The sequence below is a fragment of the Halorubrum sp. SP3 genome (genome assembly GCF_005435195.1).
Taxonomy (GTDB): Archaea; Halobacteriota; Halobacteria; order Halobacteriales; family Haloferacaceae; genus Halorubrum; species Halorubrum sodomense.
In genome coordinates this window covers 1-54744 of sequence record NZ_SGTU01000009.1, presented here as the reverse complement: position 1 = coordinate 54744, position 54744 = coordinate 1, and the positions used below count along the sequence as shown (strand labels likewise).

Genomic DNA, 54744 nt, shown 5'->3' with positions numbered 1-54744 from the left:
CGGGTCGATCCGGGGGACGACGCGGTTGACGACGCCTAACCCGTTCAGTTCGTCGCCGTCGCTCACCGCCTGGACGTACAGCGTCGGCCCGTCGGCCGCGCCGTTGATCGCGGCGACCGGGAGCCGGACGGGGCTCCCGTCCCGCATCTCTCCCACCTCGAGACGGCCCGTGTCCGTCTCCCCCGGAGAGGCGCGGGCCGTTCCCAGCGTTATCATTACGCGGAGGTGGGGCGGCCGGGACTTTATCCGTTCGGTCCGCGGCGATCCGACCGACGCAACCTTTATCGCCGCTATCGCACAACCCAGTGGCACGCACTACCGCGGCGCCGGTCTCCCGTACCCGACGACGACCGTCGCGGCGAGTTCCCATGAGCATCGACATCGACCCGCTGCGCGAGGCCGACGGGATCACCGTCACGGACCACATCGAGAACACCCAGTTCGAGGTGTACACCGACCGGCCGGTCGACCCCCGTCCGCGCCCCGCGTCGGACCACTACTTCCCGGTCGACACCAGCGTCGCCGTCGAGACCGGCTCAGTCGAGATCCCGCGCGTCGCGGTCGTCGAGACGCGCGATGGTGAGGGTTCGTTACTGTCGCGCGGCGACTGCTACGAAATGCCCGATAGCACGTACCACGTCGGGATCGACCCCGCGCCGACGAAACTGTACCTCACCTTCGACGCCGGGTTCTCCGTCTCGACGACCGACCGGACCACCCGGATCGACCTCGACGCGCCGGCCACCGTCGGGCTCGGCTTCCGGTCGCTCCACCAGACGCCGGCGGGGACGATCACCACGCCGACCGATCCGGAGTCGCTGATGGACGCCGTCTCGCTGCTCGGGTCGGCGCTCCAGACGACCAGTCCCGAGCGGTCGTTCCCGACCCTGCGGGGCCATCCTCCCCTCATCGAGCCCGGCGAGGAGTTCCGCGTCCCCGAGCGGGTCGAGCCGGTCGAGAGCGGCGTGCGGATCGTCGTCCCGCCCGAGTACCGCTACCTCTACCCCGTCGTCTCGCTGGCGTACTACTTCGCCGCCGACGTCGTCCCCGGCGACGCCCCGCGGATCGAGGGCGACGGGTGGACGTACCCGCTCGAACCCGGGTTCGAGGAACGCACCGCGCAGGTGCTCAGGCAGTCGTTCCACATGGACTGTCTCGCCCGCACGGAGGGGTTCTACCCGGTCGATCTCCACGAGCGCGAGACGACGGGCCTCGACCTCGACTGGGGGCGGCTGTACGACCTCCCGCTCGTCGAGCGGCTCGGCGAGTACCTCGACGTTCCGTTCGAGGCGGTCGAGCCCGAACTGCCGCAGTGGACGCTGACGACGGACGTGCGTCCCGACCCAGGGAACGTGGAGATGCTCCCGTTCGTCGCCGGCGAGCTGTCGATCGTCCGCTCGCCGGAGACCGTCACGCCGGCGGACGACGACGGGGGCGTCGGCGTCGGCTTCTTCGGCGGCGCGGGCCGAAACTCGGCGGCGACCACGAGGCGGGAAGTCCCGGGCGGCGGCGTCGCCCTCGACAGCCGTGGGAGCCCCGCCGGCGGCGAGTTCGTGCGCGGCGCCGCGAGCGCGGGGGTCACCCGCGGGGCGGACGCCTCCACGGAACGCGGGGCCGTCCCGGCGCAGACCGAGTTCGTCCGACCGGAGCCGGTCGACACCGTCGAGCACGCGTGGGTCGGCGACGGCGTCCCGCTCGACGCCAACAAGGCGACGCTCGACGCGTACCACCTGCGGCTGGAGGCCGGGCAGGTCGAGCAGTCGCGCATCTCCGTCCTCGTGGTCTGTAACGACGACCAGATGCGCGAGGAGGGGAACGTCGCCGACCTCTACGGCCTCCGCGACATGGTCCAGTTCGACATCGAGGTGCGCCACGACCTCACGCGCGCGGAGATGCGCGAGACGCTCGAATCGGACGTCGACTTCCTCCACTACATCGGCCACGTCGACGACCGCGGGATGCAGTGCGCCGAGGAGTACTTGGACCTGACCGACGAGGACCTCGAGATCGGCGTCAGCGCTTTCCTGCTCAACGCCTGCCAGTCCTACCAGCAGGGCGAGGCCCTGGTCCACCGCGGCTCGCGCGGCGGCATCGTCACCCTCTCCGACGTGGCGAACTCGCCGGCGACGACGCTCGGCCGGATCATCGCCCGCCTGATGAACAGCGGGTTCAACCTCCGGACCGCGCTTCACGTCGCGAAGCGCGAATTGATTACTGGTCACCAGTACATCGTGGTAGGAGACGGGGGGACGACGATCTGTCAGAGTCGGAGTGGCGTCGCATTAGTGCTGAACATGAGTGAGAGTGGTGATGGAATGTGGGACATAACCACAGAGATATATCCCAACGGGACCTATGGCGCTGGTTCGATGAGTTCATTAAATCTTGGACCAGTTGAACAAAATTATTATATTCCCACGAACATCACCACAGCGGAACTAACTATAGATGAAATATCAAAATTCCTACAACTGGAAACAGTCCCAGTATTTTCGGATACCTCGCTGACGTGGAGTGACGAATTTCTGTCTTCTACGGACCAGGAGTAGCCGTTGCCATGTTTGCCGCCGCGGGCGCCGCCTGCGTCAGCAGCAGGAGGGCGGTGAACAGGACGCCGGCCATCTTCGGGTGCTCTGCCACGTAATCTGCCACACTTTCGTGCATATTCAAAAAGTATCAGGATAAATAAATATTAAGATTGTTCTGCGGCTGAATATAGTAGATATTTAAAGTTAAAAATAAATGTATTAAATTGGCAGAGCGGCAGATAAGCGGTATCTATCCAGTACCCGACATCGTGGACCCGGAAACGCGATCCGCACCGACGCGGCAGATCGAGAGACCGCGTTTTTCACCGGCGAGCGCGCAGGTCGAGCCGCAATGACCGATATTGAGGCCGCGATCCGAGCGGCGTTCGAACACACGGAGTACGACCTCGGCGACATCGCGGTCAACCGCCGACAGGTCCGCGTGCCGGTGATCCAGGAGGGCGCCGACCCCGACGCGCTGCGGGCGGTGATCGAGGAGGCGCTCGGGGCGGACGGGCTCGCGGCCGTGACGGTGACCACGGAGCGGATCGCCGGCGAGGACACCGTCGGCACCGTCGTGTCGTTCCGGTACCGGGACTGACGCGACCGGCGAGCGCGGAGGGACCCGAGCGCGGCGCCCGCGACCGCGACGCGGTACGGTTAACAGGGCGGTACCCGTACACACGGATCGTACGATGACGGCCGAGGACGGACACGACGGCGCACAGTACCTCGCCGGCTCGCCCGTTCGGGTCGCGATACTGCGGGCGCTACGCGACGATCCGCGGCGCCCCGCGGAGTTGACCGACGCGGTCGACGCCACCCGAACGACGGTCCAGCGGATCCTCGCGGGGTTCCGCGAGCGCGACTGGGTGGTGAAACGCGACGCCGCCTATCGGGTGACGCCGACCGGTGAGCGCGTCCACGACGCGTACGAGACGCTCCTGAGGGAGGTCGAACGCGCCGACCGTTACGGCCGGTTCGCGGCGACCGTCGAACGCGTCGGGGTCGACTTCCCCGGAGACGGGATCCCCGACAGCGAGCTCACGGTCGCGTCCGATCAGAACCCCCTGGCGGCCGTCGACCGGCTCACGGAGCTCCTCCGCGAGAGCAGCGGCGCCGAGATCCGGGCCGTCTCTCCCGTCGTCCTCCAGCAGTTCAACGAGGCGGCGGCCGCGGCGTTGGACGGCGGCGCGAGCGTGGAGCTGATCATCGACCGCGACGTGGCCGACGCGTCGGTCGCGGAGTTCGAGCCGGCGACCGACCGAGCGCTCGACGACGACGACGCCGAGGTGTACGTGAGCGCAGAGCCGATAGAGTACGGACTGTTCCGGTGTGACGACATCGCCTGCGTGACCGCGTACGACGAGCGGAACAACCCGCGGTGCGTGCTCGAATCGACCGACGAGGCGGTCGTCGACTGGGTCGACGAGGCGTTCGAGACGCTTCGAGCGGACGCGGCGCGGCTCTCATCGGTCGTCGAACGAGTCTGAACGGGCGTCAGCGACCCCTACGCGTCGTCGCTCGCGGCGGTGTCGTCGGGAGCCGCGCCGTCCGGCGTGTCGTCGTCCGGATCGAAGTTCGCGGGAACGACCGTCGGGTGATCGATGCCGACGGCGGGCGTGGTGGCGCTCATGATTCCGCTAGACGATACGCGACTCGCGCCCTAAAAATTACCCATAGGCATAACGCATCCGAGCGCGGGCGCCGGATGTGCCCCGGTTATATCGTCGCTACGCGATCTGCTCGTCGTACAGCTCCTGCGCGTGTTCGATGGCCGCTTTCGCGGCCGCCTTGTCCTCCCAGCCGAGCGTTTCGACCTCCTTGCCGGCCTCGAGGTTCTTGTACGTCGAGAAGAACTCGTCTATCTCGTCGCGGATCTGTCGGGGGATGTCCTCGAGGTCCTCGATGTGATCGAACCGGGGGTCCTCGGTCGGCACCGCGATCACCTTGTCGTCCTGCTCGCCGTCGTCGTCCATCTTCATCAGCGCGACGGGGCGGGCCTCGACGACGCAGCCGGGGAACGTCTGGTCCTCGACGAGCACCATCACGTCGAAGGGGTCCTCGTCGTCGTAGTACGACTGCGGGATGAAGCCGTAGTCGTACGGGTAGTGGACGTTCGAGTGAAGGACGCGGTCGAGCACGACGCCGGGGATGTCCTTGTCGTACTCGTACTTGTTCCGCTCGCCTTTGAGACACTCGACGACGGCGTAGATCTCGTCCGGCGCGTTCGGTCCCGTCTCGAGATCCTCCCAGAGGTTGACCATGTGCCCGTTGATGGGTCGAAGTCGGGCAAAGTCCTTTCGGGATCGCCTGAGCCGATGCGCTGGCGGCGGAACGGGGACGCGGCACCGCGTCACCGGCCCGAGCCCGCCAACCGCCGATCCGCGGGTTTCGATCGCGAACCGAAGCGACGGTACGACCGAGAGATCGTCGACCGGCTCGGCGCAAACGGAATCGATCAGTCGAACGCGCTCCGCGGCCGGATCGCACGGTTGTCCGCCGAGAGACCGTCGATACCGAGAGATCCGGACGAACGTTCGGAGTTACGCATCGCAGCGATCGTGAACGTTGAGAAAGACTATAAGTTCGGGTCCCCTTCCCTCAGGCATGTCAGAGGCACAAACAGTCACTGATGAATCGAGGGCGGCAAGCGATCTCACGGCGTTCCAGCAGAACATCCTCACCATCCTGGCCGAGGAGCCGATGTACGGTCTCGCCATCAAGCGCGAGCTGGAGGAGTACTACGGCTCCGAGGTGAACCACGGGCGCCTCTACCCGAACCTCGACGACCTCGTCGACTACGGGTTCGTCGGGAAGAGCGAGCTCGACAAGCGGACGAACCAGTACGAGCTCACCGAGGCCGGCCACGACATCGTCCTCGGCCAGATCGAGTGGGTCCTCGGGCGCTTCGTCACCGACGAGGCGCGCGCGGACGAGGTCCGTGCGCTGCTCGAGTAAGGGCGACGGCGCGCGGTCCCGCGCGGTCGACGGCATCGAATCCGATCGAAAATTCCTGGCACACGGCGCGGCGAAAGCCGCGTTCTCTTTTCGATGAGCCGCCGCTACGCCGGATCGTCGGCGGAACCGTCGGCGTCGGCGGAGTCATCGGCAGGATCGTCGACGTCGGCGGAGTCATCGGCAGGGTCGTCGATGTCGCCGGCGACCGACTCGATCACGGACAGCGACTCGTCGACGGCGTCGAGCTGCTCGTCGGTCGGCCACCCGTTTCGAACGAGGTACTCCTCGCGGAACTCGGCGCGCATCGCCGGCGTGGCGTCGTCGACCGGCCGGACGTAGTGGTTGCTCATGAACGCCGCGAACGTCTCCGCGGTGCGCGCGTGGACCTCGGCCTCGCGCTCGGCGACCGCCGCGGCGACCGCCTCGTTGTACGCGGCCACCTCGCGGTAGCGGTCGGCGTCGCCGGGACCGGACAGCGACACCTCGACCGCGCGGTCGGTGTCCTCGACGCGGTCGAGTCGGACCGTTCCGTCGTCCATCCACTCGTCGGGGTACAACACGAGCGTGTCGTCCTCGCCGCGGACGCGCGCGGTGTAGCCGTACTCGGCCGCGAGCGCGTCCCGCCGCTCGCGGTACTGGTCGGCGGCCTCCTCGATCTCGGGCGTCGCCTCCGCGGACTCGGCCTCGCGGGCGAGCCGCGTGAGCCGCTCGGCCTCGTCGACCGCCTCGACCGGGACGTCCGGGACGCGCTCCGCGTCGCGGTCGGGCGTCTCCGCGGCGTCGGCGGCGGCCGCGTCGTCGGGGGCGTCCGCTCCCCCGCCCTCCTCCGCCGCCATCATCTCGCGCGCGCGGTCCTTCGCCCACTCCGGCGGGTCGTCGTCAGTTCGCGTCATCGAGTGCCTCGTTCGCCAGATCGTCGGCGCGTTCGTTTATCTCCCGCGGTACGTGGGCGATCGACCACCGGTCGAACCGCTCCAGCAGCTCCCGGGCGCGGACCCGCTTCTCGCGGAGCTGGGGGTCGTTGGCGTTCCACTCGCCGCGCACCTGCTTGACGATGAGCTCGGAGTCGCCGCGGACGTCGACCGCGTCGAACCCGTACTCGTCGGCCGCCTCCAGCGCGCGGATCAGCGCGGCGTACTCCGCCTGGTTGTTCGTGACGCGGCCGATCCGCTCGCCGCCCTCGGCGACGATCCCGTCCGAGGTGACGAGACACCAGCCGATCCCGCCGGGGCCCGGGTTCCCGCGCGAGGCGCCGTCGAAGTAGACGTGCGCGCGGCCGCCGCCCTCGTTCAGGAGGGCCGTGAGCCGCGTCGGGTCGCTCCCCTGGACGACGACCTTGTCGTCGTACGCGACCGCGACCGCCCCGTCGCGCTCGGCGCGCCACCGCTCGTGGGGGGTGTTCCCCTCGTCGATCCGGACGCCCGCGTCCGCGAGTCGCTCGCGCGCGGCGGCCGGGTCGCAGTCGATCGTCGGCATTCGTCCGGGTTCGGCGCCCGGCGGCCAAAGGGCTGTCCGTCCGCCGCCGAGGTAAAAAGGACCGAATATATGAGGCGTAGCCGACACGGGCGGCGCGGCCGTCGTTCAGAGCGCAGCGACGCCGTCGACCGTCGATTCGAACCGACCGGACGTCGGCGCGACCGCCGGGCGGAGGGCGTGGTGACGCCGCGAACGACCGCCGAGTGCGATCGGTTCGGCGTCGAGCCAGAGGCCCCCGAGGACCGGCCGGCCGGCCCCGTCGAGAGCCCGTCCGGGGTCGACGCCGACGGACGGCGAGACGACCGACTCGGACGCCGGAGCGACCGCCGACGCTGCGGACGACGCGACCGACGACGAGAGCCCGACTTCCGAGGGGCTCCCGAGCGAGCCGCCGTCGAACTGAGCGCCGCGCGGGGGTATGAGACAGGATAACACGGTAACGAACTTTTAAGTTAAACGGATTGGATAGCATATAAATGCGATGACACGGCCCACCCGGCAACGGGATCACGACCGGCAGCGCGTGGGGGACGAAGACGCCGAGGAAGACGAGGTCGACGTCGCGGAGATCGAGGACGTCGACGAACTGGACCCCGAGGACTTCGATCCGGAGGATCTCACCCGGACGGCCGACGGGGAGCTGATACACGAGGAGACGGGGATGATCATCGAAGACGAGCAGATCGATCCCGGCCCGGAGTGGCGCGCGTTCAACCACTCGGAGCGGCAGGAGAAGTCGCGCGTCGGCGCCCCGACGACGAAAACGATGCACGACAAGGGGCTGACGACGACCATCGACTGGAAGGACAAGGACGCGTACGGTCGCTCCATCTCGTCGAAGAAGCGGTCGCAGATGCACCGGCTGCGGAAGTGGCAAGAGCGCATTCGAACGAAGGACGCCGGCGAGCGCAACCTCCAGTTCGCGCTCTCGGAGATCGACCGGATGGCGAGCGCGCTCGGGGTGCCGCGCTCGGTGCGGGAGGTCGCCTCGGTGATCTATCGACGCGCGCTCAACGAGGACCTGATCCGCGGCCGCTCCATCGAGGGCGTCTCCACCGCCGCGCTGTACGCCGCCTGCCGCAAGGAGGGGATCCCCCGGAGCTTAGAGGAGATCTCCGAGGTCTCGCGCGTCGACCGCAAGGAGATCGGCCGGACGTACCGCTACATCTCTCAGGAGCTCGGCCTCGAGATGCGCCCGGTCGACCCGAAGAAGTACGTCCCGCGCTTCTCCTCGGAGCTGGAGCTCTCCGAGGAGGTCCAGTCGAAGGCCAACGAGATCATCGAGACGACCGCGGAGCAGGGGCTGCTCTCCGGGAAGTCGCCAACCGGCTACGCCGCGGCCGCCATCTACGCGGCCTCGCTGCTCTGTAACGAGAAGAAGACCCAGCGCGAGGTCGCCGACGTCGCGCAGGTCACCGAGGTCACCATCCGCAACCGGTACCAAGAGCAGATCGAGGCGATGGGGATCCACAGCTAACGGGCCGGGGCCGACGGGAGGCGTACGGTTTTTTCGCTCGGTCACGGATCACGACACATGCTCGTCTGCGGAACCCAAAACGGGCTGTATCGGCTCGACGGGCCGCACGGCGACCCGGTGCGGGTCGCCGCGTGCGGGCGCGTTCGCGAGGTCGTCCGGAGCGGCGACGCCCGGATCGCCGCGACCGCCGAGGGGCTGTACCGCTCGACCGACGGGACCGAGTGGCACCGGCTCGACGGCCCGGACGGCCCGGTCTCCGTGCTCGCCGGCCCCGAGACCGTGCTGGTCGGGACGGGCTCGATCGACGTGCTCCGGGCGCGGCCGGCGGCCGACGGCGACGGGTGGCGCTTCGACCCGGTCGGCGACCTCGACGCGCATCCGCACGGCGAGCGGTGGCGGGACCGCGCGCCCGGGGCGTCGCCGAGCGTCAGGACGCTGGCGGTCCACCCGGAGAACGGCGTGCTCGCGGGGCTCGAACCCGGCGGCGTCTACGCGTTCGACGGCGACTTCTGGCGGCGGTACGGGCGGGGCGTCCACGACGACGTCCACGACCTGCGCGTGCTCGACGGCGGCGCCGTCGTCGCCGCCACCGGGAACGGGCTCTACCGGACGGACGACGGCGACCGGTGGTACCGGCTCGACACCGACTTCCGCGACTTCTGGGCGAACTACTTCCGCGAGGCGGTCGTCCGCGACGGCCGACTCTACGCGGGGGCGAACCGCTGGGGGCCGGAGGCGCCCTCGGGCGTGACGCTGTCCGGGCCCGTCGACGGCGACGGGTTCGACGCCGACCCCGTGCCCGCCGCCGAGCCGGCGTTCGTCGCCTCGTGGGCGGTCGCCGACGGGACGCTCGTCGGCGGGACGCTGCGCGTCGACGAGGACGGGTTCGCGGGCGGGGAGCCGACGCCGCTGGTCGTCCGCGAGGACGGCGCGTGGCGCACGGGCGCGACGCTACCGGCCGGCGTGACATCACTCGCGACCTGAGCGGCGGGCGACGCGCCGCGGGTCGGGACGAAGCCCCGCCCGCCGCCGACACCGTCAAGTCGCGCTCGGCCCTACACGAAACGAATGCGGCTCGACGAGTTCATCGAGTTCGAGGCGAACGAGCGCGCCGAGCGGCGGCGCCTCGCCGCGGAGAAGGATTACGGGATCGTGGACCACCTCGACTCCTTCGAGCGCCGCTTCGACGAGCACGTCTCCGACGACGCCGTCGTCGGCAGCGTCTCGCCCTCTATCTTCGTCGGCCGCGCGGACTACCCGAACGTCTCGACCGGGCTCCTCTCGCCGGTCGGCCGCGAGGAGCGCGCCGCGGCGTTCGAGACCTCCGCGGCGTGGTACGACGAGGGCGTCTCCATCTCGGACGTGTTCGACCGGCGGACGAGCCTGCTCAACTCGACCCGCGGGGTCGACGTGGCGGACGCGGGCGCGACCGGCGGAGTGAAGTCGGTCGGCGGCGCGAGCGGCCCGGCCGAGAGCGTTCACGACGCGTGGGACGGCTGGCTCGGCGTTCAACGCGAGGTCGCGATCGCGGACCGCCCGGTCGACGTGGAGATCGGTCTCGACGGCCGGCCGGACCTCGACTTCGAGGTCGGGACCGAGGACATCAAGACGCCGACCGGCCCGCGCGCTGCGGCGCGGACCGCCGACCTGGGCGAGAATCCGCACGTCCCGCGGCCGGTACAGAAGACGCTCGAGGACGACGACTGGCGCGCCGAGGGGGCGATGGCGTTCCTCTACCGCCGCGGCTTCGACGTGTACGAGATCAACACGATCCTCTCGGCGGGCGCGCTCGGGCGCGGCGAGAACCGCCGGCTCGTCCCGACGCGCTGGTCGATCACGGCCGTCGACGACACGGTCGGCCAGTTCCTCCGCGGGTCGATCCGCGACGACCCGACCGTCGACCGGATCGAGGTCCACCGCAACGAGTACCTCGGCAACGCGTTCTGGGTGATCCTGGTCCCGGGCCGGTGGGAGTACGAGCTCGTCGAGATGAAGTCGCCGGGGTCGATCTGGAACCCCGACCCCGAGGCCGGCGTCTACCTCGCGGCCGCGAGCGAGGGCCGCGAGGGGCGGACCGGCTACGTCGAGGAGACGGCGGGCGCCTACTACGCGGCTCGGCTGGGCGTCTTGGAACACCTCGACGACCGCGGGCGGCAGGCGAAGGCGCTCGTCTTGCGCCACGTCTCCGACGACTACTGGGGGCCGGTCGGCGTCTGGCAGGTGCGCGAGGCGGTCCGGAACGCGTTCGAGGGCGAGCACGGGGCCGCGGAGACGTTCGGCGAGGCGGTCCGCGGCGTCGCCGACCGCCTCCCCGTCTCGCTCGGGCGCCTCCGCCGGAAGTCGACGATGGCCGCCGGGCTCCAGGCGAACCTCGCGGACTTCGCCGACGCGGACTGAGCCGGCTGGCGGCGACGGTTATTTATAAGCAACTGTGGGGGCGGTATCGTCTATTTATAAAGAGACGTGCGGTGGCGCGTGCCCGCGAGCGGCCGCCCCCGGCGGCCGTGAGCGGCACCGCGCGAGGGACGCGGCGACCGGAGCGCAGCGGAGGGAGCCGCGAGGCTGGGGAGGCGTGAGGTGCGGTCGCTGTGCGGGGCGGGGCGGGGCTTCGGGGGTGTCAACAGCGTCTATGTAGTCAGCCGCTCACAGATAACAGATACAGACACGGGGGCGCTTCTCACGGTAGTCGTCTCAGTCCTCGGCCCAGTAGTACAGCTCCTCGCGGGGCGCGTCGCAGCTCGGGCAGTTCGCGGGGAGCTGGTCGCCGATCTCGCCCATCTCGCCGCACTCCCAGCAGCGCCACATCACGTAGGCGGTGCCGAACACGTCGCGCGCGTCGGTGAGCGTCAGCGTGTCCGTGTCCGACGGCGACGCGACGTAGAAGCCGTCGTCGTCGACCCCGCGGATCGACCCGAGGCGCTCGCCGTCCTCGTTGTACACCTCCTGCCCGATGCTCACGTTCGCGAAGACGGGTTCTTCGGAAGCCATACGCGGCCGTACGCGCTGATCCCTTATAAGTGTGGGAGCAGATAGCACGCCACGTTCGAGATTTCGACCGCCGCTCGACGGGGAACACCGCCAAAGCCCCAGCCGCGACGACTCGCGGCTGCCCCTTCGAGCCCCGCCCCGCACCGCACAGCGACCGCACCTCACGCCTCCCCAGCCTCGCGGCTCGCTCGGGTCTCCCTCCGGTCGCCCCGTCGCTCGCCGCGTCCCTCGCGCGTGCCGACTCGCGGCCTCCGCTTCGCTCCGGCCGCTCGCAGGTGCGCGCCACCGCCGTTCCTACGGGTACCGAACGAGAATCGCCGTCAGAAGAACCAAGATCCGTCCGTTCAGGCGACCGGGGTGCGCTCGACGACGGTCCCGTCGACGGTCGGGTACTGCTCGACGATCTCGCCCTCGTCGAGGTCGCCGTCCTCGACCATCTCCTCCAAGAGCCACCACGCCACTTCGACGTGGTCCGACTTGACGGTGTAGAACTGCTCGGGGACGCCGAGCGCCTCGAAGCGCTCGGGGGCGGCGAACGCCTTCCCGTAGACGAGCGTGCCGTCGTCGGTCACCTCGTCGAACTCGCGACGGATGTTCTTCGCCATCCGCTTCAGGCGGTTCCGGTGTTGGGCGGCGTCTTTGAACACCGACGTACAGAAGTACACCTTCTCGTGGCTCGCCATCTCCTCTAAGATGGCGTCCTTCGACCCCTCGACCGCGGACATGTGGCCCTCCTGAAGCTCGAAGCCCTTCTCTTGCATCCGGCGGTAGTTCCCGTCGGACATCTCGAACTCGTTGATGTTACAGAACTCCGCGGCGCCCTCGTCGAGGAACTCCAGGAACTCCGGCTCCGCGCGGATGCCGGGGATCTCGAAGGCCGGCGTGAGCCCCTCCTCGCGGGCGATATGGAGTATCTCCTCCCACTCGGTGCCGTGCATGTCGCCCCACAGCTCGAGGGGCGGGTGGAAGCGGATCTCGTCGAGACCCGCCTCCGAGAGACGGCGCATGTTCTCGCGGCCGCCCGTGATCCCGGTGTAGAGGTGGGTGTGGTGGTCCTCGCCGAACTCGTCTTTCAACAGTTCGAGGTACCGGGTCGTCTTCGCCATCGCCTCCTGCGGTTCGCCGCCGGTGATCGAGGTGCCGAGCGCGCTCATGCGCTTAGCCTCCTCGATCACGTCTTCGTCCGACTCAACCTTCCGCTCGTTGGCGTACACGTCGGTGACGTTCTTCCGGTTCTCTCCGAGGGGGCAGTAGAAGCAGTCCCGCTGGTCGCAGTAGCCGTAGACGAACAGCACCATCTTCCCGCCCTTGGCGCACTGTTCACAGCCCTTGGAGATCATCTGTCTCTCGTTACCGGCCGCGGCCTGAAAAAGCGTCCGAACCGCGCGTTGCCGGGAGACCCGTTGTCACGGGCGCGAGTAGACCGGACACAAAGTATGTACCCCCGCCGCGGCCAGTGGCGCCCATGGACCGAGACCCGACCGCCGACGACGCCGAGCACAGGGCAGCGAGCGACGCGATCACGCGGCGCCGGGCGCTCGCGGTCGGCGGCGCCGTCGGGCTCGCGAGCCTCGCCGGCTGTACCGCGCTGGACGTGGCCACCGGTGAGGGGCCCGCGGAGTTCGCGGCCGGCACCGCGACGGTCGCCGACGCGACCCTCTCGGAGAGCGGGTACGAACTCAACGAGGTGTCCGACGACGTGATCGCCCGGGAGGTGGAGGTGGCCGGGCGGACCCGCGAGGTGCGCGTGACGAACACCGTCGCCGAGTACGACAAGGCCGTCGAGCTGTTCGGCGAGCGCTACCAGGCCGCCGTGTTCGCCGCGGTGACGACGCCGCAGATCGAGGTGCTCGGTCGGGCGCTCAACCCGATCGCCGAGATGGGTACCCGCGAGCGCGCCGACCTCATCCTGCGCCGGTACGAGGGGGTCGGCGACCTCGAGCGCGGCTCGGAGTACTCGACCGAGGTCCTCGGGTCCGACGCCGCGGTCGTCGTGTACGCGGCCGACGGCGAGATCGCGGGGACCGGCGCGACCACCGAGCTGGAGCTACACATCGGCGAGCCGGTCGGGGTCGACGACGACTTCGTCCTCCCGCTGGCGGCGTATCCGGCCGCGTTCAGCGACGGCGAGAACGTCCGCCGGATGATGAACGGGCTCGAACACGAGCCGAACGAGGGGAGCTGACGGCGCGGGTCGGCCGCCGCGTCGGACGCGGGGAGCTGACGTCGCGGGTCGGCCGCCGCGTCGGACGAGCGCAGACCGACGCCGACCGGGACCCCGCCCGGCGCGGGCGCCGGCGTCGCGCGACCGCGCCGCGAGCCGAAAACATATGCCGTCCCCCGGCGTAGCTTCGAACGATGCTGCTCGTCCTCTGCGTCGACCTCGACGACGACCTCGGCCGCAAGACGGGGATCCCAACCCCCGTCATCGGCGACGAGGACGTCACCGAGGCCGCGGTCGCGCTCGCGACCGCCGACCCGGAGGACTCCGACGTCAACGTCCTCTTCCAGGGCGTCAACGTCCACGACGAACTCGCCGCCGAGGGCGAGGCCGTCGAGGTCGCGGCCGTCACGGGCGTCGACGGCGCCGACGTGAAGGCGAACCGGGCGGTCGGCAAGGAGGTCGACCGCGTGCTCGCGGAGCTGTCGACCGGCGAGGAGGTGTCCGCGGTCGTGATCACCGACGGCGCCCAAGACGAGTCCGTCCTCCCCGTGATCCGGTCGCGGATGCCGATCGACGGGATGCGGCGCGTCGTCGTCCGCCAGGCGCAGGACCTCGAATCGCTGTACTACACGATCAAGCAGGTCCTCGCCGACCCGGAGACTCGCGGCACGATACTGGTCCCGCTCGGAGTCCTCCTCTTGATCTACCCGCTCGTCGTCGTGGCGAACCTCTTCGACGTCGCCGGCGCGGCGGTGCTGGGGATCCTCTCGGGCGGGGTCGGCCTCTACTCGCTGTTCCGCGGGCTAGGGCTCGAAGAGACCGTCGACGGCACCGCCGAGACCGTCCGCAACGTCCTCTACACCGGGCGCGTGACGCTCGTCACCTACGTGGTCGCGCTCGCGCTCGTCGTCGTCGGGATCGTTCAGGGAGTCGACACCGTCGACGCCATCCGCGGCGTCCGCGGCGGATCGCTCGCCGCCGGGACGGCCCTCGCCGCGTTCGTCCACGGGCTCGTCCAGTGGCTCAGCGTCGCGGGCGTCACCTCCAGTCTCGGGCAGATCACCGACGAGTACCTCGCCGGGCGGTTCCGGTGGCGCTACCTCAACGCCCCCTTCTACGTGGCGTCCATCGCCGTCGTACTGTTCGCGGTCTCCGGGTTCTTCCTCCCGGAGGCGCCGGGCGTGACGGCGCTCGGGCTCTCGGAGCTGGCGATGGCGCTCGCGGCCGGGACGCTCATCGGCGTGTTGAGCACGCTCGCGTTCGCGGTGGCGGAGTCGCAGCTCCCCTCCGCGGAGCCGGTGTGAGGGGAAAGAGGTGGCAAAAAGGACGGCGCCGTCAGCGCGGCGTCCAGGAGTCGCACGCCTCCATGTCGTCCATGAGCTCGTCGTAGTGAGCGCAGTAGGGGCGCATCCCGTCGTCGGTCCGGACGTAGTCGAACTCGGCGCAGTTGCCGCAGTACGCGTCGCCGGGCCCGTCTCGGGCGGCGGGGGAGCCGGGAGCGGGCCCGGACTCCGGTGCCGCCGGCGACGACGGGACATCCGTCGACTCCGCCTCGTCGAGCGGCGAGGTGATGTCGCTCTCGGCGCTGCCGCCGTCGCTCACGCCCGGTGAACCGGGACCGGAGCGGCCGGCGGCGCGGGACCGTCCCGTCGAACTCGTCCGTCCGCGCGCGCCCGACGCACCGGAGTCGACCGCCTCCCCGGAGCCGGGAGCGGGTCCGGACGAACCGCTCGACGAAGACGGGGTCGAGCCCCGCGCCGCGGAGTTCTCGGCGCCGCCGTCGTCCGGGCGGTTCGTCTGCGTCTCGACGTCGCCGTCGGGGGTGCCGCCGAGGAGGCCGACGCCGCCGCGGCTCCCCAGTTGGTCACGGGGCACCTCGACCACCTTCGTCTCGCCCTTGTGGGTCACCTCCATCGAGACGGTGCCGCCGGGGTCGTTGCGGGTCTTGAAGTTCGCGACGCCGACAAACACGCTCCACAGCGTCGTCGCGGCGCCGAGGAAGTAGACGCCCGCGGTCGGGAGCGTCAGGTCGGTCAGTTCCGGACGCGGCCCCCCGACCCACTGCTGGGGGTACGCGTGCGCGAACAGCGCCACACCGAGACACATGACGGCCGCGCCGACGAACGCCGCGGCGTAGGTGTTGCGGTCGGCCGGGAGGACCGCCATCACGCCGAGCAACACGAGCGGGACGCCGACGCCGCCGACGATCCCGCCGACCTCCCGCGCGGTGCCCGCGGTGTAGCCCGCCGGTAGCACCACCTCGGCCGCCACGAGGATCCCCACGACGAGGAGCAGCGCGCCCGCGACGAAGGATCCCACACCGAGGTACAGCCGATGCGGGTCGACCCCGGAGCGCCCCCGTCCGCCGTACGCCTCCGAGAGACTGGTCATAGGCGGGGTACGTCGTCCACCGTGAAAACAGTACGTCAGACGATCACGGATCGCGGGCGAACGCGGCGGCCCGAACAGGGGGCCGCGGGCGAACCGAACGGGGAACGCGGCGGCCCGAACAGGGGGCCGCGGGCGAACCGAACGGGGACTCCCGCCTCAGACCAGCGCGTCGACGTCGACGTGGGCGTCGAGCAGGTCGGCCATCCGGTCCACCGTCCGGACGTCGCGGGTGCGCCCGCCGCGGACGACCTCCTCGGCCCGGTCGATGGCCGTGACCGTGTCGGTGTTGACGGCGAGGACCGGCTTGCCGGCGTCGGCGGCCTTCCCCAGCACCGCGCCGGAGGGGCGGTGTCCGCCGGTGAGGACGAGGCAGGCGACCCCGGAGGCGTCGAGCGCCGCGGTCTGGACGTCCGCGCGGTCGCCGCCGGTGATGACGGCGGCGTCGCGGGCGCGCCGGAAGTAACGGAGCGCCTCGTCGCCGCCCATCGCGCCCACGAGGAAGCGCTCGACGAACGCGTCGGTGGGCGCGTCGGTGAGGAGTTCGGCGCCGAGCTCGTCTGCGAGTTCCCCGACCGTGACGCCCGCTAACTCCTTCTCGTACGGGAGCGCGCCGAAGACGGTGATCCCCTTCGACTCGAGGAACGGGATCCCGTCCTGGTCGAGCGACTCGAAGGCGTCGTCGGACACCTTGTTGAACACGACGCCGGCGAGGCGGTCGCCGAACGCGTCGGCGGCCGCAAGCACCTCGTCGAGGTCGTTCGGCGAGCCGTACTCCGCGACGAGGACGACCCGCGCGTCGAGCAGCTCCGCGACGTCGACGTCGGTGAGGTCGACGACGCCGCCGGTCGTCCAGCTGCCGCCACCCTCGACGAACACCCGGTCGTTGTCGGCCGCGATCCCGTCGTACTCCTCGCGGATCCGGTCGCGGAGCGCGTCCGGGTCCTCGGTGCCGCGGATCGCGCCCTCGACGAACGTCGGGGAGTAGACCACCGGCTCCATCTGGTGCATCTCGGCGTCTAAGCCGAGCACCTCGCGGGCGAGCATGGGGTCCTGATCGAGGGTCTTGCCGACGTTCGACTGGAGCCGGGTCCCCTTCGGTTTCATGTAGCCGACGCTGCGGTCGCGGTCGGCCGCGAGCCGCGCGAGGGCGACGGTGATCGCTGTCTTTCCGGCGCTGTCTCCGGTCGCGGTGACGAGTGTGGTGGGTGTGTCAGTCATCGGTGGGTTCCTCCGCGTCGAGCGGCTTCGGATCGGTCTCCGCGTCGGTTCCCGGCGGGTCGAGTGCCTCCGGGTCGACGGTGAGTCTCACGTCGACGGCGGCGGCGTTCGTGCCGCCGTCGTCGTCGGGCAGTGCGACGAGGGGGTTGATGTCGAGCTCTAAGATGGCCGGGAAGTCGGTGACCAGCTGCGAGAGCCGGCCGATCGTCTCGATGACGGCGTCGACGTCGACGGGGTCGCGGCCGCGGGCGCCCCGCAGCAGCGGCGCCGACTGGATCTCCTCGGTCATCTCGCGGGCCTCGGGCTCGGAGACGGGCGCGACGCGGAAGGTGGTGTCCTCCATCACCTCCACGAAGATGCCGCCGAGCCCGAACATCAGCAGCGGGCCGAACTGCGGGTCGCGGTTCATCCCGACGATCGTCTCGACGCCGTCGTCGAGGTCGACCATCTCCTGGACCTGAACGCCGAGGACGGTCGCGTCCGGCTGGTAGTTGCGGGCGCGGGTGATCAGGTCCTCGTAGGTGTCGGCCACGTCGTCGTCCGCGACGCCGACGGCGACGCCGCCGATGTCGGACTTGTGCAGGATGTCCGGCGAGACGATCTTCATCACCACGTCGCCGTCGACCCCGGCCGCGACCTCGCGGGCGCGCTCGGGCGAGTCGACGATCTCGCCGGCCGGCGTGGGGATGCCGTACGCGTCGAGCAGTTCCATCGCCTCGACGCCGAGGCGGTTGTCGTCGCGGTCGCGCACCGCGTTCAGGATCTCGCGGGCGCGTTCGCGATCGACGTCGAACGACATCGGCGGCGCGTACTCGCGCGCCTTGATGTCGCGGTAGCGCGCGAGCGTCGCGAGGCTGTCGATCGCGCGGGCGGGATCGAAGTAGCAGGGGATCCCCTTCGACTGGAGCCGCTGTTTCGGCTCGCGAGTCCGGTCGCCGCCCATCAGACAGGCGGCGACGGGCGCGTCCATCTCGTCGCTCACGTCGGTGATCGCGTCCGCGAGCTCGTCGAAATCGATCGTCGCCGTCGGCGCGGCCAACACCATCGCGGCGCCGACGTTGTCGTCGGCGACCGTGATTTCGAGCGCCTCGCGGAACCGCTCCACGTCGGCGTCGCCGATCACGTCGACCGGGTTGTGGATGTTCGCCTCCTCGGGCATCGACCCCGCGAGCCGGTCGGTCGTCTCGGCCGTGAACGAGGCCATGTCGAGGTCGGCGTCGCCAACGGCGTCGGTCGCCATCACGCCCGGGCCGCCGGCGTTCGTGACGACCGCGACGCTGTCGGTGTCGGGAAGCGGCTGGCTGCCGAGGATGCCCGCCGAGTCGAACAGCTCGTCGACCGACTCCGCGCGGATGACCCCCGCCTGGTCGAGGCCGGCCTCGTACGCCTTGTCGGAACCCGCCAGCGTCCCGGTGTGCGAGGAGGCGGCCTGCGCGCCGGCGCTCGTCCGTCCCGACTTCACGGCGACGATCGGGGTGTCGCCCGTCGTCTCGCGGGCGGTCTCGATGAACTCGCGGCCGTCCTCGATCCCCTCGAGGTAGCCGATGATCACGTCGGTCTCCTCGTCGTCCCCCCAGTGGTCGACGAAGTCCGTCTCGTCTAACACCGCCTTGTTCCCCAGCGAGACAACGTCCTCGAACCCGATCCCGTTGTCGTTGGCCCAGTCGAGGACCGCGGTGACGAACGCCCCCGACTGGCTCATGAAAGAGAGCCCGCCGGGGAGGGCGTTCTCGGGGCCGAACGTGGCGTTCATCCCCGAGGGCGTCGACATGATCCCCAGGCTGTTTGGGCCGACGAGGTTCAGGTCGTACTCGTCGGCTAGCTCCGCGAGGCGACGCTCCCTCGCCGCTCCGTCCTCCCCCGTCTCGCCGAACCCGGCGGTGATCACGACGACGTTGCGGACCCCCGCCTCGCCGCACGCCTCGATGGCGTCCAACACGATCGAGGGGGGAACGACGACGACCGCGACGTCGGCGTCCGCGTCGGCGACGTCGTCGACGCAGGCCGTGCCGAGCACCTCGTCGTAGTTCGGGTTGACGGGGACCGTGTCGCCGTCGAAGTCGTCGAGGAGATTCGACGTGACGGCGCGGCCGACGGCGCCCTCGCGGGCGGTGGCGCCGACGACGGCGACCCGGTCCGGGTCGAACAGCTCGTTGAGCGTACCCATCAACGCGGGAGTACGCGAAGCGGCGGCTTAAGATCGGTGGGAGGTTCTTCGAAATCGGGTCCTACGGTGAACGATCGATCGGGTTCAGGTCAGGGGTCGGTCGATCCCGGGGATCGCTCGGAGGGTGCGTCGGCGTCGTCGGCCCCGCGGTCCGCGGCGGACGCGGCGACGGCCCCCTCGCCGGCGTCGGATTCGGGGGAGACCGTCTCCGAGCCGGCGACCGGCGCCGTCGCCCCGCCGTCCGGCTCGGTCGAGACCGAACTGACCGCCGAGCCCGCCGGGCGCCCGCGCTCCGCCACCGAGAAGGAGGGGTCGCAGTCGGCGTCGGGGACGCTGATCGTCACCTCGTTGCCGTCGGGGCCGGCGTCGAACGCGAGGTCGCCGCCGGAGCGGTCCGCGATCCAGTAGACGAGCCACAGCCCCATCCCGCCGGTGTGTCTGAGGTCGTCCATCTTCCACCGGTCGGTGATCGGGTCCCGCTCGGCCGCCGGGATGGGGGGCGCGTCGTCCCCGACCGCGATCTCGACGCGGTCGTCGGGCGCCGTGACCTCGACCTCGACCGTCGCCGCCCCCTCCGCGTGTTCGATCGCGTTCTCGATCAGCTCGGCGATCGCGTAGTCGAGCTCGGGGTGCGTGAACGCCCGCGCGTCCGCGGGACAGGAGACCGCGATGTCGGCGGGCGAATCGCGCGCGTCCCCGACGGCGTCCGCCACCGCGCGCTCGACGAGCGGGGCGACCCGGAGCGGCTGCGGCGGCTCGTGCTGGCGGAGGAGGTCGATCACGCCGCGCTGCTTCTCGGCGGTGGTGAGCAGGTCGTCCGCGACGCGGCGGACCGTCTCGGCGTGGTCGATCAGGTCGGCGGCGAGTTCGGCCAGGTCGACGTCCGGGGGATCCGGTTCGTCGCCCCCGGACGCCGTCGCCGCGGCACCGACGGCGTCGTCGACCCGGTCGGCGATCCGCTCCGCCGTGCCGTCGACGATGTTCATGTCGTTGCGGATGGTGTGCCGGAGCAGGTTGTCCATCACCGTGAGCTGTCGCTCGCGGCGGTACTCGTCGGTGACGTCGCGCGCGAACCCGGTGACCGCGACCACCTCGCCGTCCTCGACGACGGGGCGGGCGGGCACCCGGACCCAGGTGGTCGGCCCGTCGGGCGAGCCGATCCGGTAGTCGAGGTTCGTCGGCTCGCCGGCGGAGAGCCGCTCCATCGAGCGCTCGACGTCCGCCCTGTCGTCGGGGTGGACGGCCTCTAAGAACTCTCGCGGCCGCGCTTCGAGCGTGTCGGGGGCGATCCCGAACACCGACTCGACCGCGCCGTTGACGAACAAAAGCTCCGTCCAGTCGGCGTCGAACATCCACAGCACGTCCGGCGAGGTCGAGGCGATGGTCTCCAGGCGCCGCCTGGACTCGACCTCGAGGGTGATGTCGCGAGAGCTCAGCGCGTAGCCGTCGAGCCCGGTGTCGGCGGGCGGGAACACGCGGGTGCGGAACCACACCCAGTCGCCGTCGGCGGTCTCGTAGCGGTACTCCAACGGGGCGTCCGTCTCGTCGCCGTCGGCGACGAGCGCCTCGAACGCCGCCCGGACGCGGTCGGTGTCGTCGGGGTGGACCAGCTCGAACGCGTCCGTCCCGACGAGCTCCTCGGGGTCGAACCCGAGCAGATCGCGCGTGGCCGCGTTGAGGTACCGGAACCGGCCCGCCTCGTCGATCACCGCAAGCTTGTCTTGCGCGAGATCGAGAAGGGTCTTCGGCTCCGGCGGGCGAGACATATCGAAAGCGTCCCGGAACTGGCCTAAAACCTTGACCGTTCGATTATCAGGTCCGAGAACTATCGCCCGACGGCGGGGGTGGCCGCCGCAACCGAGCGGGCCGGTCAGTCGGCCGAGACGCCGGGGGCGTCGAGCGCGGCGGCCAGCGGGTCGGCCCCCTCGTCGTCGACCGTGAGCGCGACGCCGTCGTCGTCGAGTTCGATCGCGGCGTCCGCGGCGTCGCGGACGTACTCGGCGGCGTGGTCGCCGTCCGGGTCGAACCGGACGCCCTCGGCGAGCAGCGGCGTCTCGCTCAGCAGTTCCACCTTCCGGTAGGCGGTCGAGAGCGCGATGTCGCAGTCCTCGGCGAGCTCGCTCGTCGTCTTCGGCGTCGCCGCGGCGGCGAGGATCGCCCGGCAGTCGGCGTCGGCGAGCGCCTCGAACGTCGCGTCGAGCGCCGCGTCGTCCTCGGTCGTCGTCGTGGCGTCGGTCGTCCGCGGGGGGCGTTTCATGTCTGTACGTACCCGCTCCAGCCCCCCGAACGGTTGCCCATCATATGCTGGGGGTTTTATACCGCGGTCCGGGCCCGCCAACGTTTTTGCCCGGGGCGGGTAGGGACGAACGAGATGGGATCGGGAATTCGGGCGGAGGTCTCGCTGCCGACCGCGCCGTCCCCGTTCGACGGCGTCGTCGACGGGACGATCCCCGTCACCGAGGTCTCGCGCTGTACGCCCGACGGCGACCGCGAACGGGTGGTCGTGGAGTTCATCGCGGGCGCCGACCTGTCGGTCCCCGACGGGGTCGAGGTCGTCTTCGACTACGGCGGCCGGGCGGCGTACCGGTTCGACGCCGCCGTCGACCCCGACTCGCCGTTCGCCGTCCTCGACCGGCACGAGACGCCCGTCTCGGAGGCGACGGTCCGCGACGGGCGACTCCGGATCACCTTCCACGCGAGCGACCTCCAGACGCTGCGGTCGGTGTTGGAGGCGTTCCGCGAGGGGTGTCCGGACATGGAGGTGTTGCGCCTGCTCCAGTCGACGACGACGCCGACGGAGTCGGACCTGGTGACCGTCGACCGGAGCGAGCTGACCGAGCGCCAGCGCGAGGTGCTCGCCGCCGCCTACGAGGCGGGCTACTTCGACCACCCGAAGGGGGCCAACGCCGGCGAGGTCGCGGAGTCGCTGGGGATCGGTCGGTCGACGTTCACGGAGCACGTCGCGGCCGCCCAGCGGAAGCTGTTCGGGGCGCTGTTAGATTAAGGATCGATGATCACGTTCCGAGGCCGCGGGAATCCGAGGCCCGTTTGATGGGCGTGGGTGTCGTACCCACGGGTATGACGGGGCGATCCACCCACACCTTCGTCTGCCCGGAGTGTCGGCGCTCGATCGAGGTGGACGACGCGATGCGGGCGACGCTGCTCGAGACGGGCTGCGTCGTCTGCGGCGCACCGGTCACCGAGGAGAACGTAGGCGAGACGCCGGCGATGAGCTGAGCGCCGGACCGCACGCTCGCGTGCCGCCGCCGGGCGCGGCGGCGCCGACGGACGGCCCGGGGGACCCTGCGCGCCGTCGTCTCGTTCCCTTTATCACCTCGTGCGAAGAAATTCGGGGTATGCCGACGAACAGCGAGGTCGAGATGTCGCCGGCCGAGGTGGACGCGCACCTGTCCCGTCACGAGACGGGCGTGCTCGCGCTCGCGCGCGACGACGCCCCGTACGCTATCCCGGTCTCCTACGGGTACGACGCCGACGAGCGCGCGTTGTACCTCCGGCTGGTGTCGACGCCCGACAGCGAGAAGCGCGAGTTCCTCGCGTCGACGCCGGAGGCCCGCGTGGTCGTCTACGAGGAGGACGGCGACGAGTACGCGAGCGTCGTCGGCGTCGGCCCCCTCGAACGGGTCGACCTCGACGAGCTCACCCCCGAGACGATCGCGCAGTACGGCGAGACGCAGCGCCCCCTCTTCGAGATCTGGGCCGACGACAAGCCGGACCTCGACATCGACCTCTACCGCTTCACGCCCGAGACGTTGACCGGGCGGACGGTCGTCGTCGAGCGCGATGAGGAGTAGGCGGTCGGGAGGGTGACCGATCGGGGACAGTGAGGCGACGATCGGGCCTGCGGAAGAACGATGATAGAGTTACGAGCGCATACCCCCGTCTTTAGGCGGGGGTCGAGCGGACAATAGCGTACACCTCCATCGACGACGCTACGGCTGGATTTCCCATCAATTCACCACCAGTATTAAGATACTCTGATACATAGTGTACAACGCAAATGAAGACCACACGGCACGCGACCTACAACCTCAACTACCACATAGTGTGGTTGCCGAAGTACCGCAACTCGGTACTCAAAGGCGAGGTCGCTGACCGTGTGCGAACCATCCTCCACGAAATTGCCGACGACAAGGGCCTCGAAATTCTCGATCTCACCGTCCAGCCCGACCACGTTCACCTGTTCGTCAGTAGTCCGCCCAAGAACGAACCGGCGCTCCTCGCCAACTGGTTCAAGGGTATCTCCTCACGCAAGTACAACCACCGCTACGCCGACCACGACGGCGAGAAAATCGGCTGGGCGCGAGGCTACTACGCAGGAACCGCCGGACACGTTTCCAGCGAGACTGTCGAGAACTACATCCAGCAACACACGGAGGGTGATTCGTGACCGAACTCACAAAGACGCTGGAACTCAAACTGGTAGAGCCGAACGCTCACAAGCGGCGGAAACTCCGAGAGACGCGAGAGGCGTACCAGCACGCCCTCCAAGACGCCTTCAACCAGAACTGTACCACACAGACTGAGGCGAACGACGTGGTGGTCACCTACAATCTGAGCGGGTACGCGAAGAACGCACTCAAACAGTACGTCCCGCAACTCACGGCGACCTACAACGCGGGCGAGCTACACGACGACCACCCTGTGCGCTTCACGAACGAGGGGCTACGACTCGACCACAAGCCCGAGAACGCGATCGAGTGGTACGTCAAAATCCCGCACCACGAGGACTACCACCTCTGGCTGCCAGCACAGCCGAATCCCAAACAACGAGACTGGCTCGAAGCGGTGAACGCTGGTGACGCGACGATGGGTGAGAGCCGGCTGTTCGAGCGAGATGGGATGTGGTTTATCCACGTTACTGCCACTCGCAACGTGGAGGAACGCTCCGGGGCGTCTGCCGAGAAACGGATACCTATCGGAGTGGACATCGGGGAAGCGTCACTCGTCACGGTGTGTCACCGCGACGATCACGGGTCCCCGACCGCGCCCAAACTGTGGGCCGACGAGGGTAAGACCGTTCGTCAGCTCCGCAAAACCTACTTCACCGCCAAGCGCCGACTCCAGACGCGCGGAAGCGAGCGTATCGCAGAGTCCTTTGGCGACGACCTGTGGAACCGGATCGAAAATGTGTTCCACCATGTCACCCGCGAAGTCGTGGAGTACGCCGAGTCCATCAAGAACCCCGTGTTCGTTCTAGAAGACTTGACCTACATTCGGGAATCGATGGACTACGGCGAGTATATGAATCGGCGTCTCCACGGATGGGGATTCGCCAAACTCCATGCGCAGATACGCTACAAGGCCGTCGAGAAGGGTATCCCCGTTGAGACGGTACACCCGCGCAACACCTCGAAGGAGTGCCACGCGTGCGGTGAGGTAGGCTACCGCCCGCGTCAGGCGACGTTCACGTGTACGAACGATGCTTGCTGGGTGGGTGAGTATCAAGCGGACGTGAACGGAGCGATAAATATCGCAGACCGCTACCTCAGCGGAGAGAGCCATTCAAGAGAACACACGGATGGCGATGACTCGGCTGAGGATGGGGGGCGTTTGACCGCCCCACAAGACAGCCACGCCGATGCTGAGACCCAGCAAGGGACGCGTGGAACGAATGCGTCTTGAAACCGCAGGGCCGCTCTCGGCCTGAAATCCCGTGGTGGGATTCCCGCGTCTTCAGGCGCGGGAGGGGGTCAATTTGTGGTTGACATCCTCCCCGCCTTGAGAAGCGGGATTTTTATTTTGTAACTTCCAGAACACCACACGAATGGCGTCCAGTAGCGATTCCACGACCTCGGTCGACGACGAGGTCCGCCGCCTGTACGAGCGGTATCAGTCGGCCGAGACGGACGCGGAACGCCGAGCGATCGCCTTAGAGATGGGTGAACTCGACGGTCGACGCCACGCGGTCATCTACGAGCGACTCGAAACGGAGTAACTGTTTTCTCGGGTCCCAGCTCTCAGTGCGACTCGATCCGAACGCGCTCGCCGAGCATCGTCCGCGGCGAGCGCCGCCGCTGGCGGCGTGAGCGCGACGAGGAGTAGCGATTTTCTGATCTGTCGGCGTTCGTTTCGCGTTCTCGGGAGGAGTCACGGCGCGGCCGCGGCCGCGTCGTCGGCCTCCGGATCGAACGGGAGGTTGATAACGAGTTCGTCGAACCAGACGACCGGGCGCTTGCTTTGGCCGTCCTCCTCGAAGAAGATGATTCCCAACCGGGCGAGCCGGCTGAGTTCCTCGTGAACGTTCTTCACGTCCCGATCGACGACACGTGCGGTCTCGTTGATGCTCTCCGGCTCCTCCCGGCGGATCGCTTCGATGAGATCGAGGACGCGCGGCGTCAGCGTCGCCATGAGGTCGTCGTAGCTGGCGAACGCGAGCGTGGGCGTGGCGTCGGCCGCGTCGCCCCGTTTGAGCGTCTCGATCGCGTCGGTGACGTCGTCGTGGAACTCGCCCGGCGGGTTCACCGTCACGACGAGGGTCGATTCGGCTCGAAGCCGTTCGCGCTCCATCGGATGTCGCGGCGGCGTGGTGTCGGTCATGGGTATCACCGTGGCGTCGTCGGTTAGTGAGGCCACACATCCATTGGTACATAGACCAATGGTATCAGATTATTGTTCATCGAGCATTTGGATGCCACGCTCCACGACCGTCTCAGAGATGAACAAACTCGTTTCACGTTGGAGTGCGCGCATACGAGATTTCGCCTCGTCCTTACCGAGTACCTTGCGACCGTAGCCGAGCGCGATAATGCCGACGGTACCGTGTACGTCGACGCCAGCGTCGGTTGCGGCCTCCCGGGCAGCAAGGTCATCCGTCAGCAGGACGACGCTTCGATCCTTCGCGATCGCAATTGCGGCGCGCTCTCCGGCATCCAGTTCTGTTTCGTCAACTCGACGTTCGTCGGCTTCGACGAGTTCGTACGAGAGATCCGATAACCCGGCAGGAACACCACCGGACTCGACTTCCTCGTAGACGGTCTTTGGAACGAGGAGCGTGTCGAACGTCGCGAGTAGTTCAAGCGAATCGATTTCGGCAAGATGAATGAGCGGTCCCGCGTCCGAGACTGCCGCGAGTGTCACGCGTTCAAGCCCCAATCGACGTCATCCTCGACGACCGAACGCTCTCGGTCGGCTCGCTCGACCGTCGCCCGCCCGACGCGGTCGATCGCCGCCGCACGGTCGAGGTCGCCGGCGAGGTACTGCGCGAGGACGAGATCTTTCCAGAGGGCTTCGAGGCCTCGTTCGAGGGCGCGCTCGAAGACTTCGGACTCGGAGAGCTCGCGAGCCGCCGCAATTTCGCGAACGCGGTCGGAGATCTCAGCAGCCATGCCGTATTCTTATCCGCCAACGTTCTTAAATCCGCGTCCGCTGCGGGGAAAATCCCAGATCCCGAACCGAGTCACGAGTCGCTCTCGGCGTCGTCGAACGCAGCGCGGGCGGCGTCGAAGCGGTCACGGTCTCGACCACGGAGGCGGTCGACCACGTTTTTCGCAGTTTCAGCGTCGGCTTCGGAAAGGAGGCCGGCCGTATCCTCTGGATCCGGATCACGCGTCATAGATCGCAGTTGAACGGCGATTTCAAAGAGCATTCCGCCGGTCAGGAGTCGTTTTTCTCGGAAGCGACGAGCGAACTGGCGTCAGAACACGACCCGATCACGACGAGCGCAAGCGCCGCCGCTGGCCGAGTCGAGCGCGATAAAAAAAAACCGCGTGTGGGTCGGCCCGCGAGGGCCGATGGTTAGTGACTGCGAGTCGCGACCGCGGCAGCGACGTTAGTCGTTGCGGCGGGTCGCGAGCAGCGCAGCGGCGATGAGCGCGACGAGCGCGACGATGGCACCGAAGCCGGGCGTGCTGCCGTCGGTGGAGCCGGAGCCGTCACCGGAGCCGTCGCCGGAGCCGTCACCGGAGCCATCACCGGAGCCGTCACCGGAGCCGTCACCGGAGCCGTCACCGGAGCCGTCGCCGGAGCCGTCACCGGTGCCGTCGCCGGTACCGGAGTCGGCGGCTTCGAGCGTCAGCGTCGCGGTCTGGCTGCCGTCGTCCGTGAAGACGCCGTGCTCGTACTCGCCAGCGTCGAGACCGGACGTGTCGACGTCCGCGAACTCGACGGTGGTGCTGTTACCGGCACCCAGCGTGACTTCCTGACTGGCGACCGAGTTACCGCCAACGCGGAACTCGACAGTCTGGGTGGCCTCCTGGCCGCCGGTGTTCTCGATGGTGGCCGTGATGGTCAGCGCGTCGCCGACCGTCGCGGTCACGTCCTGCGGGTTGAGCTCCGAAACCGCGAAGTTCGCGGGCTCGGAGACAGCCTCGACGACAACGCCGTCAGTGCTCAGCTCGGTCGTGAGCGGCGACTGCCGCGTCGAGACGGTGAACGTGTCGTTCACGCTCTGCTCGCTGAAGTCGAGGGAGGCCGAGAAGGTGCCGTCCGGCTGGACGACGACCGACTCGGCATTCTTGATGAAGTTCGTCTCAGCACTGTCACTCTGGACACGCAGCGCGAACTCCGTACCAGGCGCGACGTTCATCTCGCCCGCGATGGACTGATTCTCGGCGTTGCCGACCTCAACCGGATCGAGGTCGAAGGAACCTTCAGCCTCAACGGCATCGAAGGTCGCGTTCGCCGACTCGTACGCGGCCTCGATGTCGTCAGTGCTGTCGTCCTGTTCAGCGTCGGTCAGGAGCGGCTCCTGAACGCTGAAGTCAGCGGTGTACTCGTCGTCGGCCTGAATGCCGTCGACGTTGCCGTTGTCTTCAAGCGCACTGTTGACCGTGTCGAGGTCGAGGAACACGTAGTAGTCGCCGTTCTCGTCGTCGTAGACGACGTCGACGGCCTGCTCGAACTCGGAGGCGCTGAAGTCGTCAACAGCGTTGATCTCGTTGGCTTCCTGGTTCGCACCGGGGTTCTGCTCGGTGAACGTCAGGCTTGCCGCGTGGATCGTGTCAGTGTTGTAGGTGTTCGTGGTACTGAGCAGGTCGTAGAGCGCCGCAGCGTTGTTGTTGGCGCCCTGCGCGTCGAGGACACCTTCGAGACCGGTCGCGGAGATCTGGTGGACCAGCACGTCGCTGGGGTTACCGAGTGCGACCGTGTCCGTCTGGGTCACGACGCCATCCTCGACGCCGTTCAGAATGGCGTCGACAGCGGCGGCGTCACCGTCTTCGTCCTGAACGTCCACGACGTCGTCGCGGACATCAGGGGTGGTGCGCCAGAGCTGCATGTCGCCAGTGGAACGCTCCTCGATGATGAGCGAGCCGATGTCGGTCGAGTCCTCGATCGCGGCGCTCGCGTCCGTACCGCTAACCGCAGTCGGACTCACGGTGACATCGTAGTCGCCCGTGTCGAGGAGGTCGGTGAGACCGCCAGTCTCGGCTTCGAGAGTGACGCTGTCGTCGTCGTTCGCCACGTCGACGAGGGTACCGCTACCAGCGCCGCCGGCGGCGTACGTGTTGAACAGCAGGTTAACTTCGCCGTCGCCACTGCCGTCCTCGACGGTGATGTTAGCCTGGTAGTTGGTGTCTTCGAGGTCGCCGACCACGACGGTACCGGTCGAGGTCTCGGTGAACTCGACAGTGATGTTCGCGATGTCACCCTGGGCAACGGTGGTGCTGCCTTCGGGGAGTGCGAGTTCGCCTTCACCGGCCTCACTGACCTGAACCTCGCCGGTCTGGGCCGTGATGTCGGTGGCGTCGTGCGTGACGACGACCGTGTAGTTACCTGTTTCCGAGGGTGCCTCGAAGCTGTCCGTGACCTGACCAGCACCGTCGAAGGTACCGGTCACGGTGTCGACGGGGCTGTCCTCGTCGACATCCGCGTCAGCCTCGAAGAGCTCCGCAGTGTAGGCGCCCTGCGGGTCGTTGGAGTTAGCGTCGAATTCGATGGTCTCGTCCGTCTGGACCTGCTCGTCGACGAGCTCGGCCTCAAGGCCGAGGTCCAGCAGCGTCACGTTGACGCGATCAGTCGAGGAACCATCGTCGAACCGGAACACGTACTCGCCGCCACCGAGGTTATCGGTGTCGTAATTGAATTCCGTACCAGGTGCGGTGCTGACCGTGTCGACACGGGTGCCCTGGTTGTTAGAGGCGTCTTGGTCGAACTCGAAGATGGCAATCTCCGTTGCCGAGCCAGCAGTGAACCCTTCAAGCCGGATAACCTCACCGGAGAAGGCTTCAGTGTCCGCGTCACCCTGACCGATGGTCGTTGAGGTTTCTTCGAGCGTCTTGAACTCGGACGTCTCTTCGTTGCTGAAGTCGTCCGTGAAGACGTGTTCGACACGGTTGTCGCTCGAGACATCGCTCGTGTTGAAATCGATGTCTAGGTTGAAGGTACCGTTGTGGGAGGTACCATCGGCAGAGGAGTCAGAGACGTTGAACGTGATCGTCTCGTCGTCCGCATTCAGGCTGACCTGATCGAGGGAGACACCAGTCGGGAGACTCGACGCGGTGATGTCCGTCGCCGCGTCGTCAATCTGGACGCCAGCAGCGAGCGCTTCGCTGATGTCGACCGTAACCTGGTTGTCTCCGTCGTTCGGGACACCGATGTCAACGGCCTGAGTCTGAGTGACCGGGCTGTCCTCTTCCGCGAGGTCAGCACCACTGGTCACGCTAACGTCCTGAACACCAGGCTCGACCGCGTCGAAGGTCGGCGACATGGTGGTAGACCCGTCGCCAACGGTGTACGAAACACCAGCAGCCGCCGAGAGGTCAGTCGTGTCGTGAGTGATGTCGACGGAGACGTTGGTGTTCGTGTCACTACCGTCAGTCGTCTGGACGACGACCGTGTTGTTGCTACTGAAGTAAGTAGCGTTGTCGATGGTGTCGTCACCAGGAGATGTCGCGCTGACACTCTGCGGAGCCGCACCAGCAGAGACAGCGGCACTCACGTCAATCGTAATCTTTGCGCCTGCAGTATCAGAGTCTACGGTTACTGTCTGCACCGTAGAGTCCTGTCCGATGGCCACGTCACCGGCAGAAGCCGACGTGACAGCGGCCGCGGCCGGCGCAGCAGCGAAGCCGGCAGCGACCACGGACAGAACCATAACCGCCGCGAAGAAGACCGCGTTGGCCTTCTTGCGTGTGGTATTGTCGTTTGTCATTGTTGTGTTGTGTTCTGCGTCGCGACACCCTGCTTTGCCCCGATCTCGATCGCCCGTTTGTCGTCGTCCAACATCCCATCGAGGGCGCGGCCGGACTTGATCGGACTTACTCGCGTCGGCGTCGCATTTCACACCGTCTAGGTGTTCCGGGTAGGGCTGCGTCCGTAACAACTGGCGTCGAGTATAAATGCTTTGTGTGGTCTCCTGAAGTGTGTGAACGCCACACACACCACGTAGCGGGCGTCAGACGGTCGTTTTCAATGTTGAGAGTGTCGAACGGAGACAGCCGTTCTGGGGTGGTGTAGCCGGTTCCGTGTAGGTCCAACGACCGGAACATCTACATACTCGCTGTGGCGAACATAAAACAGGGTTCGGACCCTCTCAGGCGACTGGGTGCTGATTTTCAGGGTAGGGACCTGCCCAGTCGTCTGCGTTCCCGTTCCGACGAGTGTTCTGAGTACGGTCAGTCCTCCGTCTCGTCGAACGCCTTCGCAGTAGCCGCACTCCACGAGCCGAACCGCCGCTGGTACGTAGTACACCCGTACGCGCCGTGGTCGGTCATGTCGTTCATCGAGGGACGCTTCTCCAGGTCGTCACTGAGTCGATGGAGTTCGGCAAGTAGTTCCTCGTCTGTCGGCCCGCGATCCGCGTCGAAGCCCGCCGCGTCGAGCGCCTCGCGCCACGACCCGAACCGGTTTCGGTACTGCTTCTCGGTGTACTGGCCGGCGTCTCGGACGTCCAGTAGCGAGGGCACCTTGTCGCGCTCATCGTGAAGCCGGTGGAGGTCCGCGAGCAGCTCGTCATCGCTTGGCCGGTCAGGCTCGGTCTCGAGCCCGGCCGCTTCGAGGGCCTCACTCCACGAACCGAACCGCCGCTGATAGGTCGCGATCCCGTGATTCCCCGCCTCGACGACGTCGGTCGCAGTGGGCACGCGGCCGAGGTCCTCACGGAGGCGGTGGAGATCGGCGAGTAGCGCGTCATCTGATACCTGCTGGTGACGGCTCGACCGGTCCGCCGGGTCGAGTCCGGCCGCTTCGAGGGCTTCGGCCCACGACCCGTACCGCTTTGTGTACGTGCGTGCGCGATGGTCTCCGTGTTCGACCATCTCTGTGAAGCGCGGTGGCTCGCCGAGCTCGTCCGCGAGCTCTCGGAGATCGTTGAGCAGCTCGTCAGTCGATACTTTTGGCCCGGGTGTGGCCGGGTCGTCCGGTTCGGCCACCGCTCGCGACTGGAAAAAATTGTCAGCGTCGATGTGATCGAAGGCGGTATCGAGCGCCTCGGCCCACGACCCGAATCGATTCTTGTACGTTGAGGGCCAGTACTCGCCCTGGTCTTTCATCTCCTCGATCGTGGGGGCGCGGCCGACCTCGTCGTGAAGGCGCTGGAGTTCGTCGAGAAGGTCTTCGGTCGGGATACGCTTCTGGGGATCGTTCGGCTCGAATCCGGCCTTCGCGACGGCGGCGTTCCACGAGTCGAACCGGCGGAGGACGGTCGTGTCGGCGATGTCGCTGTGGTCGCAGAACTGTTGGAGCGAGGGCGCGCCGTCGGCGTCGGCGACGTCGGCGACGCGGCGGATCTCGTCGAGGAGGTCCGCGTCCGAGTACCGGGGCATATTCGAGGGAGTATTCCGGTCCTCCTCGGAGAACCGATAGCCGTCTCGGTCTCGCGGTTCCGCGACGAGCGTCGACAGTTCCTCGGTCGTGGAAATCACGTCGCAGTGGATCGCCGCCTGTAACAACAGGACGAGATCCCACACCTCGACGCCGACCTGTGCTCCACGCGTGCCGACGTGCGCGTCGTCGGTCACGAGTCGCGCGTCACGCTGCGACGCGATCGCGAGGCACCGCGCGTCAGTCGAGGAAAGCGCGTGATCGCCCAGATCGTCCGCCAGTTCGAGTTCGGCTCCCGTCGGAGCGACGATTTCGAGCCAGCCGTCGTTGTACGATTTGACGGCGTCGATACGCGTGACAAAATCGTATCCCTCGGCCGCGGCACGGTCGAGTTCGTCGATGACCGACAGCGGCGTCTCGACGGTCTCGAACACCGACGGGAGCAGTTCCAGCCGGTCGATCTTCGCGAGGGAACTCAGGACGTTGTTGTCGATGAGCGCCATCCGTCGATTACTCGAGGAACGTCCCCAGGCGATCCTCGCGGACGGACTCGCTCAGGAATCCGGCCTCCCGATCGATCCCCCGATCCGCGAGTTCGCGCACGAAGGACTCAGTCGAGACGCCGGCCAGTTCTGCCCCCCGGTTGAGACTCACCGCTCCGGTGCGGTACTTCTCGACCGCGAGCGAGAGCCGAAGCTCCGGACGCCGACGCAACAGCTCGCGGACGGCCTCCTCGACCACGGCGTCGGTGTCGTCGTAGCCGCCGGCGGCCGCGATGGCATCGAGGTCCGCTTCGAGCCCGGACATATGACTCGCTATGTCGGAACTACGGATAAATATGCTGCCGCACTCGATATCGCCGCCGACTTATCTCCCGTCTGACTCCCACAGCGCGCCGACCCGCTCGTCGACCCACGGCAGCACGGCCCCCTCGATGACACGCGTGAGGTCCGTCGCGTAGCTCCGGTCGACCGCGGCTGTCGTGTCTGCGTCCGGGAGCGGATGGAAGTGGTCCCGCGTGTTGTGCGGCTGGTCGTGGCGGTCCCATCGACACTGCCGCCGGTCGCCGGCGCGTCGCTCGTGGTACGAGACGTGAAAGTCACCGTTCGTGTACGCGCGGAGTTCGAGCGAGACGACCCCGACGAGTTCGGGGTGGTACTCGGCGTCGAGCGTCACGGCGAGACGCTCCGGCTTGTTCGTGGGGAACAGCGACGTCTGGCTCACCTCGTCCCGTCGACCGAACGCGCGACCGAGATACCGGAGGGTCGCCTCGTCGACGGACCGCGACGGGGCGGACTCGGTCACGCAGCGTTCTCCTCGGCGGACAAGTCGGAGCCGCGACCGCGCCGGACGGCCTCCAGCCGGTCGATCCGTTCCCTGACGGTGTGCCACTCGCTCAACGCGAGCCACACCGTCTCGACGTCGTCGTACTCCGCGTGGTCGAGCGCGTCGACGTCGGTCGGCGACTCGGCGTCGAAGCGCTCTCGAAACGCCGCCTCGCGGTCGGTGAGCTCGGCGAGCCTGTCGTGGAGCTCGTCGCGTGATAGGGCTTCGAGTCGGTTTCGGAGTCGCCACTCGAAATACGATTCGTTGCGGGCGAACGTGAGCGGCGACTCCGAGACGCGTTCGACGACGCCGATGTCGGCCAGCCGCTTGAGATGCCGCCGCGCGGTGTCCGGCGCGCAGGCGGCGCGCTCCGCGATCTCCGACACCCCCGCCGGGTCGTACAGCTGAAGCGCGACCCGGTACACGCGTTCGTCGGCGGGCTCGGCGTCGAGGTCCGCGCTGAAACCCTCGGCGAGTCCGAACTCCTCGCCCGGCTCGTCGACAGGCATACTCGTCAGTAACAGCAGCGACTATATAATTCTGGTGCCGGCGAATTATTTAGTCTGGTCGGCCGACGTAGCAGCGGATTCGCGTGAAATGTGAGTCCCGTCGCCTCAGTCGGCGCCTGTTCCCGCCGTGTGAGACGCGGGCTGGCCCGTGTCGGTACCAGCATCGTCCCCGGACTCCGCCTCGGCCGCCAGCGTCTCCACGTTCGCGAAGACGAAGCCGGCGAACCCGACGCGGAGCAGGAGGTCGAGGTACTCCAGCGTCACCGCCGCGGTGAACTGATCGAACAGCCCGGCGATCTGGAGCATCGCCCACGCGATCAACACGCCGAACGCGAACAGCGCGAGGTTCCGCGTCTTCGTGAAGAACAGCTCGCGTTCGGGCGGCTGCCGGGCCGCCGCGCCCGCGAGCGGGCCGAAGAACAGCCCGAGCAGGACGACGTAGCCGACGAGGATGGCGAGGGTGCCCGCGGCCGCGAGCGGCCCCGCGAACACCTCGGCGAAGTCGTAGCCGAGCCGCATCGCGGCGGTGATCGCGACGACGCCGACCACGTAGCGCCGGCTCGCCCCGGAGACGAACGCCGCGAACCCGAACAGGAACGGGTACGCCACGTAGTCGGAGAGCAGTTGCCCGGCCTCCAGCGTGCCGTTCGCGACCGCAAACGTCCCGATCCCGGCGCCCCACAGCCCGATCCCGGCGCCCGCGGCCGCGACGACCGCGACGAACGGGTAGCAGTATCGGCGTAGGTCGGCGGGCTTGCGCCGCGCCAAGGCGAGCAGCGCGACCGCGGAGACCGCGTACACGCTCGCTGAGGCGAACCGCACCGTCGACGGCTCAATCATCGGCGCTCACCTCCGCGTCGCCGGCGGTCGGACTCGCGGCGGCCCCGGCCCCGCCCCCGACATCGGCCGCGTCCGCACGCGTGTCGAACTGCGCGAGCCGGTCGGTGAGCGACGCGGTCCGCTCCGAGAGCGCCGTCGCCATCTCCGCGAGGTCGCCCACCGTCTCGGCCGTCTCGTCGGCGGTCGCCGCGAGCGACCGGGCGCGGTCGGCGGCGTCGGTCGCCGAGCCGTGGACCGCCTCGACGCGCGCCGCGACCGACTCGATTCCCTCGGCGCCCTCGTCGGTCGCCCGCGCGATGTCCGCCATCGCGACGTCGACGTCCTCGACGGTGCCGGTGAGCTCCTCGATCGCCTCGCCCGCGGCCTCGACCGCCGCGGTCGTCTCGTCGAGCTCCGTCATCGTCCGGTCCATCTCGCCCGCGACCGCGGAGACGTCCTCCGTCACCTCGCCGACCGTCGCCTCGATCTCCGTCGTGGACTCGCGCGTCTCCTCGGCGAGCTGCTTCACCTCGTCGGCGACCACCGCGAACCCGTCGCCGTCGCCGCCCGCCCGCGACGCCTCGATCGAGGCGTTCAGCGCGAGGATGTTCGTCTGCTCGGCGATGTCCGCGATCACGTCGGTCGTCTCCGCGACGCCGTCCATCCGGTCGTCGAGCCCGGCGACGAGCTCGTCCAGCTCCGCCAGCAGCTCGCCGATCGCCGCGATCGCCTCGACCGCCTCGGTCGCCCGCCGCTCGCCCTCCGCGCCCAGCTCGGCGGCGGCGGTGGCGTCGCCCGCCACCTCGTCCGTCGTCGACGCGATCTCCTCGACGGTCGCGGAGAAGTCGTCGGTATCGGCGGCCGTCTCGCGCAGCCGGTCGGTCTGTTCGTCCAGTTCGTCGGCCAGCGCGCGCATCTCGGCGGCCACCTCCTGGTTCATCGCGGCCACGTCGTCGGCCGCCGCGGCCATCTCCTCGCTCGTGGCCTCCACGTCGCCCGCGAACGCCTGAATGTCCTCGACGGTCGTCGAGAGCCCGCCGGTCATCTCGTTGTAGGCGGCCGTGATGCGCTCGATCGCGTCCACGTCGCCGTCGGCGTCGAGCCGGCGGGTGAGGTCGCCCTCCGCGGCGTCCTCCATGGCGCCGCCGATCTCCTCGGCGCGCTCCAAGAGGGTGTCCGACAGCTCCTCGGCCTCCTCGCGGGCCGCCTCCGCCTCGGACTGCGCCCGCTCGGACTCCGCGACCGCGTCCCGGAGCGACCGTCGCGTCTCGTCGAAGGCGTCGAACAGCCGGCCGATCTCGTCGCCGCGGTCGGACGTGGCGCGAGCGTCGAACTCGCCGCGGCCGACCGCCTCGGCCGTCTCCGTCAGCCGCCGCAGCTCGACGGCGACGTTGCCGACCAGCACGATGCCCAACAGGCCGAGGTTCAGCGTGACGACCACGCCGACCGACGCCAGCGCCGCGGTCGCCGCCGCCGGCGTCCCCACGGTCGCGACGTGGGTCCCGAAGAGGGCGATGAAGCCGAGCGTCACGGCGAGCGTCGCGAGGACGGCCGCCCCGACCCGCCGACCGTACCGCGCGGTGATCGCGTTCATCATCTGTTGTTCGCCCGGAGCGAACTGCCCTACTTAGGAGTAAAGACCAAATTACACGACATGATAATTTGCTCGCGCGGCGGGGGTCGTGAAGCGAGCGCGGCGGAGGCGTCGGACCTCCGTCGGAGGGCGTTCGGGACCGGTGTTTTTCCCGCGGCCGCGCCACGGGCGACCATGCCCAGCGTCAGCGAGACGTACATCGAGAACCGCCAGCGCGTTCAGCCCACCCACACGAACAACTACGCCTCCGCGCACGGGGGGAACGTCGTCAAGTGGATGGACGAGATCGGCGCGATGTCCGCGATGCGCGCCGCCGGCGAGACCTGTGTCACGGCCAAGATCAACGGGCTCGACTTCAAGCGGCCGGTCCCGCAGGGCGACACCTGCGTCATCGAGTCGTACGTGTACGCGGTCGGACGCACGAGCCTCCGGACGCGGATCCGCGCGTACCGCGAGTCGCCGCGCACGGGCGAGCGCGAGCTCACCACGGAGTCGTACTTCGTGTTTGTCGCCGTCGACGCCGAGGGGAACCCGACGCCCGTCCCCGAACTCGAGATCACGGGCGAGCGCTGCCGCGAACTCCGCGACGAGGCGCTCGCCGCGGAGCCGGACGAGGATCGATAGGAACCCCGACAGACGGCGTCGTCCGGGTTCGGTTATGAATCGGGACCAATGCCAATTTGTTGTACTTGAAACACAACGAAAAGCGGTAACACAGTTGTGGTCGTACCACAACGTACAAAGCCGATGCCTGCCACGGTCGTGTATCGGGAGGCGTCGGAGAAACCGGACGGCAGCCGGTACGAGATGGTCGCGTGGCGGGTCCCGGAAAACGAGGAGTACCCGGAGGGGGTGAAGTACAGCCTCCAGTACATGGACGATGACGGCGACACGCTCCTCCGCTACGACAACGCGCCGCACCACCGAGACATCGGGCGACATCGTCGGCACACGCACACGGGAGAAGTCACCAAACTGGACTTCACCGGTCTCGCCGACCTGATCACCGACTTCCAAGCCGAGGTGAACGACATCCATGACCGACGAACCAACTGACACCCACCCCACCCACGACGAATTTACTCCTGACCCGAACGATGCCGAGTACCCCTCGACGCTCCGAATCACGTCGCTGCCGGCAGAACAGGCACAGGCGGCAGCGATCGAGCGCGCCGAGCGCTGGGAGGACGGCGAGGCGGTCCCGCACGTGGTCAACTTCGAGGACCGTGCGCGGCTCCGCCAGTTGCTCACGGACCGCCGGATGGAGCTCTTAGAAGCCGTCATGGAGCGCCCGCCCGAGAGCATCCGCGCGCTGGCGGACCGGCTCGACCGCGACGTCCACGTCGTCCACGACGACCTGTCGCTGTTGGCCGACTACGAGATCGTCCACTTCGAGGCGGACGGCCGCGCGAAGCGGCCGTACGTCCCCTACGAGACGGTGCGGATCGAAGTCGAGTTCGGACTGCCACGCGGCGACGAGTCGGAGTCGACGGCGTCGGCGTGACGCGCGTGTCGTCGGGCCCGCGTCGAGGCCGCGCACGTCGACGCCGACCCGTCGGTCAGTAGTCGCCGAGCACGCCGAGCCGCCGCGCCCGCCCCGTCGCGTACTGGAAGACGAGGTAGCCGCCGAGCAGGTAGCCGACCGCGACCGCGACGAGCAGCGCCAAGTCCGCGAGCGGGAACTCCCACAGCCGCACGCCGTCGACCATCACGCGCTGGAGCATGGCGCTGCCGTGCGCCAACGGGAGCACGCGGGTCCACGGCAGGTCGAAGACGGGCGCGGAGATCAGTCCGACGAAGCCGAACTGGAGCAGGTTGAGCCAGTTGCCGATCCGCTTGTACAGCACCGTCACGCCGCCCGCGGCGAAGCCGAGGCCGAGCACCGAGACGATCGACAGGCCGGCGACGACGACGACCGTCACCGGCGCGAGGCTGAGCCGCGTCCCGGTCGCGAGGAGCATCACCGCGAGGATCACCGCGCTCGTGAGGAACGTCCGCACCACCTTCGCGACCCCCTTCAGCAGCGCGACGGGCGCGAAGCCGAACGGCGTAGTGATGTGGCGTTCGAGGGTGCCCCACTGCACCTCGCTGCCGATGTCGTTCGACACCGACGAGTACGCGCCCACCGCCAGCGTCCACAGGAAGTAGCCGACGACGATCCCCTCGATCGAGTCGGCGAGCGCCTGCCCCGCGAGCAGCTGGCCGCCGAGGAACAGCGCGGCGAAGAAGAACAGCGACACCACGATCCCCCCGATCGCGTTGGCCGGGTACCGCACGAAAATGAGGAACTCCCGATAGAGGACCGCCCGCGCCAAGTGGTAGTAGGTGGCCGGCCGGGGCTCGTCGCCGGTCGCGGGTTCGTCGCCGGTCGCGGGCTCGTCGCCGGTCGCGGGACCGGCGGTCGGGGACGCGTCCGGGGGCCGCCCGCCCCCGCTCACGAGGACTCACCTCCGAGCCCGGCGCCGGCGGCGTCGGGAACGGTGCCGGTGCGTTCGAGGAACACGTCCTCGAGGTCCGGCTGGACCGTCCGGATGTCGGAGACGGTGACGCCGGCCGCGCGGAGCGCGTCCGTCAGCTCGTACAGTCGGTCGCCCCCGGCGGCCACCGTCACCGCGGGCGGGGTCGCCTCGCGGTCGACCCCGACGATTTCGAACCGCTCGCGGAGCCCGTCGACCGTCTCCGCGTCCAGGTCCGGGCTCGCCACGCGCACCGCGTCGCTCGCGGCGGCGCCCAGCAGCGCCTCGACGGTGTCGTCCGCGACGATCCGACCGTTCGACAGCATCACGACACGGTCGCACACCGCCTCGATCGTCGTCATGTCGTGGCTGCTGACGACGATGGTGAGCCCCTCCTCGGCGGCGAGCCGGCGCAGCTCCGCCCGCAGCGTCCGCGCGCTCTCGACGTCGAGCCCGAGCGTCGGCTCGTCGAGGAAGACCAGCTCGGCGCCGCCCGCCAGCACGCTCGCGAGCGACACCTTCTGTTTCATGCCACGCGAGAGGTCGCGAACCGGCGTGTCGGCCTTGTCGGCCAGGTCGAGGCGGTCGAGTAGCCGGTCGTGGCGCGCCGCCACCGAGTCGGGGTCGACGCCGCCGATCGTCGCGAAGTACCGGAGGTTCTCCCGGACCGTGAGCCGCCAGTAGTCGTTTCGCGCGCCCTCCAGCATCGCGTCCACGTCCGCGTAGGCCGCCCGGCGACCGTCGCGCACGTCGGTGCCGAACACCCGCACCGACCCCGCGTCGGGGATGACGATCCCCAGCGCGCACTTGATCAGCGTCGTCTTGCCCGCGCCGTTCGGCCCGAGCAGACCCACGACCGACCCGCGCTCGACCCTGAGGCTCACGTCGTCGACCGCGACCACGGCGTCGTCGCCGTCACCGAACCGCTTGGTGAGCCCCTCGACCGCGAGGGCCGGCGGGCCGGGCTGATAGTCGGGCGATTCCGCGCCGCGTGTCGCGTCCGTCTCGTCGCGCTCGCGGGGACCGCCGCGCGCGCTCGTCGCGCTCCGTGCCATCGCCCCCCGTACGGGCCGGCGGCGGATATATCCGCGCTCGCCGGCGACCCCCGGTGTGGACCTCGACCGCTTCGCCGCGGACGCCCCCTGCGACGACGCGCCCGGCGACGCCCGCGTCTGCGTCGTCGCGACCCGGCCGGACACCTTCGAGCGCTGCCGCGACGGCTTCTACCCCGCGCCGCGGTCGTACGACCGCACCCGCGCTGCCTTCGACTACATGGCCTTCTATCGGACCGCGCCGGCGTCCGCGGTCACGCACTACGCCCGCGTCGTCGACCGGACCGAACAGACCCGAGGCGAGCCGGGACCGATGGCCGAAGCCGACTGGGAGGCGCTCATCGACCCGTTCTCCGGGGAGCGCGTCGTGATCGTCTTCGCGTTCGACGACCTCGTGCCGCTGGAGCGCCCCGTCGAGAACGACCTGAACGGCGTGCGCGGCGCGTGGTACTGTACCGTCGCAGATCTGCGCGCGGCGGAGACGCTGTCGGGGCTCCGCGACCGGTCCGAAACCTGATCTGCCGGGCGAGTCCGCCCGTCCGTCACGGCCCCGTAACGCCGACGGCGTAGAGAGAGTTCGCCGCCAATTTTAAGTGAGTGGGTGTAAAGAGCGTTTTACTGTAAAGCGCGGTTGACACCGCGTGCGCCACGCCATGACCGACAGACCGTCACGCCCGGTCCGGGTCCCCGCGCCCGCGGCCGGTCAGGGAGGTGAGCCCGCATGATAGAGCCCGTCACCGCCGTCGCGCTCGGCTACATACTGGTGCTGTTCGCCGTCGGAGCGTACGCCGAGCGGCGGTTCGCCGCGGCCGATCCGCTGTTGAGCGTCCCCGGATGGGTCCGCACCGTCGTCGCCGGACTCGCGCTGGGCGGCCCCTGGCTGGTGTACTTCGCCGGCCTGCTGCCCGTCTCGGACGGCGCCGTCGCCCACGCGGTGGTGCTGACCGCCGCGCTGGTGCTGTGGGTGCTCGCCGAGCGGGTGGTCGGGGTCGCCGACCGAGGCGGTGCCGGTGCCTGCTGACGCCACCGGGCCGTCGAGCGAGGACTGGCTCGCGGCCCGGACCCGCTACCGCCGGCTGTCGACGGGGTCGCTGCTCGGCGGCGTCGCCGGCCTGTTGACCGCCGACGCCGCCGGCTTCCCGCTGGTCGCCGTCGGCGTCTACTGGCTGGGGGTCGTCGGCTTCTTCGCGGTCCGGCGGGCGGCGCCGATGACGCTGTTCGACGAGCGCGACTGCGCCCTGGAGCGCCGCGCCAGCTACGACGCCCTGCGCGTGGTCGGCGGCGCGCTCATCGTCGGGGCACCGGCGGCCGCCGCCCTGGAGCAGACGGGCCGGCTGACCGTCCCGCCGGTCGTCGACGGGGCGCTGTTCGGCGTCGCGACCACCTTCGGCGTCTTCGGGCTCGCATACCTCGCCCGGCGGTACGCATGAGAAACGACGTCCGCGAGCGCCGGGAGGCGGCGGGGCTCAGTCAGGGCGACCTCGCGGCCGCGCTGGAGGTGTCCCGACAGACGGTCAACGCCATCGAGCGGGACCGCTACGACCCCTCCGTCGAGCTCGCGTTCAAGCTCGCGCGGTTCTTCGACTGCCACATCGAGGAGCTGTTCGACCCCGACCTCGACTGGGAGCCGCCCCGGGAGTGAGTGGCGGACGGGAATCGGCGTCGACGCGTGGATTCGCGCCCCCGGACGGTGTTCTCCACGGGAGAGGCCCGACGCCGCGTCGACGTCACCCGCCGTCGGCGCGCACCGAGGAGGTCGCCGCGTCGACGCGCGCGATCCGTTCGCGGTCGCCCGGCTCGGTCGCGGCGTGATCGGGATGGAGACACGCGAACAGCGCCTCCAGCGAGTCGACGAGCCGGTGGCTCGGTCGGTTGAACAGCCCGTTGCCGTCGACGGCGTAGACGCGACCCTCCACGACCGCCGCGATCTCGTCGGACCCGGGCCGTGCCGCGAGGTCGTCGACCGCGTCGACGGCGCGGTCGCGGTCGAACCCGCAGGGCGCGACGACGAGCGCCTCCGGGTCGTGTGCCCGCAGGTCCTCCCACGCCACCGGCTCGGAGGGGCCGTCCGGCTGGAACGCGGGGTCGCCGCCCGCGAGTTCGACCATGTCGCGCACCCAGTGGCCCGCCCGGAGCGGCGGGTCGGTCCAGTCGAGGACGGCGACGCAAGGGCGTCCTTCGTCGGCGACCGCCCGCTCGGCGCGCTCGCGGACGGTCTCGACGCGCCCGCGGACCTCGTCGCGGAGGTCGCTCGCGGCCGCTTCCTCGCCGACCGCGGCGCCGATCCGCGCCACGTCGTCGAGCGCGTCCCCGAACGAGTGGGGGTCCAAGGCGAGCACGTCGGGCTCGGGGTCGAGGCGCGCGGCGGCCGCGCGGACCTCGCTCGCGTCGACCGCGCAGACGTCGCAGGTCGCCTGCGTGACGAGCAGGTCGGGGTCGAGGGCGGCGAGCCGATCCTCGTCGAGGTCGTAGACGGCGCCGTCGACCTCGCGCATCTGCTCGTCGATGTCGGCCGCGGAGCGGTCGGCGTGGTCGACGACCGTGCTCGTCAGCGTCGGCAGGTCGCGGGCCGCGGGCGGGTGGTCGCCGCTGTGCGACACGCCGACCGGCTCGACGCCGAGCGCGAACAGCGTCTCGGTGGCGGAGGGGAGGAGGGAGGCGACGCGCATACGTGAGGGGAGGCGCTCGGGGACCAAAAGTCAGGGGTTCGGCTCGCCGACGACGTCGGCGGCCGCCGCCGCGTACGCGGCCGCGAGGTCGCCGTTCGGGAGGGCGTCGCGCGCGGCCGCACAGCCCCACCGGACCCGGTCACGCCGCTCGCCGGGTGGGAGCTTGTTCGTCGCCACCGTCTCCGCGGTGTCGAGCAGGGCGCGCGCGGTGTCGGCGTCGCCGCGCTCGGCGGCCGCCCGCGCCTCCGCGAGCAGTTGGTCGAGGCTCGCCCGCACGTCGTGGGGGACCTCGTCGGGGTCGGTCACGGCTGCGTTCGGTCCTCTTTGCCCTCGCCCGCCAGCCTCGCGAACGCGAACTCGGTACTACTCCCGAGGGGGTCGGTCGCGGTCCGCGTCTCGACGTCGGTGAACCCCGCCGCCCGGAGCTGGTCGAGCGTGCGCTCGCGGCCGGGCGCGGAGAAGAACATCTCCCCGCCCATCCAGCCGCGGCGAACCGTCTCGAACCGGCCGCTCGGGAGGGTCATGAGAACCCGGCCACCCGGGCGGAGGACGCGGGCGAACTCGTCGTACACCTCGGGGTGGCGCTCGCGCTCGACGTGAAACACCGCGTGGTACGCCGTGACCGCGTCGAAGCGGTCGGCCGCGAACGGGAGCGCGGACATCTCGCCGTGGACGAGGCGGGCGTCGGGCACCGTCTCGGCCGCGAGCTCGAGCCCGCGCCGGGAGACGTCGAGTCCGACGCTGCCCGGCGGCAGGTTCGCGAGCGTGCGGGCGCCGTCGCCGCAGCCCACGTCGAGGACGGACGGATCGGCGGCGGAGTCGGTCTCGGGGTCGTCCGCGAGGGCGTCGCGCAGGTCGTCGATCAGCGCCGCGTCCGAGCCGTCGGGGTCGCGGCGGGCGGCGTACGTCTCCGCGACCTCGTCCCACGCGCGGCGCACCGCGTTGCGGTCCATGCGGGGCGTACGAGCGCGAGCGACAAGATTGCTCGGGCGAATCGGCGAGGATGGGGCGTCGGCTGCGCGGGGGTCAGCGAACCGACGACTCGCCCGTAACGACGCGGGGCCGGCGAGACGACGGTCGGGCATTTATGCCGCTGCCGCGCGACGCCGACGCATGGAGATTCTCCACACCTGCCTGAACGTGGCGGACGCCGACCGGGCCGCCGACTGGTACGTCGACGAGCTCGGGTTCGAGCGCTCCTGGGAGTTCACGGTCGCGGACGGCGACACGCGCAACGTGTACGTCGCGGACGGCAACGGCGTCGAGTTCCAGCTGTCGGACACGCCCGGGGAGGCGCCGAGCGCGGACGGCGACCGCTACGACCACGTCGCCGTCGGCGTCGACGACGTGGACGCGGCGTTCGAGGACGTCGATCACCACGGCGTCGTGGAGGCGCCGACCGACCACCCGGAGGCCGGCGCGCGGGTCGCCTTCGTGAAGGACCCCGACGGCCACGTCGTCGAGCTGATCGAGTCGCTCTGATCGGTCGCGGCCGGTTCGGAAATGAGGTCCGGGACGCGATCGACACTGTGCGCCTGCCTCGCCGCCGACGGAGATCAGGTCCTCGTACCACCACCGCGTGTCGATGCCGTTCTTCCGGAAGCTCAACACCGTGCCGCCCCAGTCCCCATCACGGGCGGCCGCGACCAGCGGCTCGCGGGCGACCGGCTTGCCGTTCGGCGCCACCGCGTCCCCCAGTCGAGGAACACCTCGGCAGCGTCGCTGTCGGCCGCCGAGCGCATCATGTCCTCGTCGCGATCTGGCGGACTCGGCACGGTGGCAACCGGAGGGCGGATCGGGGTCGCCGAGGTCGGACGTGGGCCGGACGACCGTGAAAAGAATACTGCGTTCGCCGACGAGGTCTCAGGCGACGAAACCGGCGGTCACCGAGACGGGGGGGGGAGGGCCGAACGGGGCGACCGACGGAACGCCGACCCGCGTTGTTCGGGTAGAGGGGGAGAACACACGTCTGCGGGGACCTTTGTCGGCGATCGGATACAACGCCCTCGGTCGGATATGAATTACGCTGACACAGACAAAACAAACGACAATGTGATCATAATCGTCAATATCGTCCCGATAATCAGCTGATATATGAACGATCTCGACGTGCCGAAACGTGTCCATATCGTTCCGCTGGGATACGAATTGGACCGGATCGTCCGTCCGGTCGTCGACGGGAACGCCGACGAGGTGATCCTCCTCGAACCCGACGCCGACAAAGAGGGCGTCGACCGACCGTCATACCACGAGACGGCCCGTCAACGCGTTCGAGACGAAGGGATTCGGACCGAGACCGTCGAGTGCGACATCTTCAATCTCTTCAGTTCGCTCGGGACGATCGCCGAGATCTCGAACCGTCTCCGTGACCACAACGTCTACGTGAACCTCGCGTCGGGGTCGAAGGTGACCGCGATCGGCGGGATGATCGCCTGTATGGTCACCGGCGCGATCCCGTACTACGTCCACGCGGAGGAGTACGCGGGCGGCGAGGAGCGACCGGTGGCCTCGGGCGCGAAGCCACCGGAGACACTCCCGAAGTACCCGATCGAGGAGCCGAACGCCGAACGCGTCGCCGTCCTCGCGTACGTCGAACGGAACCAGCCCGTCACCAAGAGAGAACTCATCGACTACGGCCGCCGGGAAGGCCTCCCTTTCGTCGAGCGCTACGACACCGATGGGGTTCAGAACCCGAAACGCGGGTACTACCGGCGGCTCAACACGCACGTCGTCGAGCCGCTTGAGAGCCGCGGGTTCCTCGAGGTCGAGGAACACTCCAAGTATCAATACCTTTCCGTCACCGAGAGCGGATCGAACCACCTGCGCGCGTTCCGCTACCTGCTCCGCGACTGAGTCGAGCCGCGATCGATGACTCACCCCCGCGGCCTCACGAATCCGGCACCGCAGCCTGCCCACGCCTACGCGTTCGGGGCGGGCCGTGCGAACCAGTACCCGTACCCGAACGGAACAGCGCCCGTCACGACGCCGAACAGCACCGCGAGCGGCCCGAAGACCAGCCCGACGACCCCGAGCGCGCCCGCGATCGCCGCCGTGGCGAGGAGCCCGATCCCGAGCGTCACACCGGCGAGCAAGGCCCAGCGTCGCTGCGCGGCGAGCACGCCGGCGAGGGCGCCCGACGCGACGACGGTCGCGCTCGCGGGGCCGGTGACGAAGCGGGAGAGCGAACCGCTCTCGAACAGGGCGGTGCCGGCGAGCGCGACCGGGAGCCCGAGCGCGGCGACCGCGGCGGCTCGACGCGGGGTGAGGAGGCGGTCGCGCGTCGGCTCTCGGTAGCGGTACGCGAGGAGGCCGAGCGCGACCGCGACGTACCCGCGGCCGACCGGCGTGAGGACGAAGCCGACGGCGGCGCTCGCGACCTGCGCGAAGACGGCCGCCTCGCTTTCGACCGCGACGGCGTAGTACGCCCCGTCCTGCCGGTACAGTCCCGACCGGATGGTCGCGTTCGTCGCGGTCCCCTCGTCGATGGCGGTCCGCACGCCGGGCGACGCGTTGGCGACCGGGCGCGCGACGGCGTCGAACACCGTCTCGGGGTCGGTCTCCCGCATCTCGATCGTCGCGTTCGTCGTCTCGCCGCGCGTCGAGAGCGACCACTCGTAGTAGGTCCCGTCGTACGCGACGTACGGCGGTTCCACGTCCCCGATCGCGGTGTACAGCTCCGGCGAGAGCGACCCCGCGAACGATCCGGTCGCGGCGGCGGTCCGGACCGGCTCCCTGTACCGCTCAGGGGTGTCGGCGAGCCGCTCGTCGAGGTCGGTGACGTTGCGCGACGCGTCCGCGACCGGGGCCGGGTCCTCGCCGGGTTCGACGGCCGTCGCCTCGTAAGTGATCTGCGTGTCGCCCGCCGTCGCGTGGAAGGCGAAGCTGAGTCCGAGACCGACGACGAGGAGGGCGATGATCGCGACCGTTCGGGCGGAGGGAGGCACGGACCGGAATACATGAGAAGCAGTTGTAAATTTGTGGTTCGGGAGTCGGACGAGGCCGAGATGGGGCGGTCGCTCGGGGCCGGCGACGCACGATAGAAAATCGGGGTTCGAGGCGGGGTCGTGCCCGACCGCGTCAGTCGTCGGCCGGGGCGCGCGGCTCCGCCGGGGGCTCGGTCTCCTCCGTCTCGCCCGCCGGCTCGTCGACCGCGTCGACGTCGGGGGTGTCGTCGAGCTCGTCCGCCTCCTCGGACCGGTGACGCGCCTGGACCTCCTCCCAGGTCATCGCCTCGTCGTGGTGGTGACACATGACAACGAGTAGCAAGGGACGAACGCTTCTAAAGGTTACGCCGAATCGAACGGGAGACACGTTCTCGCGGCCGGTTACGCGTCGCCGTGGGGCTTCACCAGCACCTTGATCGCCTCGCGCTCGTCCATCATCCGGTACCCTTCGGCCACGTCGTCGAGGCCGACCGTCTCGGTGAAGACCGGCGCGGGGTCGAGCGTCCCCTGGAGCACGTCCGTCATCAGCTCCTCGGCGTACGCGCGGACGGGGGCGACGCCGCCCGCGAGCGTGACGTTCTGGCCGAACATGCCGAACACGTCGAGTCCCGCCTCCTCGACGCCGTAGGGGACGCCGACGTACCCGATCGTCCCGCCGGGACGGACGGCGTCGATCGCGGTGTTCATCGCGCTCGCGGCGCCGACGCACTCCATCACGTGGTTCGGCCCGCCGTACGTGAGCTCGCGGATCCGCTCGACGGCGGCCTCGCCGCGCTCGGAGACGGTCTCGGTGGCGCCGAACTCCGCGGCGAGTTCGAGGCGGTCCTCGTGGTGCCCGACCGCGACGATGCGCTCGGCGCCGAGCCGGCGGGCCGCGAGGACGCCGCAGAGCCCGACCGCGCCGTCACCGATGACGGCCACGGTCGACCCCTCCTCGACGCCCGCGCTGACGGCCGCGTGATGGCCGGTGCCCATGACGTCGGTGAGCGGGAGTAGCGACCGGAGCGTGTCCTCGTCGTCGGCGTGCCGGTCTGGGACGCGGACGAGGGTGCCGTTGGCGTGGGTCGAGCGGACGTACTCGCCCTGGCCGCCGCCGTTGTCGCCGCCCCACGAGTCGCCGTTCTCGCAGGACGTGTGGAGCCCCTTCCGGCAGAACTCGCACTCGCCACAGGAGATGGCGAAGGGGGCGAGGACGCGGTCGCCCGGGTCGACGGCGGTGACGTCGTCGCCCACCGCCTCGACGATTCCCATCGGCTCGTGGCCGACCGGGGAGCCTGCGTCGCGGTCGCTGTCGCCGCGGTAGAACCAGAGGTCGGAGCCGCAGATCGCGGTGTGGGTGACGCGGACGATCGCGTCCGTGGGGGCCTCGATCTCGGGGCGGGGTCGCTCTTCGACGCCGATCTCGCCGGGGCCGTTGAAGACGGCTGCGCGCATACCGTCGATGCGGCGCGAACGCACAAAAGCGCGGCGTCAGCGATCCCGTCGGCTCAGATCCCGCCGCCGGCCATCGCGAACAGCGCGACGGCGATGACCGCGAACAGCCCGCCCACGCCCGCCTTGATCGTCCCCGTGTCCAGCGCCGTCGAGACGTACGGCGCGACCTGGCCGCCGAGCGTCGTCGCCGGGACCGTCCAGACGACCATGTTCCACGGCGTCGTCGCCAGGTCGATCGCGTGGCCGCCGACCAGTCCGCCGCCGAACACGTGAACCACCGAGGCCAGCACGGCCGTCGTCGCGACGACGATGTGGTTCGTGCCGATGGCGACGCGCACCGGCACCTGCGTGCGGAGCATCGAGATGATCCCGAGCTCGCCGATGCCGAAGCCGGCGAGCCCCTGGAACACCCCGCCGACGCTGTAGTTGAGGAACCGTTCGAGGTAGCCGCCCCGGGAGTACGTGTAGTCGTCGCCGTCGCGGTCGACGCGGGTGACGGTGCCGGAGTCGTCGGTGTCGACGCCCGCGGGCCCGAGCTTGTTCTCGTCGTCGGGGAGGTCCCGCGCCGACCCGCCGTCGGTCGCGACCTCCTCGTCCGCCTCGCTTTCGGTCGGGTCGCCGTGAGCCAGATTGGCCTTGAAAAGCAGGTACGCGGCCGCCAGCAGGGCGATCCCCAACAGCGCGTGGAACAGGGGCTCGGGGATGACGAAGGAGAGCAGCGCCCCGCCGACCACGAAGGGGATACCCCCCAGCACGAGCGACAGCGAGAGACGCCGGTCGACGAGCCCGTACTGGATGAACGCGAGCGACGAGCTCGACAGGCCGAACGACTCGCTGATGAGCCCGATCTGTACCAGCGTCGTCGGCTCCAGGGGATACGCGACCAGCGGGAAGACGAAGATGAGGAACGGCACGAACAGCGCCGACCCGCTTATTCCGACGGTGTTGACGACGGTGGCGCCGGTGGCGAACGCCAGGAACAGCCACCAGTACTCGGTCCAGTAGCCGACCCCGGCGTCGGGGGGCGTCGGCGCGAAGGCGTACACCCCCGCGACGAACAGGAGCGGGGCGAGGAACACGAAGACGTGCTGATAGCGCAGAAAGGCGCGCTGAACGTCGCTCGACAGTGACGTGCTCATTGAGGCGTGGAACGCGAATTACGTGTGATGTCATAAATTCGTTTCCACACGTCACGATAGTTATGAACGATCGTCAACGTCTATGATTCCGCCGTAGCGGCCTTCGTGACGGCGAAGGACGAACGGCCGATCGAACGTTTCCGCGGCCCGAAATGAACGCACTGTGACAGAAAAGAAACGGTTAAACGGAGCCGTCGGTCACCCGTGGATCGAACGATGACGCGGAAGATCGGGACCGCGGCGCGCGGCGGTTCGGGGACGACGACGGGCGCTCTGCGAGCGCGGGGGACGGCACGGTGAGTGACGGCCCAACCCTGCGGATCGGCGAGGAGTCGGGCGACGCCGACGACTCCGTCCCGGCGCCGGTGCCGCCGGACGACCCGGAGGCGTGGTACGCGCCCGACGTCCGGGCGCAGTACGAGGCGGCTCCCGGCGTGGTCGCGACGGTCCGCGAGCGCGACGGCGGGCGGTTCGGCTACGACGTCCGCGAGCCGCCGCTGTCGCCCGCCGACGAGCGCGCGCTCGAGCGCGTCCGCAACCACTTCTCGGCGGTCGGCCACCGCCGCCCGCTCACGCGGGTCGGCGTCGTCGAGCGCGCCGAGCGCGGGTTCGAATCGAAGTACGAGCAGGCGATCGACCGACTGGTCGACGCGAGCGCTGCCGCGCGCCGGCGGATCGATTACCACGCGCTGCGGGAGTTCCGGCTGCTCGGCGAGCTCACCCCGGTCGCCTTGGACGACCGGATCGCGGTGGCCGACATCGGAGACGACCGCGAACTGGTGGTCCACACCGAGACGTTCGCCCCGCTCGAGACCGGCATCGACGCGGACGCCGACTACGTCGAACGGGTGGCCGCCGAGCGACTTGCGCAGTACGCCGTCGAGTTCGCCGGGCTCGCGGTCGACGTGGTCGTCTACCGCGAGCGGCTGCTCGGCTCCGACGCGTTCGAGACGAAGTACGCCGTGTTGGAACCGGACCTGCTCCCGGGCGACGAGGCGCTCATCGAAGAGTGTAAATCGCGGATCTGGGAGACCACCGTGAGCGACGTGGTGGAGGACCGCGAGTCGTTCGTCGCCGCCCGCGCGCGCCGATTCCTCTCGCGGCGGCTGACCGCGCGTAACACCCGCGAGTGGTTCGACGCCGCGGTCCACCGGGTGAGGTCGGCGCTCGCTGACCGGGGGCTCGCCGCGCCGCCGGTCGACTCGCGGTACGCCCGCGACCGGCTCGACGACCTGGCGTACTACGTGTTGCGCGACTTCGTCGGGGAGGGGATCCTCACGGTCCCGATCCGCGACCCCCACCTCGAAGACGTGGAGGCGAACCGCGTCGGCGAGCGCGTGAAGGTCGTTCCGCGGGCGTCGATGCTTTCGGGCGCGGCGGGCGAGGCGGAGAGCTTCGAGGCCGACGACGCCCCCGAAGCCGGCGCCCGTATCCCGACGAACCTCGCGTTCGGAGAGGAGACGACGTTCGTCAACGTCGTCACGGGGATCGCCGCCCGCGACGGCACGGAGCTGAACGCCTCGACGCCCTCCGCGAAGGTGAACCTCGAACTGGACGGGGTGCCACAGACGATCCGGTGTGCGGTGGCGCTCCCGGTCATCTCCGAGGGCGGCCCGCACGTCTCGATCCGGAAGCAGCGGGCGGACGCGCTCACACCGGTCGACCTGATCGGTCGGGGAACGCTGTCGTCCGACCTGGTGACGCTCTTGTGGCTGCTGTACGAACACCGCGGCGTCGTCCTCTTCGCCGGCCCGACCGGCGTGGGAAAGACGACGCTGCTGAACGCCCACGCGCCGTTCATCCCCTTCGACGCCCGCCCGGTCTCCGTCGACGAGGGGTCCCGCGAGGTCCGACTTCCCCACGAGACGGGCGTCTCGCTCACCACCCGGGACCACGAGGACGCCTACAAGTCGGTGGGCATGGCGGAGCTGATGACCGAAGCCAACTACCTGAATCCCGACGTCGAGGTGATAGCCGAGATCAACACGCCCGAGAGCTTCGAGACCTTCGCGGAGAGCCTGAACACCGGCCACGGCGTGATCGGGACGACGCACGCGGAAGACGTCGAGGCGCTGGCCAACCGCCTCCGCGACCGGGACCTGTCCGCCCGTCTGCTCCGCGAGGTCGACCTCGTCGTCTTCCCCCGACAGGTCGACGGCGAGCGCTACGTCTCCCGGGCGATCGAACCCCTCTCCGAGGCCGCGTACGACGGCCTCGACCCGGAGGCGAAACGGAGCCCGACCGGCGACCCGAAACGGGGCGGGGCGGGCGTCGTCGAGACCGGCGCAGAGTCCGTCCCCTACAACACGGTCGCCTGGCGCGACGGCGACGGGGCGTTCCGATTCCCCGGTGCCCCGGGCGGCGACGGAGCCGAGGGAGCGGGCGCGACTCGGTCGAGCGACGCTCCGGGCGGCGGTCGCGGGGGTGGCCCGCGGTTCCGCGTGTTCGACCGGATCGCGAACCGGACCGATCGGGACCGCGAGGCCGTCGCCGCCGAGTTCGAATCGAAGCGCCGGTACGTCGAGTACCTCGTGCGGGACGGGGTCGACGGCCCGGACGAGCTCTTCGAGTTCCTCGCCGACCTGCGCACCGACGAGGCGGCGACCGTCGAGCGCGCCGCCCGGACGATGGATCGGGGCGACGAGAGAGCCGAGCGCGCGGAGGAGGGGCGGCGGTGAGCCGGCGTCGCACGACCGGGACGGCCGGGGCGGGCGCGAACGAGTCGCTCGCGACGGGCGGCCGGCTGGCGGTCCTCGACCGCGTCTGCTACGCGCTGTTCGCGCGGCACGCGAGCGACCGCCGACACGACGCCGATCGGAAGCGGTACCGCGGCACCGCGCTCGACACCGGCTTCGAGACGTACCTCTCGCGGGCCTACGGCCTCTCGTGGGTCGTCGCGGTCGCCGTCTTCCTCCCGGCGTTGGTCGTCGCCGCGGGGGCCGCGCCCGCGGTCGCGGCCGCGGTCGAGGCGCGGTTCGGCGCGGCGCTGCTCTCGTCGGGACCGACGGCGGCGCCCGCGCCGACGCCGGACTCGGTCGGCCCGCTCCGGACCGGGCGGGCCGCGCTGCTCGTCGCGGTCGCGGTCGCGCTCCTCGCGAAGCGCGCGACCGTGGCGGCCGCCGGGCTCGGCCTCCGGTGGGTGGCCTCGACGCGTCGGACGGACATCGAGCGCACTCTCCCCGGGGCGGTGCGGTACCTCGAACTGCTCTCCTCGGGGAGCGACGAGCCGCGGGCGATGCTCCGGAAGGCGGCCGACGGCGACGCGTACGGCGGCACCGCGACCTCGCTGCGAAAGGCGCTCAACGCCGCCCGCCTCGCCGGGAGCTTAGACGAGGGGCTCCGGCGGGTCGCCCGGGACACGCCGTCGCGGGAGCTGCTCGCGCCGTTCCTGTTGAAGTTCCGGAAGCACGCCGCGACCGGCGACGCGGCGCTCTCGGAGTTCCTCGCGACCGAGCGCCGAATGTTATCCCACCGACAGGACCGCGCCCGGAAGCGGGCCCGGCGGTTCCTCGAACTGCTCACGGAGCTGTTCGTCGCCCTGCTGGTGTTGCCGGCGCTGATCGTCATCGGCGCGACCGCGCTGTCGGTCGTGATCCCCGAGCTGCTCCCGCCGGTTCCCACGCCCGTCGGCGTGGTGCCGACGCGGGCGGTCGTCCTCTACGGGGCGGTCGCGTTCCTCGTCGCGTTCGGCCTCGCGGCCGCGGTCGCGGTCGGGACGCTCCGGCCGCCGAGCCAGCGCGCGAGCTACGAGACGCCCGCGAGCCCGCGGGCGGTCCTCGAGACGGCCGGCCGCAACCCCGCGAGCACGGCGGTCGTCGTCGCGGGGCCGGCCGCCGCGCTCGCGGGCTGGCTCGCGCTCGCGGGCTACACGCTCGTCAACGTCGTCCTGCTCGGGTACGCCGCCTTCGCGGTGCCGGTCGGACTCGTCGCGGCGCGACGCACCCGGATCGACGACGCGAAGGACCGCGAGCTGGCCGACTTCGTCCACGCCGTCTCGGGCCACGTCGCGCAGGGGCGTCCGCTCGAAGCCGCGGTCGCGGCGGTCGCGCGCGACGCGGACCTCGGCGTCCTCGACGACGACGTGGCCGACCTCGCGTTCGCGCTGCGCTCGACGACGGCGCCCGAGGAGGCGACCCGAGCGGGCGCCGGCCCCGCCGGGGAACCGGCCGCGGTCGACGTCCGCGCGGCCGCGATCGATCGGTTCGTCGACCGCGTGGGAACCCCCCTGGCGGCCGCGACCCTCGGGCTCGTCACGGGCGCGCTGAACGCCGGCGGCGACGCCGACGCGGTGTTCGAGACGCTCCGGATCGAGGTCGGGCGGCTGTACAGCGAGCAGCGCGCGCTCCGCTCGTCGATGCAGCCGTACATCGCGGTCGGCTGGGGCGCGGCGGTCCTCGTCGCCGGCGTCGTCGCGGTCGTGAACACGCAGGTGGTCGACGCCGCGCGCCTCGCTGAGATCGCCGCCGCCTCGGAGGCGGTCTCGAAGCCGAGCGGGGTTCATCCGGAACTGGAGCGCTTCCGGCTGTACGTCGTCACGCAGGCGACGGTGCTGGCGTCCGGGTGGTTCGCCGGGACCGCGGCTCGGGGGCGCTACGCCGCGCTGCTTCACTCGGGCGCGCTGGTGGCGTGCTGTTACGTGGTGTTCACGGTCGGTGGGCTGGTGTGAGGTCGCAACGCCGGCGGTGGGGGCGCCGCGCCGACACGACCCTTTTCTGCCGCCCCCGCGTATATCGAACCCCATGGACGAGAAGACCGCCGACCTCCGCGACCTGTTCGTCGAGGCCACCGGCGCCGAGACGGTCACCGAGCGCCAGGACGCGGAACGGGGAACCCTCGTCGACCGCGACGACGAGGCCACGGACGAGCGCCTCCGCGACCTCGTCGCCGCGATGCGCGAGCGGTACGGCTTCTCGACGCCCCTCGACGACGCCGCCTACGCGCTGGTCGCCCGCGGCCGGTTCGCGGACGAGGGCGACGCCGCGATCGCGGCGGCGATCCGGGAGGCGCTCGAAGCGCGGGAGATGGGTGACGGCGATACCGAGGTCGACGCCGAGACGGTCCGAAAGGCACGCCTCGACCTCCACCTCGTCCGCGAGTCGGACCGCGAGGTCGACGTGGACGGCGGCGGGGGCGAGGAGGGCGCCGATCCGCCCTTCGAGTACGCCGACCTGAAGCGCCTGACCGCGGCCGGCAACTCGATCGTCGAGTGCGCCGAGGAGCTGGAGGCCCCGCCGGACACGGTCGCCCGGTACGCCGCGGTCGCGCGCACGGATATCGCCTCCACGCGGGCGAACGACCGCTTCCGCGACGCGTTCCGCGACCTGCTCACCGACGCCGACATCGAGGGGTCGCTCGCGAGCGACGCCCGCGAGGACGGCCTCCGCGAGGCGACCGAGGACATCGAGACCGACGTGTCGTTATAAGTAGCTCACGGTGGATCGGCGGCGAACACCGCCGAATTTCCCGCCGCTCTTTTATAAATAGTTACTGACGGGTCCGCGACGAACACCGCCAAAGCCCCAGCCGCGACGGCTCGGTGCGCTCGCTGCGGTCCTCGTCACTCGCTTCGCTCGCTCCTGCGGTCCTTGCGTCGCGCGCCTTCGCCCTCGCGGCTGCCCCTTTGAGCCCCGCCCCACCGCACAGCGGCCGCACCTCACGCCTCCCCAGCCTCGTCGGCCGGCCTCCGCTTCGCTCCGGCCGCCCGACTCCCTC

60 protein-coding genes (1 of these 60 only partly in view) are annotated in these 54744 nt (G+C 69.6%); 27 read left to right on the top strand and 33 right to left on the bottom strand.

Features of this window, described 5'->3' with window-relative positions:
* Positions 1-216, bottom strand: partial view of a succinylglutamate desuccinylase/aspartoacylase family protein gene (locus EXE42_RS08745; protein ID WP_137706343.1) — the 5' end (the start) only. The gene continues 741 nt to the left of window position 1, outside the view; the window shows 216 of its 957 coding nt (coding positions 1-216); the start codon lies at positions 214-216; its stop codon lies off the left edge, out of view.
* A gap of 152 nt (positions 217-368) precedes the next feature.
* Between EXE42_RS08745 and EXE42_RS08740 the strand changes: the two genes are divergently transcribed.
* From EXE42_RS08740 to EXE42_RS08730, 3 genes are all read left to right on the top strand, one after another.
* Complete coding sequence (locus tag EXE42_RS08740) at positions 369-2549, top strand: caspase family protein (RefSeq protein ID WP_137706342.1); 2181 nt, start codon at positions 369-371, stop codon at positions 2547-2549.
* A gap of 331 nt (positions 2550-2880) precedes the next feature.
* On the top strand, positions 2881-3129 hold the full coding sequence (locus EXE42_RS08735; protein WP_137706341.1) for a hypothetical protein: 249 nt from the start codon (positions 2881-2883) through the stop codon (positions 3127-3129).
* Positions 3130-3223: 94 nt separating this feature from the next.
* Positions 3224-4021 carry a winged helix-turn-helix domain-containing protein gene (locus tag EXE42_RS08730; RefSeq protein WP_137706340.1) on the top strand — a complete coding sequence of 266 codons (798 nt, stop codon included), beginning with the start codon at positions 3224-3226 and terminating at the stop codon, positions 4019-4021.
* Between the two features lie 17 nt (positions 4022-4038).
* On the opposite strand, the gene EXE42_RS20615 is transcribed toward EXE42_RS08730, so the two are convergent.
* Together EXE42_RS20615 and EXE42_RS08725 are read right to left on the bottom strand one after the other, a co-directional pair.
* Positions 4039-4164, bottom strand: coding sequence for a hypothetical protein (locus EXE42_RS20615; RefSeq protein ID WP_255510209.1), 126 nt, complete (start codon positions 4162-4164; stop codon positions 4039-4041).
* A gap of 97 nt (positions 4165-4261) precedes the next feature.
* A complete protein-coding gene (locus EXE42_RS08725) occupies positions 4262-4795 on the bottom strand; it encodes an inorganic diphosphatase (RefSeq protein ID WP_137706339.1) in 534 nt (177 codons plus the stop codon).
* Between the two features lie 343 nt (positions 4796-5138).
* Between EXE42_RS08725 and EXE42_RS08720 the strand changes: the two genes are divergently transcribed.
* Positions 5139-5489 carry a PadR family transcriptional regulator gene (locus EXE42_RS08720; RefSeq protein WP_092920807.1) on the top strand — a complete coding sequence of 117 codons (351 nt, stop codon included), beginning with the start codon at positions 5139-5141 and terminating at the stop codon, positions 5487-5489.
* A 104-nt stretch (positions 5490-5593) separates the two neighbouring features.
* Here the strand turns inward: EXE42_RS08720 and EXE42_RS08715 are convergent, their stop codons facing one another.
* The 3 genes from EXE42_RS08715 to EXE42_RS08705 form a co-directional block, all read right to left on the bottom strand.
* Positions 5594-6382, bottom strand: coding sequence for a hypothetical protein (locus EXE42_RS08715; RefSeq protein ID WP_137706338.1), 789 nt, complete (start codon positions 6380-6382; stop codon positions 5594-5596).
* Positions 6369-6965: a ribonuclease HI gene (rnhA, locus tag EXE42_RS08710; protein WP_137706337.1), complete on the bottom strand. Its 597-nt coding sequence runs from the start codon at positions 6963-6965 to the stop codon at positions 6369-6371. Before rnhA ends, EXE42_RS08715 begins: the two co-directional genes overlap by 14 nt.
* Before the next feature lie 105 nt (positions 6966-7070).
* Positions 7071-7400, bottom strand: coding sequence for a hypothetical protein (locus EXE42_RS08705; protein ID WP_137706336.1), 330 nt, complete (start codon positions 7398-7400; stop codon positions 7071-7073).
* Between the two features lie 46 nt (positions 7401-7446).
* Here EXE42_RS08705 and EXE42_RS08700 point away from each other — a divergent pair, with 46 nt between their 5' ends.
* The 3 genes from EXE42_RS08700 (at position 7447) to nreA (ending at position 10839) form a co-directional block, all read left to right on the top strand.
* The gene (locus EXE42_RS08700; protein WP_092920804.1) at positions 7447-8442 is read left to right on the top strand and encodes a transcription initiation factor IIB family protein; all 996 of its coding nucleotides are present in this window, start codon (positions 7447-7449) and stop codon (positions 8440-8442) included.
* Positions 8443-8499: 57 nt separating this feature from the next.
* Positions 8500-9426, top strand: coding sequence for a hypothetical protein (locus EXE42_RS08695; RefSeq protein WP_137706335.1), 927 nt, complete (start codon positions 8500-8502; stop codon positions 9424-9426).
* An 84-nt stretch (positions 9427-9510) separates the two neighbouring features.
* A complete protein-coding gene (gene nreA, locus EXE42_RS08690; protein WP_137706334.1) occupies positions 9511-10839 on the top strand; it encodes a DNA repair protein NreA in 1329 nt (442 codons plus the stop codon).
* A gap of 294 nt (positions 10840-11133) precedes the next feature.
* On the opposite strand, the gene EXE42_RS08685 is transcribed toward nreA, so the two are convergent.
* Together EXE42_RS08685 and EXE42_RS08680 are read right to left on the bottom strand one after the other, a co-directional pair.
* Positions 11134-11430 (bottom strand): rubredoxin-like domain-containing protein, encoded by a 297-nt coding sequence (locus EXE42_RS08685; protein WP_137706333.1) that lies wholly within the window; start codon positions 11428-11430, stop codon positions 11134-11136.
* A 344-nt stretch (positions 11431-11774) separates the two neighbouring features.
* Entirely contained in the window at positions 11775-12770 is a 996-nt protein-coding gene (locus EXE42_RS08680; protein WP_092920800.1) for a radical SAM protein, read from the bottom strand.
* Between the two features lie 125 nt (positions 12771-12895).
* Here EXE42_RS08680 and EXE42_RS08675 point away from each other — a divergent pair, with 125 nt between their 5' ends.
* Both EXE42_RS08675 and EXE42_RS08670 read left to right on the top strand, forming a co-directional pair.
* Positions 12896-13615, top strand: coding sequence for a DUF6517 family protein (locus EXE42_RS08675; RefSeq protein WP_137694180.1), 720 nt, complete (start codon positions 12896-12898; stop codon positions 13613-13615).
* Between the two features lie 173 nt (positions 13616-13788).
* Positions 13789-14898: a DUF373 family protein gene (locus EXE42_RS08670; RefSeq protein ID WP_137706332.1), complete on the top strand. Its 1110-nt coding sequence runs from the start codon at positions 13789-13791 to the stop codon at positions 14896-14898.
* 31 nt (positions 14899-14929) lie between these two features.
* On the opposite strand, the gene EXE42_RS08665 is transcribed toward EXE42_RS08670, so the two are convergent.
* The 5 genes from EXE42_RS08665 to EXE42_RS08645 all read right to left on the bottom strand — a co-directional run bounded on the left by EXE42_RS08665 (position 14930) and on the right by EXE42_RS08645 (position 21627).
* Entirely contained in the window at positions 14930-15985 is a 1056-nt protein-coding gene (locus EXE42_RS08665) for a hypothetical protein (RefSeq protein ID WP_137694179.1), read from the bottom strand.
* Between the two features lie 156 nt (positions 15986-16141).
* Positions 16142-17203, bottom strand: a complete 1062-nt coding sequence (locus EXE42_RS08660; RefSeq protein WP_092920796.1) for a phosphotransacetylase family protein — start codon at positions 17201-17203, stop codon at positions 16142-16144.
* A complete protein-coding gene (locus EXE42_RS08655; protein ID WP_137706331.1) occupies positions 17196-19370 on the bottom strand; it encodes an acetate--CoA ligase family protein in 2175 nt (724 codons plus the stop codon). Before EXE42_RS08655 ends, EXE42_RS08660 begins: the two co-directional genes overlap by 8 nt.
* Positions 19371-19459: 89 nt before the next feature.
* Positions 19460-21136, bottom strand: a complete 1677-nt coding sequence (locus EXE42_RS08650) for a PAS domain-containing sensor histidine kinase (RefSeq protein ID WP_137706330.1) — start codon at positions 21134-21136, stop codon at positions 19460-19462.
* A 104-nt stretch (positions 21137-21240) separates the two neighbouring features.
* Positions 21241-21627, bottom strand: coding sequence for a helix-turn-helix domain-containing protein (locus EXE42_RS08645; protein ID WP_137694177.1), 387 nt, complete (start codon positions 21625-21627; stop codon positions 21241-21243).
* Positions 21628-21741: 114 nt separating this feature from the next.
* Here EXE42_RS08645 and EXE42_RS08640 point away from each other — a divergent pair, with 114 nt between their 5' ends.
* The 6 genes from EXE42_RS08640 to EXE42_RS19295 all read left to right on the top strand — a co-directional run bounded on the left by EXE42_RS08640 (position 21742) and on the right by EXE42_RS19295 (position 25326).
* Positions 21742-22374 carry a helix-turn-helix domain-containing protein gene (locus tag EXE42_RS08640; protein WP_137706329.1) on the top strand — a complete coding sequence of 211 codons (633 nt, stop codon included), beginning with the start codon at positions 21742-21744 and terminating at the stop codon, positions 22372-22374.
* Positions 22375-22448: 74 nt separating this feature from the next.
* Entirely contained in the window at positions 22449-22607 is a 159-nt protein-coding gene (locus tag EXE42_RS19300; RefSeq protein WP_167603347.1) for a hypothetical protein, read from the top strand.
* A 119-nt stretch (positions 22608-22726) separates the two neighbouring features.
* Positions 22727-23182 carry a pyridoxamine 5'-phosphate oxidase family protein gene (locus EXE42_RS08635; RefSeq protein ID WP_092920791.1) on the top strand — a complete coding sequence of 152 codons (456 nt, stop codon included), beginning with the start codon at positions 22727-22729 and terminating at the stop codon, positions 23180-23182.
* Between the two features lie 206 nt (positions 23183-23388).
* A complete protein-coding gene (gene tnpA, locus EXE42_RS08630) occupies positions 23389-23778 on the top strand; it encodes an IS200/IS605 family transposase (RefSeq protein WP_096393431.1) in 390 nt (129 codons plus the stop codon).
* Positions 23775-25013 (top strand): RNA-guided endonuclease TnpB family protein, encoded by a 1239-nt coding sequence (locus EXE42_RS08625; protein WP_137706328.1) that lies wholly within the window; start codon positions 23775-23777, stop codon positions 25011-25013. The genes tnpA and EXE42_RS08625 overlap by 4 nt, the downstream gene beginning before the upstream one ends.
* A 142-nt stretch (positions 25014-25155) precedes the next feature.
* Positions 25156-25326, top strand: coding sequence for a hypothetical protein (locus tag EXE42_RS19295; protein ID WP_167603345.1), 171 nt, complete (start codon positions 25156-25158; stop codon positions 25324-25326).
* 152 nt (positions 25327-25478) lie between these two features.
* On the opposite strand, the gene EXE42_RS08620 is transcribed toward EXE42_RS19295, so the two are convergent.
* From EXE42_RS08620 to EXE42_RS08575, 11 genes are all read right to left on the bottom strand, one after another.
* Positions 25479-25928 carry a hypothetical protein gene (locus EXE42_RS08620; RefSeq protein WP_241988358.1) on the bottom strand — a complete coding sequence of 150 codons (450 nt, stop codon included), beginning with the start codon at positions 25926-25928 and terminating at the stop codon, positions 25479-25481.
* Between the two features lie 69 nt (positions 25929-25997).
* On the bottom strand, positions 25998-26468 hold the full coding sequence (locus tag EXE42_RS08615) for a nucleic acid-binding protein (protein WP_092920789.1): 471 nt from the start codon (positions 26466-26468) through the stop codon (positions 25998-26000).
* On the bottom strand, positions 26465-26716 hold the full coding sequence (locus EXE42_RS08610; protein ID WP_092920788.1) for a hypothetical protein: 252 nt from the start codon (positions 26714-26716) through the stop codon (positions 26465-26467). Before EXE42_RS08610 ends, EXE42_RS08615 begins: the two co-directional genes overlap by 4 nt.
* A 71-nt stretch (positions 26717-26787) precedes the next feature.
* Positions 26788-26943, bottom strand: a complete 156-nt coding sequence (locus tag EXE42_RS18545; protein ID WP_158293485.1) for a hypothetical protein — start codon at positions 26941-26943, stop codon at positions 26788-26790.
* Between the two features lie 216 nt (positions 26944-27159).
* Positions 27160-30480 carry a BGTF surface domain-containing protein gene (locus EXE42_RS08605; protein ID WP_137706327.1) on the bottom strand — a complete coding sequence of 1107 codons (3321 nt, stop codon included), beginning with the start codon at positions 30478-30480 and terminating at the stop codon, positions 27160-27162.
* Between the two features lie 463 nt (positions 30481-30943).
* The gene (locus EXE42_RS19290) at positions 30944-32593 is read right to left on the bottom strand and encodes a homing endonuclease associated repeat-containing protein (RefSeq protein WP_199240743.1); all 1650 of its coding nucleotides are present in this window, start codon (positions 32591-32593) and stop codon (positions 30944-30946) included.
* 7 nt (positions 32594-32600) lie between these two features.
* Complete coding sequence (locus EXE42_RS08595) at positions 32601-32897, bottom strand: UPF0175 family protein (protein ID WP_137694173.1); 297 nt, start codon at positions 32895-32897, stop codon at positions 32601-32603.
* A 60-nt stretch (positions 32898-32957) separates the two neighbouring features.
* The gene (locus tag EXE42_RS08590; protein WP_137706326.1) at positions 32958-33395 is read right to left on the bottom strand and encodes a hypothetical protein; all 438 of its coding nucleotides are present in this window, start codon (positions 33393-33395) and stop codon (positions 32958-32960) included.
* The gene (locus EXE42_RS08585) at positions 33392-33925 is read right to left on the bottom strand and encodes an ArsR family transcriptional regulator (protein WP_137706325.1); all 534 of its coding nucleotides are present in this window, start codon (positions 33923-33925) and stop codon (positions 33392-33394) included. Before EXE42_RS08585 ends, EXE42_RS08590 begins: the two co-directional genes overlap by 4 nt.
* 105 nt (positions 33926-34030) lie before the next feature.
* Positions 34031-34765 (bottom strand): bacteriorhodopsin, encoded by a 735-nt coding sequence (locus EXE42_RS08580; RefSeq protein WP_137694170.1) that lies wholly within the window; start codon positions 34763-34765, stop codon positions 34031-34033.
* Positions 34758-36341, bottom strand: a complete 1584-nt coding sequence (locus tag EXE42_RS08575) for a methyl-accepting chemotaxis protein (RefSeq protein ID WP_137706324.1) — start codon at positions 36339-36341, stop codon at positions 34758-34760. The genes EXE42_RS08580 and EXE42_RS08575 overlap by 8 nt, the downstream gene beginning before the upstream one ends.
* Before the next feature lie 171 nt (positions 36342-36512).
* On the opposite strand from EXE42_RS08575, the gene EXE42_RS08570 reads away from it, so the two are divergent.
* From EXE42_RS08570 to EXE42_RS08560, 3 genes are all read left to right on the top strand, one after another.
* The gene (locus tag EXE42_RS08570) at positions 36513-36962 is read left to right on the top strand and encodes an acyl-CoA thioesterase (protein WP_092920752.1); all 450 of its coding nucleotides are present in this window, start codon (positions 36513-36515) and stop codon (positions 36960-36962) included.
* Positions 36963-37085: 123 nt separating this feature from the next.
* On the top strand, positions 37086-37394 hold the full coding sequence (locus EXE42_RS08565) for a DUF6516 family protein (protein WP_092920751.1): 309 nt from the start codon (positions 37086-37088) through the stop codon (positions 37392-37394).
* On the top strand, positions 37375-37842 hold the full coding sequence (locus EXE42_RS08560) for a transcriptional regulator (protein ID WP_092920750.1): 468 nt from the start codon (positions 37375-37377) through the stop codon (positions 37840-37842). Before EXE42_RS08565 ends, EXE42_RS08560 begins: the two co-directional genes overlap by 20 nt.
* Before the next feature lie 55 nt (positions 37843-37897).
* On the opposite strand, the gene EXE42_RS08555 is transcribed toward EXE42_RS08560, so the two are convergent.
* Together EXE42_RS08555 and EXE42_RS08550 are read right to left on the bottom strand one after the other, a co-directional pair.
* On the bottom strand, positions 37898-38776 hold the full coding sequence (locus EXE42_RS08555; RefSeq protein ID WP_241988357.1) for an ABC transporter permease: 879 nt from the start codon (positions 38774-38776) through the stop codon (positions 37898-37900).
* Positions 38773-39849 carry an ABC transporter ATP-binding protein gene (locus tag EXE42_RS08550; protein ID WP_137706323.1) on the bottom strand — a complete coding sequence of 359 codons (1077 nt, stop codon included), beginning with the start codon at positions 39847-39849 and terminating at the stop codon, positions 38773-38775. The genes EXE42_RS08555 and EXE42_RS08550 overlap by 4 nt, the downstream gene beginning before the upstream one ends.
* Positions 39850-39904: 55 nt before the next feature.
* On the opposite strand from EXE42_RS08550, the gene EXE42_RS08545 reads away from it, so the two are divergent.
* The 4 genes from EXE42_RS08545 (at position 39905) to EXE42_RS08530 (ending at position 41488) form a co-directional block, all read left to right on the top strand.
* Positions 39905-40363: a hypothetical protein gene (locus EXE42_RS08545; protein WP_137706322.1), complete on the top strand. Its 459-nt coding sequence runs from the start codon at positions 39905-39907 to the stop codon at positions 40361-40363.
* Positions 40364-40567: 204 nt separating this feature from the next.
* On the top strand, positions 40568-40867 hold the full coding sequence (locus EXE42_RS08540) for a hypothetical protein (RefSeq protein ID WP_137694166.1): 300 nt from the start codon (positions 40568-40570) through the stop codon (positions 40865-40867).
* Positions 40857-41276 carry a hypothetical protein gene (locus EXE42_RS08535; RefSeq protein ID WP_092921320.1) on the top strand — a complete coding sequence of 140 codons (420 nt, stop codon included), beginning with the start codon at positions 40857-40859 and terminating at the stop codon, positions 41274-41276. The genes EXE42_RS08540 and EXE42_RS08535 overlap by 11 nt, the downstream gene beginning before the upstream one ends.
* The gene (locus EXE42_RS08530; RefSeq protein ID WP_092920746.1) at positions 41273-41488 is read left to right on the top strand and encodes a helix-turn-helix transcriptional regulator; all 216 of its coding nucleotides are present in this window, start codon (positions 41273-41275) and stop codon (positions 41486-41488) included. The genes EXE42_RS08535 and EXE42_RS08530 overlap by 4 nt, the downstream gene beginning before the upstream one ends.
* A gap of 85 nt (positions 41489-41573) precedes the next feature.
* Here the strand turns inward: EXE42_RS08530 and EXE42_RS08525 are convergent, their stop codons facing one another.
* From EXE42_RS08525 to EXE42_RS08515, 3 genes are read right to left on the bottom strand one after another with little or no spacing between them, the layout of a single operon-like run.
* On the bottom strand, positions 41574-42515 hold the full coding sequence (locus EXE42_RS08525; protein WP_137706321.1) for an ABC transporter substrate-binding protein: 942 nt from the start codon (positions 42513-42515) through the stop codon (positions 41574-41576).
* A gap of 30 nt (positions 42516-42545) precedes the next feature.
* The gene (locus EXE42_RS08520; protein ID WP_137706320.1) at positions 42546-42821 is read right to left on the bottom strand and encodes a hypothetical protein; all 276 of its coding nucleotides are present in this window, start codon (positions 42819-42821) and stop codon (positions 42546-42548) included.
* Positions 42818-43468: a class I SAM-dependent methyltransferase gene (locus EXE42_RS08515; RefSeq protein WP_092920743.1), complete on the bottom strand. Its 651-nt coding sequence runs from the start codon at positions 43466-43468 to the stop codon at positions 42818-42820. Before EXE42_RS08515 ends, EXE42_RS08520 begins: the two co-directional genes overlap by 4 nt.
* Before the next feature lie 160 nt (positions 43469-43628).
* Between EXE42_RS08515 and EXE42_RS08510 the strand changes: the two genes are divergently transcribed.
* Together EXE42_RS08510 and EXE42_RS08500 are read left to right on the top strand one after the other, a co-directional pair.
* Positions 43629-43997, top strand: a complete 369-nt coding sequence (locus tag EXE42_RS08510; protein ID WP_092920742.1) for a VOC family protein — start codon at positions 43629-43631, stop codon at positions 43995-43997.
* Between the two features lie 612 nt (positions 43998-44609).
* Positions 44610-45368, top strand: coding sequence for a DUF6293 family protein (locus EXE42_RS08500; RefSeq protein ID WP_092920741.1), 759 nt, complete (start codon positions 44610-44612; stop codon positions 45366-45368).
* A 65-nt stretch (positions 45369-45433) separates the two neighbouring features.
* Here the strand turns inward: EXE42_RS08500 and EXE42_RS08495 are convergent, their stop codons facing one another.
* From EXE42_RS08495 to EXE42_RS08485, 4 genes are all read right to left on the bottom strand, one after another.
* Positions 45434-46459, bottom strand: coding sequence for a hypothetical protein (locus EXE42_RS08495; RefSeq protein WP_137706319.1), 1026 nt, complete (start codon positions 46457-46459; stop codon positions 45434-45436).
* A gap of 133 nt (positions 46460-46592) precedes the next feature.
* Positions 46593-46766, bottom strand: a complete 174-nt coding sequence (locus EXE42_RS19280; RefSeq protein ID WP_167603338.1) for a hypothetical protein — start codon at positions 46764-46766, stop codon at positions 46593-46595.
* A gap of 74 nt (positions 46767-46840) precedes the next feature.
* Complete coding sequence (locus EXE42_RS08490) at positions 46841-47893, bottom strand: zinc-dependent alcohol dehydrogenase family protein (RefSeq protein ID WP_137706318.1); 1053 nt, start codon at positions 47891-47893, stop codon at positions 46841-46843.
* 53 nt (positions 47894-47946) lie between these two features.
* Positions 47947-49032 (bottom strand): sulfite exporter TauE/SafE family protein, encoded by a 1086-nt coding sequence (locus tag EXE42_RS08485; RefSeq protein WP_092920738.1) that lies wholly within the window; start codon positions 49030-49032, stop codon positions 47947-47949.
* A 296-nt stretch (positions 49033-49328) separates the two neighbouring features.
* On the opposite strand from EXE42_RS08485, the gene EXE42_RS08480 reads away from it, so the two are divergent.
* The 3 genes from EXE42_RS08480 (at position 49329) to EXE42_RS08470 (ending at position 54455) form a co-directional block, all read left to right on the top strand.
* Positions 49329-51710, top strand: coding sequence for a type II/IV secretion system ATPase subunit (locus tag EXE42_RS08480; RefSeq protein ID WP_137694158.1), 2382 nt, complete (start codon positions 49329-49331; stop codon positions 51708-51710).
* Positions 51707-53698 (top strand): type II secretion system F family protein, encoded by a 1992-nt coding sequence (locus tag EXE42_RS08475; protein ID WP_137706317.1) that lies wholly within the window; start codon positions 51707-51709, stop codon positions 53696-53698. The genes EXE42_RS08480 and EXE42_RS08475 overlap by 4 nt, the downstream gene beginning before the upstream one ends.
* A 73-nt stretch (positions 53699-53771) precedes the next feature.
* Positions 53772-54455, top strand: coding sequence for a hypothetical protein (locus tag EXE42_RS08470; protein WP_092920735.1), 684 nt, complete (start codon positions 53772-53774; stop codon positions 54453-54455).
* The last annotated feature ends 289 nt before the right edge of the window (positions 54456-54744 follow it).

Excerpts from the sequence above, each read along its gene's own strand:
- EXE42_RS08740 (WP_137706342.1), top strand. The coding sequence starts at position 369 with ATGAGCATCGACATCGACCCGCTGCGCGAGGCCGACGGGATCACCGTC.
- EXE42_RS08735 (WP_137706341.1), top strand. The coding sequence starts at position 2,881 with ATGACCGATATTGAGGCCGCGATCCGAGCGGCGTTCGAACACACGGAG.
- EXE42_RS08730 (WP_137706340.1), top strand. The coding sequence starts at position 3,224 with ATGACGGCCGAGGACGGACACGACGGCGCACAGTACCTCGCCGGCTCG.
- EXE42_RS20615 (WP_255510209.1), bottom strand. The coding sequence starts at position 4,164 with ATGAGCGCCACCACGCCCGCCGTCGGCATCGATCACCCGACGGTCGTT.
- EXE42_RS08725 (WP_137706339.1), bottom strand. The coding sequence starts at position 4,795 with ATGGTCAACCTCTGGGAGGATCTCGAGACGGGACCGAACGCGCCGGAC.
- EXE42_RS08720 (WP_092920807.1), top strand. The coding sequence starts at position 5,139 with ATGTCAGAGGCACAAACAGTCACTGATGAATCGAGGGCGGCAAGCGAT.
- EXE42_RS08715 (WP_137706338.1), bottom strand. The coding sequence starts at position 6,382 with ATGACGCGAACTGACGACGACCCGCCGGAGTGGGCGAAGGACCGCGCG.
- rnhA (WP_137706337.1), bottom strand. The coding sequence starts at position 6,965 with ATGCCGACGATCGACTGCGACCCGGCCGCCGCGCGCGAGCGACTCGCG.
- EXE42_RS08700 (WP_092920804.1), top strand. The coding sequence starts at position 7,447 with ATGACACGGCCCACCCGGCAACGGGATCACGACCGGCAGCGCGTGGGG.
- EXE42_RS08695 (WP_137706335.1), top strand. The coding sequence starts at position 8,500 with ATGCTCGTCTGCGGAACCCAAAACGGGCTGTATCGGCTCGACGGGCCG.
- nreA (WP_137706334.1), top strand. The coding sequence starts at position 9,511 with ATGCGGCTCGACGAGTTCATCGAGTTCGAGGCGAACGAGCGCGCCGAG.
- EXE42_RS08685 (WP_137706333.1), bottom strand. The coding sequence starts at position 11,430 with ATGGCTTCCGAAGAACCCGTCTTCGCGAACGTGAGCATCGGGCAGGAG.
- EXE42_RS08680 (WP_092920800.1), bottom strand. The coding sequence starts at position 12,770 with ATGATCTCCAAGGGCTGTGAACAGTGCGCCAAGGGCGGGAAGATGGTG.
- EXE42_RS08675 (WP_137694180.1), top strand. The coding sequence starts at position 12,896 with ATGGACCGAGACCCGACCGCCGACGACGCCGAGCACAGGGCAGCGAGC.
- EXE42_RS08670 (WP_137706332.1), top strand. The coding sequence starts at position 13,789 with ATGCTGCTCGTCCTCTGCGTCGACCTCGACGACGACCTCGGCCGCAAG.
- EXE42_RS08665 (WP_137694179.1), bottom strand. The coding sequence starts at position 15,985 with ATGACCAGTCTCTCGGAGGCGTACGGCGGACGGGGGCGCTCCGGGGTC.
- EXE42_RS08660 (WP_092920796.1), bottom strand. The coding sequence starts at position 17,203 with ATGACTGACACACCCACCACACTCGTCACCGCGACCGGAGACAGCGCC.
- EXE42_RS08655 (WP_137706331.1), bottom strand. The coding sequence starts at position 19,370 with ATGGGTACGCTCAACGAGCTGTTCGACCCGGACCGGGTCGCCGTCGTC.
- EXE42_RS08650 (WP_137706330.1), bottom strand. The coding sequence starts at position 21,136 with ATGTCTCGCCCGCCGGAGCCGAAGACCCTTCTCGATCTCGCGCAAGAC.
- EXE42_RS08645 (WP_137694177.1), bottom strand. The coding sequence starts at position 21,627 with ATGAAACGCCCCCCGCGGACGACCGACGCCACGACGACGACCGAGGAC.
- EXE42_RS08640 (WP_137706329.1), top strand. The coding sequence starts at position 21,742 with ATGGGATCGGGAATTCGGGCGGAGGTCTCGCTGCCGACCGCGCCGTCC.
- EXE42_RS19300 (WP_167603347.1), top strand. The coding sequence starts at position 22,449 with ATGACGGGGCGATCCACCCACACCTTCGTCTGCCCGGAGTGTCGGCGC.
- EXE42_RS08635 (WP_092920791.1), top strand. The coding sequence starts at position 22,727 with ATGCCGACGAACAGCGAGGTCGAGATGTCGCCGGCCGAGGTGGACGCG.
- tnpA (WP_096393431.1), top strand. The coding sequence starts at position 23,389 with ATGAAGACCACACGGCACGCGACCTACAACCTCAACTACCACATAGTG.
- EXE42_RS19295 (WP_167603345.1), top strand. The coding sequence starts at position 25,156 with ATGGCGTCCAGTAGCGATTCCACGACCTCGGTCGACGACGAGGTCCGC.
- EXE42_RS08620 (WP_241988358.1), bottom strand. The coding sequence starts at position 25,928 with ATGACCGACACCACGCCGCCGCGACATCCGATGGAGCGCGAACGGCTT.
- EXE42_RS08610 (WP_092920788.1), bottom strand. The coding sequence starts at position 26,716 with ATGGCTGCTGAGATCTCCGACCGCGTTCGCGAAATTGCGGCGGCTCGC.
- EXE42_RS18545 (WP_158293485.1), bottom strand. The coding sequence starts at position 26,943 with ATGACGCGTGATCCGGATCCAGAGGATACGGCCGGCCTCCTTTCCGAA.
- EXE42_RS08605 (WP_137706327.1), bottom strand. The coding sequence starts at position 30,480 with ATGACAAACGACAATACCACACGCAAGAAGGCCAACGCGGTCTTCTTC.
- EXE42_RS19290 (WP_199240743.1), bottom strand. The coding sequence starts at position 32,593 with ATGGCGCTCATCGACAACAACGTCCTGAGTTCCCTCGCGAAGATCGAC.
- EXE42_RS08595 (WP_137694173.1), bottom strand. The coding sequence starts at position 32,897 with ATGTCCGGGCTCGAAGCGGACCTCGATGCCATCGCGGCCGCCGGCGGC.
- EXE42_RS08585 (WP_137706325.1), bottom strand. The coding sequence starts at position 33,925 with ATGCCTGTCGACGAGCCGGGCGAGGAGTTCGGACTCGCCGAGGGTTTC.
- EXE42_RS08580 (WP_137694170.1), bottom strand. The coding sequence starts at position 34,765 with ATGATTGAGCCGTCGACGGTGCGGTTCGCCTCAGCGAGCGTGTACGCG.
- EXE42_RS08575 (WP_137706324.1), bottom strand. The coding sequence starts at position 36,341 with ATGATGAACGCGATCACCGCGCGGTACGGTCGGCGGGTCGGGGCGGCC.
- EXE42_RS08570 (WP_092920752.1), top strand. The coding sequence starts at position 36,513 with ATGCCCAGCGTCAGCGAGACGTACATCGAGAACCGCCAGCGCGTTCAG.
- EXE42_RS08565 (WP_092920751.1), top strand. The coding sequence starts at position 37,086 with ATGCCTGCCACGGTCGTGTATCGGGAGGCGTCGGAGAAACCGGACGGC.
- EXE42_RS08560 (WP_092920750.1), top strand. The coding sequence starts at position 37,375 with ATGACCGACGAACCAACTGACACCCACCCCACCCACGACGAATTTACT.
- EXE42_RS08550 (WP_137706323.1), bottom strand. The coding sequence starts at position 39,849 with ATGGCACGGAGCGCGACGAGCGCGCGCGGCGGTCCCCGCGAGCGCGAC.
- EXE42_RS08540 (WP_137694166.1), top strand. The coding sequence starts at position 40,568 with ATGATAGAGCCCGTCACCGCCGTCGCGCTCGGCTACATACTGGTGCTG.
- EXE42_RS08530 (WP_092920746.1), top strand. The coding sequence starts at position 41,273 with ATGAGAAACGACGTCCGCGAGCGCCGGGAGGCGGCGGGGCTCAGTCAG.
- EXE42_RS08525 (WP_137706321.1), bottom strand. The coding sequence starts at position 42,515 with ATGCGCGTCGCCTCCCTCCTCCCCTCCGCCACCGAGACGCTGTTCGCG.
- EXE42_RS08515 (WP_092920743.1), bottom strand. The coding sequence starts at position 43,468 with ATGGACCGCAACGCGGTGCGCCGCGCGTGGGACGAGGTCGCGGAGACG.
- EXE42_RS08510 (WP_092920742.1), top strand. The coding sequence starts at position 43,629 with ATGGAGATTCTCCACACCTGCCTGAACGTGGCGGACGCCGACCGGGCC.
- EXE42_RS08500 (WP_092920741.1), top strand. The coding sequence starts at position 44,610 with ATGAACGATCTCGACGTGCCGAAACGTGTCCATATCGTTCCGCTGGGA.
- EXE42_RS19280 (WP_167603338.1), bottom strand. The coding sequence starts at position 46,766 with ATGTGTCACCACCACGACGAGGCGATGACCTGGGAGGAGGTCCAGGCG.
- EXE42_RS08490 (WP_137706318.1), bottom strand. The coding sequence starts at position 47,893 with ATGCGCGCAGCCGTCTTCAACGGCCCCGGCGAGATCGGCGTCGAAGAG.
- EXE42_RS08485 (WP_092920738.1), bottom strand. The coding sequence starts at position 49,032 with ATGAGCACGTCACTGTCGAGCGACGTTCAGCGCGCCTTTCTGCGCTAT.
- EXE42_RS08470 (WP_092920735.1), top strand. The coding sequence starts at position 53,772 with ATGGACGAGAAGACCGCCGACCTCCGCGACCTGTTCGTCGAGGCCACC.